This window comes from Rhizobium sp. IBUN, from assembly GCF_000510625.1.
Classification (GTDB): domain Bacteria; phylum Pseudomonadota; class Alphaproteobacteria; order Rhizobiales; family Rhizobiaceae; genus Rhizobium; species Rhizobium altiplani.
In genome coordinates, this window is sequence record NZ_AZNV01000027.1 from 1 (window position 1) to 54,618 (window position 54,618).

Annotated in this window: 55 protein-coding genes, 4 tRNA genes and 1 pseudogene (1 of these 60 only partly in view); 28 read left to right on the forward strand and 32 right to left on the reverse strand. The window is 59.2% G+C overall.

Annotated features, from left to right (window positions below; translation table 11 throughout):
• Complete coding sequence (gene tuf / locus RHIBUN_RS0122095) at positions 1–1,176, reverse strand: elongation factor Tu (protein ID WP_018857113.1); 1,176 nt, start codon at positions 1,174–1,176, stop codon at positions 1–3.
• A gap of 266 nt (positions 1,177–1,442) precedes the next feature.
• On the opposite strand from tuf, the gene RHIBUN_RS0122105 reads away from it, so the two are divergent.
• Entirely contained in the window at positions 1,443–1,952 is a 510-nt protein-coding gene (locus RHIBUN_RS0122105; protein ID WP_025661200.1) for a hypothetical protein, read from the forward strand.
• A 63-nt stretch (positions 1,953–2,015) separates the two neighbouring features.
• Here the strand turns inward: RHIBUN_RS0122105 and RHIBUN_RS0122110 are convergent.
• Together RHIBUN_RS0122110 and RHIBUN_RS0122115 are read right to left on the reverse strand one after the other, a co-directional pair.
• Positions 2,016–2,089 (reverse strand) — tRNA-Gly (locus RHIBUN_RS0122110).
• Positions 2,090–2,115: 26 nt separating this feature from the next.
• A tRNA-Tyr gene (locus tag RHIBUN_RS0122115) sits at positions 2,116–2,200 on the reverse strand.
• A 206-nt stretch (positions 2,201–2,406) separates the two neighbouring features.
• On the opposite strand from RHIBUN_RS0122115, the gene rlmB reads away from it, so the two are divergent.
• The 3 genes from rlmB to RHIBUN_RS0122135 all read left to right on the forward strand — a co-directional run bounded on the left by rlmB (position 2,407) and on the right by RHIBUN_RS0122135 (position 4,035).
• The gene (gene rlmB, locus RHIBUN_RS0122120; protein WP_025661201.1) at positions 2,407–3,297 is read left to right on the forward strand and encodes a 23S rRNA (guanosine(2251)-2'-O)-methyltransferase RlmB; all 891 of its coding nucleotides are present in this window, start codon (positions 2,407–2,409) and stop codon (positions 3,295–3,297) included.
• A 181-nt stretch (positions 3,298–3,478) separates the two neighbouring features.
• A complete protein-coding gene (locus RHIBUN_RS36930) occupies positions 3,479–3,634 on the forward strand; it encodes a hypothetical protein (RefSeq protein WP_198021167.1) in 156 nt (51 codons plus the stop codon).
• A 325-nt stretch (positions 3,635–3,959) separates the two neighbouring features.
• Positions 3,960–4,035: transfer RNA gene (locus RHIBUN_RS0122135), tRNA-Thr, on the forward strand.
• Between the two features lie 69 nt (positions 4,036–4,104).
• On the opposite strand, the gene ilvD is transcribed toward RHIBUN_RS0122135, so the two are convergent.
• The gene (gene ilvD / locus RHIBUN_RS0122140; RefSeq protein ID WP_025661202.1) at positions 4,105–5,778 is read right to left on the reverse strand and encodes a dihydroxy-acid dehydratase; all 1,674 of its coding nucleotides are present in this window, start codon (positions 5,776–5,778) and stop codon (positions 4,105–4,107) included.
• A 403-nt stretch (positions 5,779–6,181) separates the two neighbouring features.
• Between ilvD and RHIBUN_RS0122145 the strand changes: the two genes are divergently transcribed.
• A complete protein-coding gene (locus RHIBUN_RS0122145; protein ID WP_025661203.1) occupies positions 6,182–6,979 on the forward strand; it encodes a lytic transglycosylase domain-containing protein in 798 nt (265 codons plus the stop codon).
• A 218-nt stretch (positions 6,980–7,197) separates the two neighbouring features.
• On the opposite strand, the gene RHIBUN_RS0122150 is transcribed toward RHIBUN_RS0122145, so the two are convergent.
• A complete protein-coding gene (locus RHIBUN_RS0122150) occupies positions 7,198–7,653 on the reverse strand; it encodes a pyridoxamine 5'-phosphate oxidase family protein (protein ID WP_025661204.1) in 456 nt (151 codons plus the stop codon).
• Positions 7,654–8,049: 396 nt separating this feature from the next.
• Between RHIBUN_RS0122150 and RHIBUN_RS0122155 the strand changes: the two genes are divergently transcribed.
• The 4 genes from RHIBUN_RS0122155 (at position 8,050) to RHIBUN_RS0122170 (ending at position 10,648) form a co-directional block, all read left to right on the forward strand.
• Positions 8,050–8,568 (forward strand): Hsp20/alpha crystallin family protein, encoded by a 519-nt coding sequence (locus RHIBUN_RS0122155; protein WP_025661205.1) that lies wholly within the window; start codon positions 8,050–8,052, stop codon positions 8,566–8,568.
• A 95-nt stretch (positions 8,569–8,663) separates the two neighbouring features.
• Positions 8,664–8,957: a hypothetical protein gene (locus RHIBUN_RS0122160; protein ID WP_025661206.1), complete on the forward strand. Its 294-nt coding sequence runs from the start codon at positions 8,664–8,666 to the stop codon at positions 8,955–8,957.
• A 398-nt stretch (positions 8,958–9,355) separates the two neighbouring features.
• On the forward strand, positions 9,356–10,129 hold the full coding sequence (locus tag RHIBUN_RS0122165) for an NAD kinase (RefSeq protein ID WP_025661207.1): 774 nt from the start codon (positions 9,356–9,358) through the stop codon (positions 10,127–10,129).
• A gap of 3 nt (positions 10,130–10,132) precedes the next feature.
• Positions 10,133–10,648, forward strand: a complete 516-nt coding sequence (locus tag RHIBUN_RS0122170; protein WP_025661208.1) for a hypothetical protein — start codon at positions 10,133–10,135, stop codon at positions 10,646–10,648.
• 97 nt (positions 10,649–10,745) lie between these two features.
• Here RHIBUN_RS0122170 and prfB read toward each other — a convergent pair.
• From prfB to RHIBUN_RS0122185, 3 genes are all read right to left on the reverse strand, one after another.
• A protein-coding gene (gene prfB / locus RHIBUN_RS0122175) for a peptide chain release factor 2 (protein ID WP_100248113.1) occupies positions 10,746–11,877 on the reverse strand; the annotation gives its coding sequence in 2 pieces (ribosomal slippage) (positions 10,746–11,807 and positions 11,809–11,877; 1,131 coding nt in all).
• A gap of 100 nt (positions 11,878–11,977) precedes the next feature.
• The gene (locus RHIBUN_RS0122180; RefSeq protein ID WP_018859836.1) at positions 11,978–14,425 is read right to left on the reverse strand and encodes a penicillin-binding protein 1A; all 2,448 of its coding nucleotides are present in this window, start codon (positions 14,423–14,425) and stop codon (positions 11,978–11,980) included.
• Between the two features lie 241 nt (positions 14,426–14,666).
• Positions 14,667–15,821: an N-acetylmuramoyl-L-alanine amidase gene (locus tag RHIBUN_RS0122185; protein WP_245268031.1), complete on the reverse strand. Its 1,155-nt coding sequence runs from the start codon at positions 15,819–15,821 to the stop codon at positions 14,667–14,669.
• A 746-nt stretch (positions 15,822–16,567) separates the two neighbouring features.
• Here RHIBUN_RS0122185 and RHIBUN_RS0122190 point away from each other — a divergent pair.
• Complete coding sequence (locus RHIBUN_RS0122190) at positions 16,568–19,405, forward strand: ribonuclease E/G (protein WP_025661210.1); 2,838 nt, start codon at positions 16,568–16,570, stop codon at positions 19,403–19,405.
• A 57-nt stretch (positions 19,406–19,462) separates the two neighbouring features.
• Here RHIBUN_RS0122190 and RHIBUN_RS33740 read toward each other — a convergent pair.
• Together RHIBUN_RS33740 and RHIBUN_RS0122205 are read right to left on the reverse strand one after the other, a co-directional pair.
• A pseudogene (locus tag RHIBUN_RS33740) lies at positions 19,463–20,191 on the reverse strand (NYN domain-containing protein).
• Between the two features lie 180 nt (positions 20,192–20,371).
• Complete coding sequence (locus RHIBUN_RS0122205) at positions 20,372–21,475, reverse strand: COX15/CtaA family protein (protein ID WP_025661213.1); 1,104 nt, start codon at positions 21,473–21,475, stop codon at positions 20,372–20,374.
• Positions 21,476–21,588: 113 nt separating this feature from the next.
• Between RHIBUN_RS0122205 and RHIBUN_RS0122210 the strand changes: the two genes are divergently transcribed.
• Together RHIBUN_RS0122210 and RHIBUN_RS0122215 are read left to right on the forward strand one after the other, a co-directional pair.
• Positions 21,589–21,798, forward strand: coding sequence for a DUF2842 domain-containing protein (locus RHIBUN_RS0122210; protein WP_018116394.1), 210 nt, complete (start codon positions 21,589–21,591; stop codon positions 21,796–21,798).
• Positions 21,799–21,916: 118 nt separating this feature from the next.
• Entirely contained in the window at positions 21,917–23,158 is a 1,242-nt protein-coding gene (locus RHIBUN_RS0122215) for a GNAT family N-acetyltransferase (RefSeq protein ID WP_025661214.1), read from the forward strand.
• Here RHIBUN_RS0122215 and RHIBUN_RS0122220 read toward each other — a convergent pair whose 3' ends face one another.
• Entirely contained in the window at positions 23,159–25,303 is a 2,145-nt protein-coding gene (locus RHIBUN_RS0122220) for a Wzz/FepE/Etk N-terminal domain-containing protein (protein ID WP_025661215.1), read from the reverse strand. It lies immediately after the preceding gene.
• 192 nt (positions 25,304–25,495) lie between these two features.
• Here RHIBUN_RS0122220 and RHIBUN_RS0122225 point away from each other — a divergent pair, with 192 nt between their 5' ends.
• From RHIBUN_RS0122225 to RHIBUN_RS0122245, 5 genes are read left to right on the forward strand one after another with little or no spacing between them, the layout of a single operon-like run.
• Positions 25,496–26,071, forward strand: a complete 576-nt coding sequence (locus RHIBUN_RS0122225) for a polysaccharide biosynthesis/export family protein (RefSeq protein WP_025661216.1) — start codon at positions 25,496–25,498, stop codon at positions 26,069–26,071.
• 6 nt (positions 26,072–26,077) lie between these two features.
• The gene (locus tag RHIBUN_RS0122230) at positions 26,078–27,247 is read left to right on the forward strand and encodes a glycosyltransferase family 4 protein (protein ID WP_018116398.1); all 1,170 of its coding nucleotides are present in this window, start codon (positions 26,078–26,080) and stop codon (positions 27,245–27,247) included.
• Between the two features lie 57 nt (positions 27,248–27,304).
• Positions 27,305–28,864: an undecaprenyl-phosphate glucose phosphotransferase gene (locus tag RHIBUN_RS0122235; protein WP_025661217.1), complete on the forward strand. Its 1,560-nt coding sequence runs from the start codon at positions 27,305–27,307 to the stop codon at positions 28,862–28,864.
• Positions 28,861–30,123, forward strand: coding sequence for an O-antigen ligase family protein (locus tag RHIBUN_RS0122240; RefSeq protein ID WP_025661218.1), 1,263 nt, complete (start codon positions 28,861–28,863; stop codon positions 30,121–30,123). Before RHIBUN_RS0122235 ends, RHIBUN_RS0122240 begins: the two co-directional genes overlap by 4 nt.
• A gap of 10 nt (positions 30,124–30,133) precedes the next feature.
• The gene (locus tag RHIBUN_RS0122245; RefSeq protein ID WP_025661219.1) at positions 30,134–30,427 is read left to right on the forward strand and encodes a DNA-binding protein; all 294 of its coding nucleotides are present in this window, start codon (positions 30,134–30,136) and stop codon (positions 30,425–30,427) included.
• A 24-nt stretch (positions 30,428–30,451) separates the two neighbouring features.
• Here RHIBUN_RS0122245 and RHIBUN_RS0122250 read toward each other — a convergent pair whose 3' ends face one another.
• The 3 genes from RHIBUN_RS0122250 to RHIBUN_RS0122260 all read right to left on the reverse strand — a co-directional run bounded on the left by RHIBUN_RS0122250 (position 30,452) and on the right by RHIBUN_RS0122260 (position 31,352).
• Positions 30,452–30,664 carry a hypothetical protein gene (locus tag RHIBUN_RS0122250; RefSeq protein WP_018859824.1) on the reverse strand — a complete coding sequence of 71 codons (213 nt, stop codon included), beginning with the start codon at positions 30,662–30,664 and terminating at the stop codon, positions 30,452–30,454.
• Positions 30,665–30,841: 177 nt separating this feature from the next.
• A complete protein-coding gene (locus tag RHIBUN_RS0122255; RefSeq protein WP_025661220.1) occupies positions 30,842–31,057 on the reverse strand; it encodes a hypothetical protein in 216 nt (71 codons plus the stop codon).
• A 218-nt stretch (positions 31,058–31,275) separates the two neighbouring features.
• Positions 31,276–31,352: transfer RNA gene (locus RHIBUN_RS0122260), tRNA-Pro, on the reverse strand.
• Positions 31,353–31,822: 470 nt separating this feature from the next.
• On the opposite strand from RHIBUN_RS0122260, the gene RHIBUN_RS0122270 reads away from it, so the two are divergent.
• The 3 genes from RHIBUN_RS0122270 (at position 31,823) to RHIBUN_RS36495 (ending at position 33,130) form a co-directional block, all read left to right on the forward strand.
• The gene (locus RHIBUN_RS0122270; protein ID WP_025661222.1) at positions 31,823–32,200 is read left to right on the forward strand and encodes a hypothetical protein; all 378 of its coding nucleotides are present in this window, start codon (positions 31,823–31,825) and stop codon (positions 32,198–32,200) included.
• 174 nt (positions 32,201–32,374) lie between these two features.
• Positions 32,375–32,809 (forward strand): CAP domain-containing protein, encoded by a 435-nt coding sequence (locus RHIBUN_RS35590; protein WP_084659777.1) that lies wholly within the window; start codon positions 32,375–32,377, stop codon positions 32,807–32,809.
• Positions 32,810–32,935: 126 nt separating this feature from the next.
• Positions 32,936–33,130 (forward strand): hypothetical protein, encoded by a 195-nt coding sequence (locus RHIBUN_RS36495; RefSeq protein ID WP_156932737.1) that lies wholly within the window; start codon positions 32,936–32,938, stop codon positions 33,128–33,130.
• A gap of 4 nt (positions 33,131–33,134) precedes the next feature.
• Here RHIBUN_RS36495 and RHIBUN_RS0122280 read toward each other — a convergent pair whose 3' ends face one another.
• The 7 genes from RHIBUN_RS0122280 to RHIBUN_RS0122310 form a co-directional block, all read right to left on the reverse strand.
• Entirely contained in the window at positions 33,135–33,800 is a 666-nt protein-coding gene (locus RHIBUN_RS0122280; RefSeq protein ID WP_025661223.1) for an HAD family hydrolase, read from the reverse strand.
• Between the two features lie 125 nt (positions 33,801–33,925).
• Positions 33,926–34,468 carry a MerR family transcriptional regulator gene (locus RHIBUN_RS0122285; protein WP_018116346.1) on the reverse strand — a complete coding sequence of 181 codons (543 nt, stop codon included), beginning with the start codon at positions 34,466–34,468 and terminating at the stop codon, positions 33,926–33,928.
• Between the two features lie 217 nt (positions 34,469–34,685).
• Entirely contained in the window at positions 34,686–35,024 is a 339-nt protein-coding gene (locus RHIBUN_RS0122290; protein ID WP_007531489.1) for an integration host factor subunit alpha, read from the reverse strand.
• Between the two features lie 107 nt (positions 35,025–35,131).
• On the reverse strand, positions 35,132–36,103 hold the full coding sequence (locus RHIBUN_RS0122295; RefSeq protein ID WP_025661224.1) for a beta-ketoacyl-ACP synthase III: 972 nt from the start codon (positions 36,101–36,103) through the stop codon (positions 35,132–35,134).
• 19 nt (positions 36,104–36,122) lie between these two features.
• Positions 36,123–37,169, reverse strand: a complete 1,047-nt coding sequence (gene plsX, locus RHIBUN_RS0122300; RefSeq protein WP_025661225.1) for a phosphate acyltransferase PlsX — start codon at positions 37,167–37,169, stop codon at positions 36,123–36,125.
• Positions 37,170–37,272: 103 nt separating this feature from the next.
• The gene (locus RHIBUN_RS0122305) at positions 37,273–37,827 is read right to left on the reverse strand and encodes a DUF177 domain-containing protein (protein ID WP_018116898.1); all 555 of its coding nucleotides are present in this window, start codon (positions 37,825–37,827) and stop codon (positions 37,273–37,275) included.
• A gap of 10 nt (positions 37,828–37,837) precedes the next feature.
• Complete coding sequence (locus tag RHIBUN_RS0122310) at positions 37,838–38,428, reverse strand: ubiquinol-cytochrome C chaperone family protein (RefSeq protein WP_192304347.1); 591 nt, start codon at positions 38,426–38,428, stop codon at positions 37,838–37,840.
• Positions 38,429–38,607: 179 nt separating this feature from the next.
• Between RHIBUN_RS0122310 and RHIBUN_RS0122315 the strand changes: the two genes are divergently transcribed.
• On the forward strand, positions 38,608–39,144 hold the full coding sequence (locus RHIBUN_RS0122315) for an outer membrane protein assembly factor BamE (protein WP_018116900.1): 537 nt from the start codon (positions 38,608–38,610) through the stop codon (positions 39,142–39,144).
• 70 nt (positions 39,145–39,214) lie between these two features.
• Here RHIBUN_RS0122315 and RHIBUN_RS0122320 read toward each other — a convergent pair whose 3' ends face one another.
• The 3 genes from RHIBUN_RS0122320 to RHIBUN_RS0122330 form a co-directional block, all read right to left on the reverse strand.
• Positions 39,215–41,350 carry a sodium-translocating pyrophosphatase gene (locus RHIBUN_RS0122320; protein ID WP_018859200.1) on the reverse strand — a complete coding sequence of 712 codons (2,136 nt, stop codon included), beginning with the start codon at positions 41,348–41,350 and terminating at the stop codon, positions 39,215–39,217.
• A 207-nt stretch (positions 41,351–41,557) separates the two neighbouring features.
• Positions 41,558–42,040 (reverse strand): transcription antitermination factor NusB, encoded by a 483-nt coding sequence (nusB, locus tag RHIBUN_RS0122325; protein ID WP_018116902.1) that lies wholly within the window; start codon positions 42,038–42,040, stop codon positions 41,558–41,560.
• A gap of 3 nt (positions 42,041–42,043) precedes the next feature.
• Positions 42,044–42,499 carry a 6,7-dimethyl-8-ribityllumazine synthase gene (locus tag RHIBUN_RS0122330; protein ID WP_025661226.1) on the reverse strand — a complete coding sequence of 152 codons (456 nt, stop codon included), beginning with the start codon at positions 42,497–42,499 and terminating at the stop codon, positions 42,044–42,046.
• 332 nt (positions 42,500–42,831) lie between these two features.
• Between RHIBUN_RS0122330 and RHIBUN_RS0122335 the strand changes: the two genes are divergently transcribed.
• The 3 genes from RHIBUN_RS0122335 (at position 42,832) to RHIBUN_RS0122345 (ending at position 44,348) form a co-directional block, all read left to right on the forward strand.
• On the forward strand, positions 42,832–43,182 hold the full coding sequence (locus RHIBUN_RS0122335; RefSeq protein ID WP_018116903.1) for a hypothetical protein: 351 nt from the start codon (positions 42,832–42,834) through the stop codon (positions 43,180–43,182).
• A gap of 99 nt (positions 43,183–43,281) precedes the next feature.
• A complete protein-coding gene (locus RHIBUN_RS0122340) occupies positions 43,282–43,785 on the forward strand; it encodes a cupin domain-containing protein (protein ID WP_018116904.1) in 504 nt (167 codons plus the stop codon).
• Positions 43,786–43,811: 26 nt separating this feature from the next.
• A complete protein-coding gene (locus RHIBUN_RS0122345; RefSeq protein WP_025661227.1) occupies positions 43,812–44,348 on the forward strand; it encodes a GNAT family N-acetyltransferase in 537 nt (178 codons plus the stop codon).
• On the opposite strand, the gene RHIBUN_RS0122350 is transcribed toward RHIBUN_RS0122345, so the two are convergent.
• The 7 genes from RHIBUN_RS0122350 to RHIBUN_RS0122380 all read right to left on the reverse strand — a co-directional run bounded on the left by RHIBUN_RS0122350 (position 44,311) and on the right by RHIBUN_RS0122380 (position 51,017).
• Complete coding sequence (locus tag RHIBUN_RS0122350) at positions 44,311–44,931, reverse strand: riboflavin synthase (RefSeq protein ID WP_018116906.1); 621 nt, start codon at positions 44,929–44,931, stop codon at positions 44,311–44,313. The genes RHIBUN_RS0122345 and RHIBUN_RS0122350 overlap by 38 nt on opposite strands.
• Positions 44,931–46,040 (reverse strand): bifunctional diaminohydroxyphosphoribosylaminopyrimidine deaminase/5-amino-6-(5-phosphoribosylamino)uracil reductase RibD, encoded by a 1,110-nt coding sequence (gene ribD / locus RHIBUN_RS0122355; protein ID WP_025661228.1) that lies wholly within the window; start codon positions 46,038–46,040, stop codon positions 44,931–44,933. The genes RHIBUN_RS0122350 and ribD overlap by 1 nt, the downstream gene beginning before the upstream one ends.
• Positions 46,041–46,043: 3 nt before the next feature.
• Positions 46,044–46,520 carry a transcriptional regulator NrdR gene (gene nrdR / locus RHIBUN_RS0122360; RefSeq protein WP_007531462.1) on the reverse strand — a complete coding sequence of 159 codons (477 nt, stop codon included), beginning with the start codon at positions 46,518–46,520 and terminating at the stop codon, positions 46,044–46,046.
• A 9-nt stretch (positions 46,521–46,529) separates the two neighbouring features.
• Positions 46,530–47,828 carry a serine hydroxymethyltransferase gene (gene glyA, locus RHIBUN_RS0122365; protein ID WP_018116908.1) on the reverse strand — a complete coding sequence of 433 codons (1,299 nt, stop codon included), beginning with the start codon at positions 47,826–47,828 and terminating at the stop codon, positions 46,530–46,532.
• Positions 47,829–48,005: 177 nt separating this feature from the next.
• Positions 48,006–49,310 carry a L,D-transpeptidase family protein gene (locus RHIBUN_RS0122370; protein ID WP_018859192.1) on the reverse strand — a complete coding sequence of 435 codons (1,305 nt, stop codon included), beginning with the start codon at positions 49,308–49,310 and terminating at the stop codon, positions 48,006–48,008.
• Positions 49,311–49,933: 623 nt separating this feature from the next.
• On the reverse strand, positions 49,934–50,449 hold the full coding sequence (locus tag RHIBUN_RS0122375; protein WP_018116896.1) for a MarR family winged helix-turn-helix transcriptional regulator: 516 nt from the start codon (positions 50,447–50,449) through the stop codon (positions 49,934–49,936).
• 130 nt (positions 50,450–50,579) lie between these two features.
• Positions 50,580–51,017, reverse strand: coding sequence for a DUF6163 family protein (locus RHIBUN_RS0122380; RefSeq protein WP_018116895.1), 438 nt, complete (start codon positions 51,015–51,017; stop codon positions 50,580–50,582).
• 135 nt (positions 51,018–51,152) lie between these two features.
• Between RHIBUN_RS0122380 and hemB the strand changes: the two genes are divergently transcribed.
• From hemB to RHIBUN_RS0122400, 4 genes are all read left to right on the forward strand, one after another.
• Positions 51,153–52,166, forward strand: coding sequence for a porphobilinogen synthase (hemB, locus tag RHIBUN_RS0122385; RefSeq protein WP_025661229.1), 1,014 nt, complete (start codon positions 51,153–51,155; stop codon positions 52,164–52,166).
• A gap of 75 nt (positions 52,167–52,241) precedes the next feature.
• Positions 52,242–52,700: an RDD family protein gene (locus RHIBUN_RS0122390; protein ID WP_025661230.1), complete on the forward strand. Its 459-nt coding sequence runs from the start codon at positions 52,242–52,244 to the stop codon at positions 52,698–52,700.
• 179 nt (positions 52,701–52,879) lie between these two features.
• On the forward strand, positions 52,880–53,656 hold the full coding sequence (locus tag RHIBUN_RS0122395; protein ID WP_018116892.1) for an arginyltransferase: 777 nt from the start codon (positions 52,880–52,882) through the stop codon (positions 53,654–53,656).
• A complete protein-coding gene (locus RHIBUN_RS0122400; RefSeq protein ID WP_018859191.1) occupies positions 53,657–54,544 on the forward strand; it encodes a DMT family transporter in 888 nt (295 codons plus the stop codon). It abuts the gene before it with no gap.
• Here the strand turns inward: RHIBUN_RS0122400 and RHIBUN_RS0122405 are convergent.
• A protein-coding gene (locus RHIBUN_RS0122405) for an SRPBCC domain-containing protein (protein WP_051420075.1) crosses the window boundary here: on the reverse strand, positions 54,483–54,618 show its end. The gene runs 398 nt beyond the window's last position; 136 of the gene's 534 nt are visible here — the last part of the coding sequence; its start codon lies off the right edge, out of view; the stop codon is at positions 54,483–54,485. The genes RHIBUN_RS0122400 and RHIBUN_RS0122405 overlap by 62 nt on opposite strands.

A 54,618-nucleotide genomic window follows, 5' to 3' on the forward strand; every position in this document is an offset into this window, starting at 1 on the left:
TTACTCGACGATCGAGGCGACGATGCCGGCGCCGACGGTACGGCCGCCTTCGCGGATAGCGAAGCGCAGCTTTTCTTCCATCGCGATCGGAACGATCAGTTCGACGTCAACCGTGACGTTGTCGCCAGGCATAACCATTTCCGTGCCTTCCGGCAGGGTGACGATGCCAGTCACGTCCGTCGTGCGGAAGTAGAACTGCGGACGGTAGTTGGTGAAGAACGGCGTATGACGGCCGCCTTCTTCCTTCGTCAGGATGTAGGCTTCAGCCTTGAACTTCTTGTGCGGCTTGACAGAGCCCGGCTTGCACAGGATCTGACCACGCTCGACGCCGTCACGGTTCACACCGCGAACCAGAGCACCGATGTTGTCGCCAGCCTGGCCCTGGTCGAGCAGCTTCCGGAACATTTCAACGCCGGTAACCGTCGTCTTCGAGGTCGGGCGGATGCCGACGATTTCGACTTCTTCGCCAACCTTGACGATACCGCGCTCGACGCGGCCGGTCACAACCGTACCACGGCCCGAGATCGAGAACACGTCTTCGATCGGCATCAGGAACGGCTGGTCGATCGGACGCTCAGGCGTCGGGATGTAGGCGTCAACAGCTGCCATCAGCTCGCGGATCGCGTCTTCGCCGATCTTCTTGTCGGAGTCTTCGAGAGCGGCAAGAGCCGAGCCCTTGATGACCGGAATGTCGTCGCCCGGGAAGTCGTAGGACGACAGAAGTTCGCGAACTTCGAGCTCGACGAGTTCGAGAAGCTCGGCGTCGTCAACCTGGTCGACCTTGTTGAGGAACACGACGATCGCCGGAACGCCAACCTGACGAGCGAGCAGGATGTGCTCGCGGGTCTGCGGCATCGGGCCGTCAGCAGCCGAGCAAACCAGGATCGCGCCGTCCATCTGGGCAGCACCGGTGATCATGTTCTTGACGTAGTCGGCGTGGCCGGGGCAGTCAACGTGGGCATAGTGGCGGTTCGGGGTCTCGTATTCGACGTGTGCCGTCGAAATGGTGATGCCGCGAGCCTTTTCTTCCGGAGCCGCGTCGATCTGGTCGTACGCCTTGAACTCGCCGAAGTACTTCGTGATCGCTGCCGTCAGAGACGTCTTGCCGTGGTCAACGTGGCCGATCGTGCCGATGTTAACGTGCGGCTTGTTGCGCTCAAACTTACTCTTTGCCATTTGAATGCTTCCTGTGAACGAAATGGATGACCCCGGCGAACCGGTTTAGTGCCGCCGTTTAAGGCTTTCGGGGAAATTGCGCAAGACCTATTTGCGGACCGTATTCCTAGCCTGCGGGCGCATATGGGAAGGAAGCGCCCGATCGGCAATATCCACCGGAGATGGCAGCGAAGATATATTCACGAAGAACGGGCGCGACGGCGCCAAGGATATGATAGTACATCGTTTGCTGCCCTTACGCGGAAGCACTGCTCGGAGACACCGCAATGGAACCAAAGGAAATTGCAAAACGATCCGCAGGCAACTTTCTGATCTTTGCCGCCTGCGCATTCATATTGTGGGTTCTTGCCGCTGCGATCGACTGGGTCGCGCAGCTTGTACGCCTCTCCTCGCCCGAGCGGCTCCCGGCTCTGGCGACATCGATCGTCAGCTCTTCGACGCTGCAAGCGATCGTCGCAATATGGCTGCTCACAGCGGCATTTGCCATCGCCTTCCCAAAGATGCTGACGCCACTTTCGGCCACCACGACGCTGATGTTCGACGTGGGATACGGTATTCTCGGCGCCCTCACCGGCTTCGGCATCGCGATCGGTCTCTTCGGCGGCGGCTGGTCGATCCTGTTGCGCGCCGCGATCTACAGCGCCCTCATCGCCATCGGCTTCGTTGCTGTCCGCATATGGCTGTCGAGAGAGGATCTCAGCACCAACACCCAGAAGCGATGGACGATCGCCGGCATCATCGCGCTGGCCTCGCCTTTCGTGCTGCTCTGGGGCTAGAGGTACGCATAGGGACCCGGCTCGCGCAAAGCGTTACAGGAACAACAGGACACTGCGAAAATCTGGAGCGGGTAGCGGGAATCGAACCCGCGTATTCAGCTTGGAAGGCTGCTGCTCTACCATTGAGCTATACCCGCGGGGTGGTATCCGATCCAATGACGAATGGTGGAGAGAGTTGGATTTGAACCAACGTAGGCTGAGCCAACGGATTTACAGTCCGTCCCCTTTAACCACTCGGGCATCTCTCCAGTCTTTTCGTCCGGATCGTGAGACCAAGCTCGTCAGACTTTCGAAGCGTTGCCGCCCCTCGGTCTGCGCCGCGTATATGACCGGACGATTTACGCATGTCAACACGATGACGACGGAAAAAATGTGAAAAATTTCATCGACCGTGGAAAGCCGGGGTCCTGAAAGAAATCCTATGCGGAAAGAAGCACCCTCGCTATAAAGCCGCATGAGCAAAGACAAGAAAACCGGTGGCAAGCCCACTGACGACAAGTCCGCCAAGGACACGCATTACGCAACCCTGCGCCGCGCGCATCGTGATAGCAAACGCGAACGCGGTGAGATTCCGACACCGCCGCCACAGAAGCGCCGGCGCGGTGCCGAGGACTGGAAGCCTCCTGCACTCGCGCCCGAGCAGGTCTATCTCTACGGCCTTCATACGGTTCGTGCCGCGCTTGACAACAAGGAGCGCCGGAACGTCAAGTTGTCGGTGACCCAGAACGCGCTTGCGCGTCTGGAGATCGCTGCCGACGCGCTCGGCATTCCGGTCGAAATCGTCGCTCCGCACGATATCGACAAGGTCCTCGGCCCGGATGCCATCCATCAGGGTGTCATGCTGGAAACGCGCCCCCTGCCCGTCCGCCGGCTGGAAGCACTGAAGGACAGCCCACTGCTTCTCGTGCTCGACCAGGTAACCGATCCGCACAATGTCGGCGCCATCATGCGTTCCGCCGTGGCCTTCAATGCAGGTGCCGTCATTACCACACAGCGCCACAGCCCGACCGAATCAGGCGTGCTGGCGAAATCAGCCTCAGGTGCGCTGGAACTCATTCCCTATATCCAGATCACGAATCTTGCCGACGCGCTTGGAGAACTGCACAAGCTCGGCTTCTTCACGATCGGCCTCGATTCGGAAGGACCGGCGCCACTCGAGGGCACATTCTCGGGTGACAAGGTGGCGCTCGTGCTGGGTTCCGAAGGTAAGGGGCTACGCCAGAAGACGCGCGAAACTGTCAGCGCGCTTGCCAGGCTAGACATGCCGGGTGCGATCAAGTCACTCAATGTATCTAATGCTGCGGCGATCGCTCTTTATGCGGCGAGGCAGCATTTGAAAATTTGATAGGGTTGGGGGATCGCGGCGAAAGGCGCGATCTTTCTCTTCCATATGCGGGATGATAGCAGCGCCGCAAACTAGGAAGCCAGCAAACTGCTGCTGATGATCAGAAATTAAGCTCGCCTCGGTTTTGACTCTGCTCTTTTCCATGCCGCCCCGCATTCGAACAGGAGGAACATATTTCCATATGGCCGTCCGCTCCCTCGTCATCGGCACTCTGTTCGTCGGCGTATTCGTTGCCATCATTCTCAGCATCGTCTGGATCGACAAGTCGCAGCCGATTCACGAACTCGCTCCGCTGGCGCCCGCCCCTGAACGCCCTATTCCAGCACCCGTACAGTAGATCGTGTAGCTATCATCAGGGGAACCGACGGTCGGCCCCGCGCGTTGGCTTCGCACGATTTAGGAGAGAAATGTGCGGGTAATGATCGCTATTATCGTTTTCATGGTTGCCTCGGTGCTGAGCATTGCAATCATGTCGCCGTTGGGTGCCGGAGAGACCGGTGACGCCTTGCAAACGAGCGTGCGGCAGACTGCGCCTCGGAACTAGCAAAGTCGGGTCTGCGGCGTTTGCAACGCAAACTCCGATGCAAGGTCGGACGAACGAAATCACGATCGCGCGGATTTCTTCTTTACAGGACGGCAAAATCTGGTACTTGGCAGGCATCGCCCTTGTAGCTCAGTTGGTAGAGCACCTGATTTGTAATCAGGGGGTCGCGGGTTCGAACCCTGCCGGGGGCACCACTAATTTTACACGAAATCAGTGACTTGATGACTAATTCGCCTCAGTTGGCGCGTTTTTTTCATGTGACCTCAACCCGTCACGGCTCCCTCGTTCGCTGGTCGGACCAAGGCCGCAAACTTGGCGAGGACGCCGTGCCTGTAGCGCGGCGGAGGCTGGCTCCAAAGGCTTCGGCGTCTCGCAATCTCTTCATCTGGGACGTCGAGCTGCAGAAGTAGCTGATGGGCGTCGATGGTGATTTGGTCGCCGTCCTTGACAAGTGCGATTGTCCCCCCCTCGAAGGCTTCGGGCGTGACATGCCCGACCACCATACCCCATGTGCCGCCGGAGAACCGCCCATCTGTGATGAGGCCGACGCTCTCTCCAAGGCCACGTCCGATGATAGCGGAGGTCGGGGCAAGCATTTCCGGCATTCCCGGACCACCCTTCGGCCCGAGGTAACGCAGGACCAGAATGTCGCCGGCCTTGATTTTGTCCGAGAGAATAGCATCCATTGCGGATTGCTCGTCTTCGAAGACGCGCGCCGGGCCAGCAATCACCGGGCTCTTGAGCCCGCTGATCTTTGCCACCGCCCCACCCTCTGCCAGATTGCCTGTGAGTATGGCTAGATGTCCCTCGCGATACAGTGGCGCTGAGAGCGACCGGATAACGTCCTGGTGCGCACGAGGCTCGTCGGGCACGGCCGAGAGTTCGTCAGCGATCGTCTTGCCGGTGATCGTGAGACAATCGCCGTGCAGAAGGCCCGCATTCAACAGTAGCTTTAGGACTTGAGGAATGCCGCCGGCAGCGTGGAGATCAACAGCCATATAACGGCCGGATGGCTTGAGATCGCAGATTACTGGTACCCTACGGCGTATCCGCTCGAAATCCTCCAGCGTCCATTCCACCTCGGCCGCATGCGCAATGGCGAGATAGTGCAGCACCGCATTTGTTGAACCTCCAGTGGCCATGATGAGCGCCACGGCATTTTCAATCGACTTCCGCGTGACGATGTCGCGTGGTCGAATGCCGGCCTTCACCGCTTCCACCAAAACGCGCGCGGACTCGACCGCGCTATCGATCTTTTCTTGGTCGGGATTGGCCATGTTGGAGGAGTAGAGCAGCGACATGCCGAGCGCCTCGAAGGACGAACTCATGGTGTTCGCGGTGTACATGCCGCCGCAAGAGCCGGTCGTCGGGCAGGCATTGCGCTCAATGCCCTCGAAATCCTCAGCGCTCATCTTTCCGGCCATGTAAGCGCCGACGGCCTCGAACGCGGACACGATGGAGAGGCTCTCCCCCTTCCATCGACCCGGCTTGATGGTGCCGCCATAGACATAGACGGCCGGAACGTTAGCGCGGAGAATGCCGATCATACCGCCCGGCATGTTCTTGTCGCACCCGCCGAGCACTAGAACGCCATCCATCCATTGGCCCTGCACCGAGGTCTCCACACAATCGGCGATAACCTCGCGCGAGACGAGAGAATATTTCATGCCCTCCGTTCCCATGGCCATGCCGTCCGAGATGGTAGGCGTGCCGAATATCTGCGGATTGGCTCCGGCCGCCTTGATGGCGGCTATCGCCGCGTCGGCAAGCGGCTGGAGGCCGGCATTGCATGGCGTGATCGTCGAGTGCCCGTTGGCGATGCCGATCATCGGCTTGTCGAAGTCCACTTTGGTATAGCCCAACGCATAGTACATCGCGCGATTGGGTGAGCGAGCAATGCCTTGGGTGATATGCCGTGAACGGTCGTTGTGAGCCATAAGCGCCTCCCGCTAGCCAAACGGAACCATACTCTATTGGAAACCAAATACGCTGTGAAATATGCTTTTTGCCTCCAACTAAGTCGCCGCACATATCAAAGGCTGCCGATGGAACTGAGACAGATCCGCCAAATTTGTCGCCGTCGACGAGAAGCTGCAATTTCCTCGGTGTCTTGGACTCGGTCAGCAACCGCCGATCTTCCGCTTCGCCAGAGTCGCCATCAGGTCCGCGTTCATTGCGCCAGGCGGTCCAATTTCGTCACTAGCACCGTATCGCCCTCACGTGCATAGTAGAGGCACCTTCTCAGTTCCTTTCGCTTCCCGGTCCAAGCCGGTTTCGCAAGTGAACGAGTGACGTCATGCGGCCGGATGCATGATGGTTCAGACCCACGAGGAGAGCGACATGGCATTCTTTGCTAAGGGAGTTTTGCTTGCTGCGGCGGGCGCCCTCGCCTTCTGCCTTCTGGCTTGCGTTGCGCAGGCGGCATCGTGCGGCAAAAGTGCTGCCGGGTTTGAACAGTGGAAAGTAGAGTTTGCCGAGACGGCAAAGGCTGCAGGCGTCAAGGGGAAGGGTCTTGCAGCGCTTGCCGGTGCGAAATACGCCGTAGGAACAATTCAGGCCGACCGCTCCGTCAACAAGGCTTTCAGCGGCTCGGTCGCCGACTTTATGAGACGACGCGGTGGGTCCGCGATTATTTCCAAGGGCCGTTCGCTTAAGACGGCGAATGCAGCGCTCTTCGACAGCATCGAGCTCAACTACGGCGTGCCCGCCGGCGTGCTTCTCGCCATCTGGGGTATGGAGACCAACTTCGGCGCCTCTATGGGCAACCAGAACACAGTTTCGGCAATCGTCACGCTCGCCTACGATTGTCGCCGGCCGCAATTCTTCGCGCCCCATGCTATCGCGGCGCTCAAGCTAGTCGACAGCGGCGTGCTGAGTGCCGGCTCGGTCGGCGCCATGCATGGCGAGATCGGCCACACAGGGTTCCTGCCTGGGAATGTCCTGAGATACGGCGTCGGAAACAGGAACATGCGCGACAAGAGCACGGCGCTGATGTCCACGGCCAACTTCCTCAGGGCGCACGGCTGGGACGCCGGCGGGGACTATCAGGGCAACATGGGCGCCATCGCCGGCTGGAACTCCGCGAGTGTCTATCAGCAGGCGATCGCCCGCATCGGCGAGGCGATCGACGGCGGTTAGATCCTGCCTCCAGTTACAAAGCCGCCATGCGCCGAGTCAGAATGCTATTTGCGTGGGGGGTGCGGAGGACGAGAATGCTCGGTCTGTGGCTAGTCTCTCAGGCTACCAGCGACTCGGTTGGGCTAGTGTAATGGGCACGTGATCGCCGATACAGTCGATTGGCTTCCTCCGTCACAGGGTGCGCAGACATTGCGGAAACCGCGAGGGCCGAGGCGTTGTCACTGAAGGGCCACGACCCGACCGGAGACATCGTCCGTGTAGATGCAGTAGAATAGGTGGGCAGATGTAGACGCAGTCGGTAGTTCGCGAGGCTCAAGCGAGCCGATCTCCCACCAGTCCAAGTGTCTCTGCAAAAGTGACCACGCATGCAGGCGCTCCTCGTGCCAGACATCATCGTCCGGCAGTTCCTGGAAGTGGCCGTTCAGCACGACGCTCCTCCATCCGCCCTTCCCCCACTGCTCCTCCACCTGGAGGCAGACTCTTGGATTCAGCCGCATCCACTCCACTTTTCGTCCTGGCATCGAAAAACTGTAGGCTACTCGTGATTGGAACGCAAAGTAGATTGGGACCACGTAAGGCCGGCCTTCGTTACTGCAAGCCAGATGACCAAAATGCGCCCGTTCCAGCATTTCCAAGCATTCCACATGGCTCATACTCCTGAGTGTCGTTGACATGTCTGTCTCTCCCATTCCTCCGAGGAATACTCAACGGCCGCAAAGCCAGGATACCGCTTACATAAATAATCCTCCTTTTTTGCTGGATCTGCATTGTGCTGGATCAATTTCCAATCCTGAAACGTGTACGGATAGGGCAGAGGATATCGCTCGGCGCACTGCAAAACGGATGCTACCGAACCGCGTCTTCGACCGATGTTCTAAGTGTGCGTTATCCGGTGGACGGTTCGACCGATACTGCGTTAGACTGAGTCCGCGCGCCAATTAATTTCCTGTGTTCTTGACATTGATCAAAGTCTCTTGCCCACGCGCGCGCTTTAATGATTGCGCTCGATGTCGAGCGAAACGCAATGATTAGATCCGGCTTCCGGACCTCTTGGCCAACAGGAGATGATCATGCCCGATATGTTCCCCATTAAGAAAGAACAGAAGACCACGACGCCGGCTCCCGGCGGGATGTGGTCTCCATTCGACTCACTTCGTACCGAAATCGACCGGCTGTTCGACGACTTCGGCCCTTCCTCATGGCGTCCGCTCTCAGGTCAGCTCCTCGGACGCACGACTTCTGCTGACGACTGGGTCGTGTCTCCCGCGGTGGATGTCGTCGAGAAAGACAACGCATTCGAGATCACCGCGGAAGTTCCCGGCCTCGACGAGAGCAACATAGACATCAGGCTTTCGAACGGCGTGCTGACCATTCGGGGCGAAAAGACGGAGGAAAAGGAATCGAAGGACGAGGCCTACCACCTTTCGGAGCGCCGATACGGCTCCTTCCAGCGCTCGTTTCGGCTTCCTGACTACATCGAGGCAGATAAGATCGCCGCCGCTTTCGCGAAAGGCGTCCTGAAGGTCACGCTTCCAAAGGCTGCCAACACCGGGACGAACGACCGCAAGATAGAGGTCAAAGCCACATAGCCTTGGAGCGTGCGAAGGGGCGGCTGTCGACCCTGGGCGGCCCCTCTGGCGTATTTCTTCATCGTTTCGTCGATCAAGGCCATGGGAGGTTTGTCATGCTGTCGCCCGAGAGAGATTCCAAACCCGGCGGTGGGCGTTTTGCCATTCCAACGCAAGGAGAAGTCGAAGGCAAGCTGCTGGTTTCAGAGATCGTAGCAGTGGCTTGTCTCCAGGAGCTCATGAAGCTCAAGAATACTGCCGCGATTGCAAGGGTTCACCGACGCGTCCTCCACGAGCTCAAGGAGAGATGCCAAGTCCTGAAGTTATGTGTCACCGACGAAAGAGCCGTCGTCGAATATGCGGAGCAGGTGTTAAAGTGCGCTGTGGCAGAAGCAGGCGGCTGTCGCTAACGCCTCCAGATACGAGCCTCGATACATGCGTGGCACGCTACCGCAAAGAAGGGCGGTTATAGACGCCAACTTGGCATTGGAGCACGTTTCAAAACGTTCTGTATCCATTGTCACTACGAATGCCTCGGCAAGCCTGCGCGTACGGTCTCGCTATCGACGGAGAGTACGCAGTGCCGCCCCACGTCAGGATTGACGCCATCTGCCTTGTCGACGAAAGATGATCCGAGGCTTGCCCGGCTCGAGTTCCGGGCCCTCCACAGCATACGCCTGAAATCGAGCAGCGAAGAATTGACGATGGCTCCAGCCGGCGCTGCAGATGCACTTGACAAAATCGGCTTTTATTGGCGCCTAGACGCCAAGACTATGTTATCGTTCGTTGAATACGTAAAAGGAATTACATGGGCCGTTCGTTTCAGACGCTTTCCTTCCTTGCCTCCTCGGCGACAGAGGCGCTGGCGGCTCGGGAAGAGTTGATAGGCATTTATGGTGACGTGCCCCCTGAAGAGGCCGACGTGATCGTCGCCCTCGGCGGCGATGGTTTCATGCTGCAGACGCTGCATGGCACGATGAACTCGGGCAAGCTGGTCTACGGTATGAATCGCGGCTCCATCGGCTTCCTCATGAACGACTATCGAACGGAAGGCCTGCAGGATCGAATCTGCACAGCAGTCGAAAATGCCTTTCACCCTTTGCGGATGACAACGGCGAATTCTGACGGCACGAATTCGACAGCACTTGCCATCAACGAAGTCTCGCTGTTCCGGCAATCCTATCAAGCCGCCAAACTGCGGGTCGAAGTGGACGGCGTCGTGCGACTCGACGAGCTTATCTGCGACGGCCTGATGGTGGCCACGCCCGCGGGTTCGACGGCCTATAACCTCTCCGCGCATGGACCGATCCTGCCGCTTGACGCCCCTCTGTTGGCGATGACTCCGGTCAGCGCGTTCCGGCCGCGGCGCTGGCGCGGCGCCCTTCTGCCCAACAAGGTGACGGTCGATATACACATACTCGAGGCGGAGAAGCGCCCGGTCAACGCGGTCGCTGACAACACGGAAGTGAAATCGGTGCTGCATATTCGCATCGCGCAATCGGAACTTACGACCGCGCGCATTCTCTCCGATCCCGATCGATCATGGTCCGATCGTATTCTTGCGGAGCAGTTCGAGGACTGAGACATGAGCTTGCGACGAACGACGCTTTGTACCTTGCTGCTAGCCGCGTCCACCCTCTGCGCGCGAGGCGTTGAGGCAGAAGACGCGATCCTACCGGCTTCAGTCATCTTCGCGACCAGCACCGGTTACTGGGAAGACGACGGTGCGGCGCCGGCCATTCAACGATCACCTTCGGCGCCCCAAACTGCGGCTGCCGTTCCCGCTCCCGCAAAACCGCGCCACGGCTACTACAAGCTGTTTGCCGTCAGGCAGGCGGACCGCACCGCCAAGATATATTTGCAGCAAATCGAGCAGAGCGACGCTGAGCCGTCCATCACCTCGACGGTGGAGTTGCAGGAACTCAGCGATCTGAAGCCGTATGTCACCGACATCAGGCCCGAAAACTCCTCCGGCATGCTCAAGGAGCCCGGCCTTTTTGCAATGGTCTACCTGAAGACCGATCCGGATGCGGAATCGGAGACTTGGACTGTCGTCATCGACGAATTTGGTGAGGTTACCGTCGGCAAAGCCAGCAACTAGTCGCAGCCGTTGATTTGTCGCTGGAGAACTTCCGGTTTTCCCGCTTGAATCGAAAGGCCCCATTCGGGGCCTTCTCTATGTTCATACGTTTGAGCGGTTACTCGACGTCGTCGACGACAGCGTCCGGCTTGCCGCTGATGCGGTGAGCGAGAGCGGCTTCCATGAACTCGTTGAGCTCGCCATCCAGCACGTCGCCCGGCGCCGTGCTCGCCACGCCGGTCCGCAGGTCCTTGACCAGCTGGTAGGGCTGCAGCACGTAGGAGCGAATCTGGTGACCCCAGCCGATGTCGGTCTTCGAGGCTGCCTCGGCGTTCGCCGCTTCTTCGCGCTTCTTCAACTCGGCCTCGTACATACGAGCACGCAGCATGTCCCAAGCCTTGGCGCGGTTCTTGTGTTGCGAGCGTTCCTGCTGGCAGGAAACCACGATGCCGGTCGGGATATGCGTGATGCGCACGGCCGAGTCGGTCGTGTTGATGTGCTGACCGCCCGCTCCCGAGGCGCGGTAGGTGTCGATGCGGCAGTCGCTCTCGTTGACCTCGATGTTGATCGAGTCGTCGACCACGGGATAGACCCAGATCGAGGAGAACGAGGTGTGGCGCCGCGCGTTGCTGTCGTAGGGCGAAATACGCACCAGGCGATGCACGCCCGACTCCGTCTTCAGCCAGCCATAGGCGTTGTGGCCTTTGACCAGCAGGGTTGCAGACTTGATGCCTGCTTCTTCACCATCGTGCACTTCAAGAAGCTCTACCTTGAAGCGCTGGCGCTCCGCCCAGCGGGTATACATGCGCAGCAGCATGTTGGCCCAGTCCTGGCTTTCCGTTCCGCCTGCGCCGGAGTGGACTTCGAGATAGGTATCGTTGCTGTCGGCCTCACCCGATAGCATCGCCTCCACCTGGCGGCGGGCGGCTTCAGCCTTCAGGCTCTTGAGCGCGTCTTCGGCGTCCTTGACGACACTCTCGTCGCCCTCTTCCTCGCCCATCTCGATCAGTTCGACGTTGTCGTTGAGCTGCTGCTCGAGCTGCTTCACGCCGTTGATGCCGTCATCTAGCTGCTGACGCTCGCGCATCAGCTTCTGTGCTTCCGAAGCATCGTTCCAGAGGGTCGGATCCTCTGCCTTGTTGTTCAACCAGTCCAGTCGTCTTATCGCCTGGTCCCAGTCAAAGATGCCTCCTCAGCAGGGTGATAGCCTGCTTGGTTTCATCGACTACGTTCTGGATTTCCGCTCGCATTTTCCTGCTTCTTCGCGTTGCTTGAAAAGTTGCCCGTCAAATAATTGTGGCGGCTGCGGATGTAAAGGGCCGCAACCGCCACAACGGGTCAGGGAAAAGGTTAGTAGAGGCCGCCGGCGCCGGACTGGACGGCCTGGTTGGCCTGCGGCGACGTCCGCAGAATTTCTTCGGGCGCCATCGCATTGTCCATGCCGATAACAGAGAGGCTGTCGGCAGGACCGGTACCTGGCTTGAAGGCCTCGATAATCGTGTTCGGGTCGCCCTGAACCGCAGCCATGCCGGTCTTGCGGTCGATCGGAATGAGGTTCATGCCCGCCGGAATGACAAACTTAGATTCCGGCATGTCCTTCACAGCAACCTGCATAAACTCGTTAAAGATCGGCGCAGAAAGCGAGCCGCCTGTGCCGCCGCGTCCAAGCGTCGACGGCGAGTCGAAGCCGATGTAAAGGCCGGCGACAAGATCCGGCGTGAAGCCGACGAACCACGCATCTTTTTCATCGTTGGTCGTACCCGTCTTGCCAGCAACGTCACGCCCGCCGAGATCGACCTTGCCGGCGGCCGTGCCGCGCTGGATGACACCCTGCAGCATCGAGGTGATCTGGTAGGAGGTCATCGGGTCGAGAACGGTTTCGCGATTGTCGACGACGTTGGGCTCGTCCTGGTTATGCCAGTCGCTCGCATTGCAGCCCTCGCAGACGCGCTCCTCGTGCTTGAAGATCGTACGGCCATAGCGGTCCTGGATCCGGTCAACCAGGGTCGGCTTGATCTGCTTGCCGCCATTGGCGATGACCGAATAAGCCGATACCATGCGCAAGACCGTGGTTTCGCCGGAACCGAGCGACATGGCGAGAACCGGCATCATGTGATCGTAGATCCCGAAGCGTTCTGCATACTCGGCGACGACATTCATGCCGAGATCGTTGGCAAGGCGCACCGTCATGCGGTTGCGCGAGTGCTCGATCGCGAAGCGAAGCGTGTTGGCGCCACCACCCTCGCCTTCATAGTTATCCGGTGCCCATACCTGGCCATTGCCCGTCTGGATCGACAGCGGATCGTCGCTGACAACCGACGCCGGCGTATATCCATTGTCCATGGCCGCCGCATAGACGAACGGCTTGAAGGACGAACCCGGCTGGCGCATCGCCTGGGTCGCGCGGTTGAATTCCGACTGCGCGTAGGAGAAGCCGCCGACCATCGCAAGCACGCGACCGGTCTTCGGGTCCATCGCGACGAGACCGCCTTCGACCTTCGGCGGCTGGCGAAGCCGGTAGGACTTGGAACCTTCGTCCCCCAACCGCTCGACGTAGACGACATCCCCGGCCGACAGAACGCCGTCGGGCGACTTTGCTGTCTTCCGGCCGGAAGCCGAGCGATATGCCCACTGCATATTCTTGGCCTCGATGGCTCCACGCTCGCGCTCGGAAGGGATCTTGCCAGCGCCATCCTTCGGGGGCTGCAGCCCGATGTCGACGCCGTCGGCCGATACGGCCAGCACGACAGCCAGTCGCCATTCTGGCACGTCCGTCAAAGCCGGAATATCGGCCAGCGCCTTGCCCCAGTCAGCAGCCGTGTCGATCTGCTTGATCGGACCGTGGAAGCCACGACGCTCATCGTAGTTGGTCAGACCATCCTGAAGGGCCTTGCGCGCAAAGACCTGCAACGCGGGGTCAAAAGAGGTACGAACGGACAATCCGCCTTCGTACAGCATCTTCTCGCCGTACTGGTCGATCAACTGACGGCGGACCGCCTCGGCGAAATAGCCGGATGCAAAAAGCGAGGGGCCGCTGCTGCGACCGGTGACACCGAGCGGCTGTTTCTTGGCCTCGGCACCATCGGACTGACTGACATAGCCATTCTCGACCATGCGATCGATGACCCAATTGCGGCGGGTGATCGCTGCTTCGGGATGGCGGAAGGGATGATAGTTGGCGGGACCCTTCGGCAGGGAGGCAAGATAGGCAGCGTCGGCGACCGTCAGTTCGTTCACCGACTTGTTGAAATAGGTGAGCGAGGCGCTCGCGATACCGTAGGAATTCAGGCCGAAGAAGATCTCGTTCAGGTACAGCTCAAGGATCTTGTCCTTGCTGTAGGCTTGTTCGATACGGAAGGAAAGGATCGCTTCCTTCGCCTTGCGCTCCATCGTCTGTTCGCTGGAAAGCAGGAAGTTCTTGGCAACCTGCTGCGTGATCGTCGAACCGCCCTGCGTCGGACCGCCGGTCAGATAAGCAACCAGTGCGCGCGCAAAGCCGGTAACATCGATGCCGGGGTGCTGATAAAAGTTCTTGTCTTCAGCAGACAGGAAGGCCGCCTTGACGCGGTCGGGAACAGCCTGGATCGGCAGGAAAAGTCTGCGTTCCTTTGCATACTCCGCCATGAGCGCACCGTTGCCTGCATGAACGCGGGTCGTCACCGGCGGCTCGTAGCTGTTCAGCACTGCGTAGTCCGGAAGGTCCTTCGTGACGGTTGCCAAGTAAACAGCAACAACAGCCGCCACGCCCAAGAACAGGACGCAAGCCACTCCGAAGAAATATCCAAGAAGTCTAATCATATTTAAGCTACCGGTATCTCAATCATCGATCAGCGCGACATAACAATCGCAGGATCGGGGCATCTTGCATGTTGGGCGACTTACTCCATGAGCGTTTTCGCCACAAGCCGATTCCGTTTCATCTATGGAAACACAAGGCTGAGTAACGGCGTGAATGTGAGTAAAATAGGGCCTTGAAGCGCTATTCCCACATTGCGATCGTGTTACACGAGCAAGTGTCACATCTGCGCCACGGCTGCAATCAGCCCCCATTTGCAACCATCGCCGTGCGGTAGTGCTTGACGGCCTCCGTCAGCAGGTCGGCCATCCTTCCCCGCCATCCATCATCAAGCAGGAGCTTTTCGTCGTCCTTGTTGGAAAGGAAGCCCAGTTCCAACAGGATAGACGGCACATCCGGTGCCTGCAGAACGCGGAAGCCCGCATGGCGGTGTGGATTGTTGATCGTCCCTACCTGATCCTTGAAGGATGTGAGCACGCTTTCAGCAAGCGAAATAGAAAAAGCCTGCGTTTCGCGGCGCGTCAGGTCGAGCAGAATATCGGCGACTTCGGGAGGCTCAGCCACGGTCTCCTTGCCGGCAATCTGGTCGGAGAGGTTTTCGCGGTCGGCGAGATCGGCGGCGAGCTTGTCGGAGGCCCTGTCGGAGATCGTGTAGACTGTCGCGCCGCGAATATCCTTTTGTTTCAGGGTGTCCGCATGCATCGAAATGAAGAGGCCCGCATGGTTCTGGCGGGCAATCTCCACACGCTCGGAGAGCGACAGGAACGAGTCATCCTTTCGCGTCAGGAACGCCTTGATGCCGGACTCGCGGTTGAGGCGATCGGCGAGCGCCTTGGCGAAGGCGAGCGTTACGTCCTTCTCCTGCGTCTTGGTATCGACGCCGATCGCACCCGTGTCGATCCCGCCGTGACCAGCATCGACAGCGATGATGAAATCTCCATCAGCCGGTTTCTCCGGCGCAGGAATGGCGCTCGTCGTCTGTTGGGACGAAGGATCGCTCCAGGACTGGGCCTTGACCAGTTCGGCAAACTTCTCGTTGTCCGTCATTGCCGCATCCAGGACGAGACGGTGCCCCTTGCCGTCCTCATCTTCCTGAACCTTGGCGACTTCCATCTTCACCGGCTTCTTGGCGGTCAGCACGATACGGGCGCTGTCCTCGTCCATCTTGCCGTAGCGTATGTCCTTGAAGAGACCCCTCGCCGCGAGATCCGCAGCCGGGAAGCCGAAGGCCGTCGCAGGCAGGTCGACGACGATGCGTTCGGGATTGGCGATATAGTGGACGGAAAAATCGGGGGCCCGATCGAAGTCGATGACAATGCGCGTACGTGCATCGTCGCCGATGATTCGGGCGCCATAGGCGAGCAAGGGGTCGGCCTTCGCTGCTTCGTCTGCTCGCACCTCAGGAAGAAATGCAAAAGTCGTCGCGGCCGCGGCAACGGCCACCACGCCGGTAAACCTTATTTTCCGCCATCCGGATATTACCGTCGCGGGTCGTACCCTCTTAAACAATCGACCGCCACACCTTAAATATCATTCCGATCAACTTCTCCCGGCAAACGCGAGATCGCCGGTATCAGCGACGTTCGCGGCCACGGAGCCGAATCGGCGCCCTTAATCCCCGATTTTGTATGCCTTCCGAAATCCATCAATATTATGGCACATTTGGCTTTTCCCTTGCTATTGTGACAGAGAAAACATACAAGGATTTTTAGGGTAGAAGTGCTGACGGGATAGGGTCGCCTGCACGGCAGCCAAACCGCAAGGGAACTGGCGCCACAACCGGCAATCGTCCGCCGTCTTATGTGTTTCCACTCGAAATTGGATCCTGAATTTTCCGGCGTATGCGGGAACTTCATCGGTGGATAGCCACCAACCGCTCTTTACAGAGAGAGCAAACTCATCGGACCTGAACAAGGTCTTAGTTTTGTCGATCTCGCTTGGTCTTTGATGGTGTCGCAGCAGGTTTTATCTGAAGTCTACAGGCCCCGGGAGAACATCTCCCCCGCTGCTGTCTGGCTGCTGCCTTCCACACCGCACCAAACGCGACTTTCATTATCCGGCGCTGCAACGACGAGCCGCCTCTCCTCTGTCTCTTCGACACAAGGGGATGCCGACGTTCGGCCGCGCCGAGGAGCACAGCTTACATGGCAGACAAGATGCTTATCGACGCGTCTCACGAGGAAGAGACGCGCGTTGTTGTCGTTCGCGGAAACCGCATAGAAGAATTTGACTTCGAGTCACAGCACAAGAAGCAGATCCGCGGCAACATCTACCTCGCAAAGGTAACGAGGGTTGAACCCTCGCTGCAGGCCGCGTTCGTTGATTACGGCGGCAACCGGCACGGCTTTTTGGCCTTTGCCGAAATTCACCCCGACTACTACCAGATCCCGCTTGCCGATCGTCAGGCCCTGCTTCGCGCCGAAGCCGAAGAGCATCGCCGCGACGACGACGTCGAACACGTCGAGACGGCGCCGGTCGATCTCTCCACCCAGGAACAGCCCGACGTTGGCGTAGCCGCAACTGCCGAAGCGCCGGCAGCAGAAGCCGCTCCCGAAGAAGACGCTGCCGTAGCAACCGAAACGGTCGAGGCCGTTGCGGAAGTCGCCGAGGAAGCACCCGTCAAGAAGCCAAAGCCCCGCCGCAGCCGCAAGAAGGTGGCGCCGGCGGCTGAAGCGCCTGCCAACGACGAGGCTGCCAGCGAAGCCACCGCCGACAACGACGATGAAGGCTCGTCGGGCAACGAGATGGCCGCAATGGTCGAAACCGACTCGATCTCCGAAGAGGTCGACGCCCGCCGCCGCAGCGATGACGACGATGACGACGATCACGACCACGAAGAGGAAGTGATCGAATCCGTCGGCGCCGAAGACGCCATGGAGGAGGTTCCCGATCGCGTCCAGCGCAAGCCGCGCAAGCAATATCGTATCCAGGAAGTCATCAAGCGCCGCCAGATCCTGCTGGTGCAGGTGGCAAAGGAAGAGCGTGGCAACAAGGGCGCTGCCCTGACGACCTATCTTTCGCTGGCCGGTCGCTACTCAGTCCTCATGCCGAACACGGCGCGTGGCGGCGGCATCTCCCGCAAGATCACCAATCCGCAGGACCGCAAGCGCCTGAAGGAAATCGCGCGTATGCTCGAAGTGCCGCAGGGCATGGGCGTCATCCTGCGCACCGCCGGCGCGAATCGAACCAAGGTCGAGGTCAAGCGCGACTTCGAATATCTGATGCGCCTGTGGGAGAACGTCCGCACGCTGACGCTTCAGTCGACCGCTCCCTGCCTCGTGTATGAGGAAGGCTCGCTCATCAAGCGCTCGATCCGTGACCTCTACAACAAGGATATCGGCGAGATCATCGTTGCCGGCGAGGAAGGCTATCGTGAAGCGAAAGACTTCATGAAGATGTTGATGCCGAGCCACGCCAAGGTGGTTCAGCCCTATCGCGACATCCACCCGATCTTCTCGCGCTCCGGCATTGAGGCTCAGCTCGACCGCATGCTGCAGCCGCAGGTAACGCTGAAGTCGGGCGGCTACCTGATCATGAACCAGACCGAAGCGCTGGTTTCGATCGACGTCAACTCCGGCCGCTCGACGCGCGAGCACTCGATCGAGGACACTGCTCTGCAGACCAACCTCGAAGCGGCGGAAGAAATCGCCCGCCAGCTTCGTCTGCGCGACCTTGCCGGCCTGATCGTCATCGACTTCATTGACATGGAAGAAAAGCGCAACAACCGCGCTGTCGAGAAGAAGCTGAAGGAATGCCTGAAGAACGATCGCGCGCGCATTCAGGTCGGCCGTATCTCGCATTTCGGTCTTCTGGAAATGTCGCGCCAGCGCATCCGCGCATCCGTTCTTGAATCAACGACGCAGGTCTGCTCGCATTGCGGCGGTACCGGCCACGTCCGTTCGCAGTCCTCCGTTGCGCTGCATGTCCTGCGCGGCATCGAGGAGTACCTGCTCAAGAATACCACGCACAACATCACGGTTCGCACGACGCCTGATATTGCCCTGTACCTGCTCAATCACAAGCGGCAGACGATCGTCGACTACGAAGCCCGCTTCGGTGTGTCGATCATTATCGATGCGGATGGCTCGGTCGGCTCGCAGCACTTTGCGATCGACCGCGGCGAGCCGGTCGAGAACCCGGTCAAGATCGAAACCCTGTTCAACTTTGCTGCCATCCCCGATGACGAAGACGACGATATCGTGGTCGAAGTCGACGAGGAGGAAGAAGAGGAACTGGAGGCCAAGCCGGCCGCAGCCGAACGTCCAGCGCAGCGCGCCGAAGGCGATGGCGAGGGCCGCAAGCGCAAGCGTCGCCGTCGTCGTCGCGGCCGCAACGGCAATGGCGAGGCGGTTGCTGCCGACAGCGTTTCGGGTGACGCAGTGGAAGGCGACCAGATCGACAGCGATGACGAGGAAGAAGGTGACGAAGGCGTTGCCGCCACCTCGGAAACGCGTGACGAAGGTGATGAGAGCCAGCGCCGCAAGCGCCGCCGTCGCGGCAAGCGCGGCGGCCGCCGCAACCGCGAGGAAGGTGGCGAGCAGGAGGCTTCTGCAGCGGAAGCGGCAGATGACGATGCCGAAGATGGCGAGACGGAAGTGACCACCGTCGAGGTGATCGAAGCCGCCGCCGAGAAAGCAGTCGAAGCTCAGCCGGCGATGGTCGCTGTTGAAGCGGGCGCCTCGGTTACGGAAGACATAAAGCCGAAGCGTGCACGTCGCAGCCGCAAGGCATCTCCGGTCGAAGAGCCTGTCGTTGAAGAAGCGACGGAGGCAGCACCCGCGGCTGAAGCTGAGATCGAGGCTGCATCCGCAGACCTGGCTACGCCCGCAGTCGAAGAAGCGAAGCCTGTGCGCGCCAACAGGGAGTCGAACATCTCCTCGTCTGAACCAACGGTTAAATCGACGCGCAGCGATGCTGCTGAGACCGAAGGCGACGGCAAGCCGAAGAAAGCTGGCTGGTGGCAGCGCCGCGGTTTTTTCTAAGATTGATTTTCGGCGATAAGTAAAAGGATCCGGCTGCGGCGACGCAGCCGGATTTTTTTATACTCTCGGCGACGGCTGTTTCACCCGGATACGGAGCGGCTTGCCTTCGACATTGTTCATGTCGAACGACTTCGTCTTTTGACGAGGTCGCTTAGCTTCCGGAAGCCATATGTCCGCGGATCGAAGTCCGACGCCAGATTTGCGAGCTGCGCTCCAACTGCACCGAGCGATACCCATCCATCTTCACTCTCCATCTGAGCGATGACCTTCTTGATGACGGGCGTCGCTTCGCTCGGTTGGCGTAGCGAGCGCTTTGCGTGGCCTCGCTGCCGTTTGATGTGACCGTGGGCACCAGGTTTTCGGTATGGATGAATCGACGGCATGCCTGACGAAAACTCTCTTGTGTCTTCTGCTCACCAAACCCGAAAACATCGATGCCCTGCTCGCGGATCCGCGAGGCAAGTCGGGTAAGGTCGCTGTCCGAGGATACAAGACAAAAGCCGTCGAAACGGCCACTGTGCAGCAGGTCCATGGCGTCAATGACAAGAGTAATATCGGAAGCGTTCTTGCCCGTCGCGTGTGCGAATTGCTGTTGAGGGACTATTGCGCGTCGCGCCAGCACGTCGTTCCACGCTTTTGAGCTAGCACTGGTGAAGTCGCCATAAATGCGCCGAACACTTGCCTCGCCGATCTTGGCTATCTCCTCGAATAAGCCAGCAGCGATCTTTGCGGAAGTGTTGTCGCGTCAATAAGTACGGCAAGTCGGGGCGAGCGGGGTTCGGGCATAAACGGCTCCAGTCCCTCATGATAGATCCGACGTCCACCATCAACGAACTGACCATTTTTTGCAACCAGTAGTAATGACATCGGTAAACAACACGTCGACGGCCTCAAAGGAGGCTGGCGCCATTTGCCATCGGATGCCTGACGTTCGAACGCGACTCTCGCTGATCCCGGCGACGCGTCTTAGTCCCGCTCGGCAATCATGGTCTCGTGCGGATACTCTCCGTAGAAGCCCCGCCAATTGGCGACCGCGAAACCAAAAACCACCAGCGCTCCCGCCTGATGGAGCAGCCCCCAATGAAGCGGGACCTGCAGCAGCAAGGTCGCGATGCCAATCGCCGCCTGTATTGTCACCAGAACAAACAGGACGACGGCGCGCCGGGCATGCGTCGTGGAGGGCGCTGCGGTCAGAGCTATGATCATGTTGATCAGCGTCAGCGCAAAAAGGGTGTAGGCGCCCAGCCGATGAATGAACTGCACGGTCTTGGGGTTCTCGAAGAAATTGATCCAGGCCGGTTGCTGGATCAGCAGATCCGAGGGCACGAGGGCACCATCCATCAACGGCCAGGTATTATAGGTAAAGCCGGCGTCGAGGCCTGCGACGAGCGCGCCGAGGTAGATCTGGAATAGCGCAAACGCCACGATGGCGCCCGCCCAGACATGCGAGCCTTGTGTGGGCGCCTTGTCATCGGAGTGAGGGGAAAGCCCTCGCATGATCCACATGCAGGACGCGAAGATAAGACAAGCCATGATCAGGTGCGTTGCCAACCTGTATTGGCTGACGTCGGTTCGGACGGAGAGTCCTGACGACACCATCCACCAGCCGATCGCACCCTGCAGTCCACCCAGCATGAGAATTCCGAAGAGCGGCCAGCGCAGCCGTCTCTCCACTTTTCCCGCCAGCCAGAAATAGAGCAGCGGCAGCGCAAAGATGACACCAATGCCACGTGCGATCAGGCGATGGGCCCACTCCCACCAAAAGATGCCCTTGAACTCGTCGACAGTCATTCCGCTGTTCATCTGCTGAAACTCGGGAATGCGCTGATAGAGTTTGAATTCCTCGTCCCATTCCGCAGCGCTAAGAGGCGGAATGACACCGTGAATCGGCTTCCATTCGGTGATGGAAAGCCCCGAATTCGTGAGCCGGGTGGCTCCACCGATGATCACAAGACAGAACAGCGCCAAGAGCACAAAGCCCAGCCAAATGCGAACGGCCCGGCGATTGCCATCCTGCCGGCGTATCTCACGCAGTATTTGCTGTTCGGTGCTCAAGTTCGCGATCGCCATGGCTGCTCCTTACTTCCGGTAGTTGATTTGCCTGAGCGGCTCATGCAAAACAAGCCCCGAACCTTTGCGGCATGCCGTCGCGGCAATCGGAACACCAGTTTGAAAGATATTTGATGCCTGTCCGCCTCCGCAAATTCATCGGTACGATCCTGATCGTCGTGCTCGTGCTTGCCTATGCGCTGCTCGCAAACACGATCGCGGTCGCCACGCTCGGTGATGCGCCATGGTGGGGTCAGCTCCTGTACTTTTTCCTGACCGGCCTACTGTGGGTGCTGCCCGCGATGGTCATCATCAAATGGATGGCCGGGCCGAAGCAGCAGTGATCCGTTAACGACGGGATAACCGTGATCGACGGAAAGCAAGGTTTAGCGCCGCTCATAAACCAAATGGACGTTCCGTTGGACTATTCTTCGCGCCTGCAAGTCAGTCCGGAGAAAATCAGTGCAGGCGCAGAAGCTTCCTGTTTCAGATAGGGCGCACCATTCAACGGAACCCGACGCCGGTATTTCCGAATGGCTGGCGTCGGATGCGCAGCTTGCTGTGGCAGAACTCGATATCACCGTCCTGGATAGCTTGGCGCCGCTGGAAGCGGTTTGGCGCGCACTCGATCGCGACAATCTGAATTCTCTTCATCAAGGCTATGACTGGTGCATGGCGTGGACCAAGGCCTTCGGACGCCAACTGTCGATAGTCTGGGGCAGGATTGGCGGAGAGACTGCATTCATTCTACCGCTAGAGATAACCAGCTTTCATGGCTTCCGGACCGCCAGATTCATCGGCGCCGATCACAGCAACATCAACACCGGCCTCTTCTCAACACGCTTCATTGAACTTGCCGACAATCTGGAGCCTCAAAAGCTTGCGATGTCTCTGCGCCGTGCTCTGGCCGGACGGACCGATCTTCTGCTGCTGCAGAATGTTCCGTTGGAATGGCGCGGCCGACGCAATCCCCTGGCATTATTGCCGATGGTCCAGAACCAGAATCACGCCTACCAGCTTCCACTTCTCGACAAGATGGAGTCGACGCTTCAACAGGTGAACGCCAAGGGCCGACGCAAGAGGTTCCGGGCGCAGCTGCGGCGTTTTGAGGCGCTCGGTGGCTTCGACTACATCTCCAGCGGCACCCCGGATGAACAACACCAGTTGCTCGATCGCTTCTTCGAACAGAAACGTGAGCGTCTCAAGGCGCTCGGGTTGCCTGACGTATTTGCAGACCCGGAGACCAAAGCGTTCCTGCACGGCGCCATCGACATCCGCGACCGCGACGGCCGGATGGTGGGACTGGAAATGCACGCAATCCGCCTGAAGGGCGAGCATGCCGGCCGCATCGCCGCACTCGCCGGTCTTTCTCGCAAAGGCGACCACATCATCTGCCAGTTCACCGCCTTCGATGAAAGTGCGGCGCCGGAGACGAGCCCTGGCGAGTTCCTGTTTTGGCAGATGGTCGCCGCCCAGCACGGCAAGGGCGTCAGACTGTTCGATTTCGGCCTTGGCGACCAGAGATACAAACGCTCGTGGGCGCCTGTAAAGACTGAGCACCATGACGTCGTTCTACCGCTTTCGCTTCGCGGCAGCGTGGGTGCCTTAATGCACCGGGCCATCACGCGCGGCAAAGGCTTCATCAAGTCTCAACAGAAGCTATACGTCGTGGCCCAGCGCCTGCGCCGTGTCATCGGCGTATGATTAGGCGGCACGCCGCGAAACTGGGTTCTCGATGGACCCGCTGCTATCGGACATCAGAACGACGCGTTCATAACCGGCGGCTTCGAACTCGGTCATGACAGTCACGAACTCCTGCTCGACGATCTCAGGCATCGAGAGAATGATCTCGACATCCTTGCTTTGAGTCAGCCTGGAAACGCCGGCCACGTCGGCGGCACCGCATTCCACCATCACCAAATCATAGGCCGAGATCAAAGCGTCCAGCAGCAGAGACAGGCGATCGGCACCGCGCATTGCCCGGCGCGGATCGCTGATGCCCTGCGGAATGAAATGCGCGTCTGAGCGGCTGTCGCCGTGCATCGTATCGCCGAAGGCTGCATCGCCGCAGAGCAGATCGGTTATGCCGAGCATCTTGCTGTCCTCAGCCATGAGGTCTGTCGGCAGACCGGAGCCGGTCATGTCGACCAGAATGACCCGCGAGCCATCCTCAGCCAACTTTCGCACGAGGGACACGGTTGCCGCCGAGCCGTCGTCGCCGGTCGGAGAAATGGAGATCGCCAGAGGCGCCCTGCTGCCTCGAAGGTACTCCGCGACGGATGCAATCGAGAATTCGTTTGTTTCAACGATTTTCTCGTCCTCAGCCTGTTCGGCCACCGGCTCGTCGTCTGCGGGTGTGGCCAACAAGCTCGGTGTAGCCACGCGATTGACGGAGCCGGTAGTCGCTGATTGAGGTTCCTCATCATCGCGCCCTTCCTCTTCGCTCAGCCCAACGGGGCGGAGCGCCCGGCCGCTGAAGAGTTCGGCGAGCATGATCACGATGGACGTCATGATGAAAGTTGCGAAGGCGGCGACGATGACGATCGGCAGAACCTTCGGGAAATAAGGATCGACGGGCTGTACGGCCTTCGACACGATGCGTGCGTCGGCCGGGCTTGAGTTCTTGTCGGCGCGCGATGCCGCCTCCCGGTATCGAGAGAGATAGGTCTCCAGAAGCTGGCGCTGCGCCGTCGCTTCACGCGTCAAGGCGTTGAGGCCAACCTCGTCTTCGCCGGCCCGGGCGCTGTTTGCCTTCAGACTGTCGGCCTGCTGCTCCAGTTCCTTTTGGCGAACAGCAGCGACCTTCGCTTCGTTTTCGATGCTTGCAAGGATCTTCTGCGTCTCCTGGCGAATCTGGACCTTGATATCCGAAAGCTGCGCGCGAAGGCTCTTGAGGCGGGGATGGTTGTTGAGCAATGACGTCTGCAGGTCGGATATCTGCGACCGCAACCCCGACTCCGTGCTCTTCAGTCGCTGGATCGACTGAGACGACATGATGTCCTGCAGCGCGTCGGACGGCTCACCTGACGAGAGAGCATTGCGGACGGATTGGGCGCGCGCCTCAGCGTTTGCGCGATCTCCCCGGACCCGGGTGAGCTCAGCCGAAATGTCGTTCAATTGCTGTGTCGCGAAATTCGAGCCGCCGTTGGTCGGAAGCAGTCCGTGCTCAGCACGGTATTCTGCCACCTTCTGCTCTGCGTCATTGACCTTCTGGCGGAGGTTTTCGATCTCGGGCTCCAGCCAGCGCGTCGCCTCGGAATTCGAATCCAGCTTGGCGCCGCTCTGCGTGGCGAGATAGACCGCCGCCATCGCGTTCGGAATTGTCGCCGCGAGCTTGGGATCCTTCGAAGTAAAGGTAATGCCGATCACCCGCGATCCCGGCACCTGATAGACTTGCAGCCGCTCGGTGAAAGCGTCGATCACGCGCTCTTCGGGGGGATTTTCATATGGATTCTTCTTGAGGTGAAGGGCTACCAGGATGTCGGTGAGCGCCGAGCCATTCGCGGCAGCGTCGAATTCCGGCAAATCGTAGAGCTTCTGGCCGTTGATGACCTGCTTGATGAGATCCGCGGACTGCAGCAGCTGCACCTGGCTTGCAATGTTGAGCTCGTCCAGCAACGGACCAGCATTGGTGTCGTTCACCTGCGCATTGGCGAAAGCAGGAGCACGCGGCTCGATCAGGATGCGCGTTTCGCTTCGGTATTTGGGGGAGATCATCTTGGCGCTCGTGAAGGCGACCCCTGCCCCCAACGCAGTAATCGCCAAAACCTTTAGCCGGCGCGCCCAGACGGCGCGGACCAATTGTCCGAGATCGATGTCCACATCCTGATTACCCGATACGCCGGACATGCTGGTACTCCGAGAACAAACGTGGCCGCGAGGGTAAATGACTATAGTAACCCAACGGTTAATGCTTGCTCGGGCAATCCCGGCGACACGTCGACTGGCCGGAGCCAAAAAAATCGGCGCTTTTTACCGACCATTAACCCTAACGGATTGATAACGGCTGAGACCTATTTCGTTTTCCGATGAGCAGACGCGATGCCTTTCGCACAGCCCAAGTTCTTGATGGCTCTGAGCCTCGCCGCCATGACTGCGGTCGTGAGCGGCTGCAATAGCTACAAACCTGCCCCCCAGGCTTTCAATCAGGCGACGATCCAGCCCTATTCGCTTGATAGCGGCGACCGGCTGCGCATTACTGTGTTCGACCAGCCAAGCATGACCAACACTTATACGATCGACCAGGCCGGCTATATCGCCTTCCCGCTCATCGGGCAGGTGCCGGCTCGTGGACGGACGCTGCAGCAGTTGTCGGGCCAGATCGCGCAGAAACTAAGACAGGGTTACCTGCGGGACCCCGACGTCACGATCGATGTCGACCGCTACCGCTCGATCTTCGTTATGGGCGAAGTCGGCCAATCCGGACAATACGCCTACGTTCCGGGAATGACGGTGCAGAATGCCGTTGCCATTGCCGGCGGCTTTACGTCGCGCGCCAACCAGGGCGCTGTCGACGTAACCCGAAAGGTCAATGGGCAAGTGATCACAGGGCGCGTCAACATCTCTTCGGCGATCGTCGCCGGCGACACGATCTACGTTCGCGAACGACTGTTCTGATCCTCGATGACCGAACAGCGACCCCTCCGCATCCTCCATTGCTTCAGATCACCGGTCGGCGGAATCTTCCGCCACGTCCGCGATCTGGTGTTGGAGCACAGCAAGGCGGGACACGAAGTCGGCATTCTTTGCGACAGCTCAACGGGCGGCGAGCATGAAGACCGCTTGTTCGACGAGATTCGTCCCTACTTGGCGATGGGATTGACCCGCATGCCCATGCGGCGGCACGTCAGCCTCTCCGACATCGGAGTGATCTGGGATACGTACAAGAATATTAAAAGTTTGCGGCCGGATGTGCTGCACGGTCACGGCGCCAAAGGCGGTGTGCTCGCGCGGCTTGCCGGCTCAGCCTTGCGGGTAAACAGGTATCGCGTAGCCCGCCTCTATACTGCGCATGGTGGAAGCCTGCATTATTCTCCGAGGTCGCTCGTAGGGCAATTCGTGCTCCGCATGGAGCGTCTGCAGGAGTACTTCACGGACGCCCTCGTCTTCATCTGCGAGTACGAGCGCGAAGCCTATACGAGGAAGGTCGGGCGGCCTCGAACGGAAACGCGGCTGATCTACAATGGACTTGCGGAGCGCGATTTCGAGCTCATCCCAACCCGTTCGGATGCCGTTCATTACATCTACGTCGGCATGCTGCGGGACCTAAAGGGTCCCGATCTCTTTGTGGAGGCCTTCGCGAAGGCGGAGCGCATTCTCGGACGCCCACTTTCGGCCGTGATGGTCGGCGACGGGCCCGAGCGCGACAAATACCGAGACATGATGATCGAGCGTGGTTTGGGCAAGCGCATCAGCATGCTGCCGGCGATGCGCGTTCAGCAGGCGTTCGCGATGTCACAGAACCTTGTCGTTCCGTCGCGCGCCGAAGCCATGCCGTACATCGTGCTCGAGGGTCTCGGCGCCGGGAAGACCATCATCGCAACTCGCGTCGGCGGAATTCCCGAAGCCCTGGGCAGAGACAGCCCTGCCCTCGCCAACCCCGAGGATCCCGACGATCTTGCGCGCGCCATGGCGGATGCGATCCGCATCCCGGGCTGGCATGATACGGCGATGCCGTCGATGGAACAGGTGAGGTCGGTCTTCTCGGCCTCGATCATGGCCAACGATGTCCTGAAATTGTACCACGACCTCCTGGACCCGCAATCGAAGCAAGCTATTGCTCTTGCTTCGTAAAAGTTTTCTTAGGGGCTTTCTGCTATTGCCGGCGTGATAACCAGCGGCGGTAGCCTCATGAACAAGGCAGAGAAAAGCGAGCAGTTTGACCTGGAAGCACTGCGGAAGCAGGTTTCCGACATCCATCGACGCGACGAAGGGGTGGATGAAACGGTTCAGCCGGAGCCGATCAACGCCTATGCCCGTCAGATCGCCGAGCAATTCAGCACTGGAAACCGCTCGCCGGCCATCATCATCGGTCAGTTCCGACTTTTTGAATTCGCCTCACAGTTTCTCGTCGGGTTGCTTGCATTCCTCATCTGGCCCGGGAACGGGGGCGAAACCCTTGCAGGGCGGGCGATCGCTGCCATTGTTGTTGCGGCACTCCTCGTCAGTGCGCTCCAGACGGCCGACACCTACTCCATACCAGCGCTCCGCGCCCGTATGCGCCTGCTGCCGCGAGTCCTTGCCGTGTGGGCATCCGTCTTCCTGATTGTCACGGCTGCAAGCGTACTCTCCGGCAACATCGGCTGGGCACAGCCGCAAGCATATCTTGCGTGGTTCATTGCCGGCGCAATCGTCCTCCTCGCTGCTCGCTTGCTGACCGCCTACGGTATCCGCAATTGGTCACGCAATGGCATCATGGAGCGCCGCGCGGTGATCGTCGGTGGCGGGGCACCGGCCAAGGAGCTGATCCGCATTCTCGAGCAGCAACCCGACAACGACATCCGGATCTGTGGCATTTTCGACGACCGCGGCGAGAAACGGTCGCCGATCATGGTCGCCGGCTATCCGAAGCTCGGAACGGTCGCCGAACTGGTCGAGTTTGTGCGCATTACCCGCATCGACATGCTGATCATTTCTCTGCCGCTTAGCGCGGAGGCCCGCATCCTACAGCTGCTGAAGAAGCTTTGGGTGCTGCCGGTCGACATTCGCCTAGCCGCGCACGCAAATCGCCTGCGCTTTCGCCCGCGTGCCTATTCGCACATCGGGTCTGTCCCGATGCTCGATATCTTCAACAAGCCGATCCGGGACTGGGACTCGGTTGCCAAGCGCTGCTTCGATATTGTCTTTACGCTGCTTGCCCTGGCACTCCTCTGGCCGATCATGCTTGCAACGGCGATCGCCATCAAGGTCACCTCGAAGGGGCCGGTCTTCTTCATGCAGAACCGTCATGGCTTCAACAACGAGATCATCAGGATCTTCAAGTTTCGCTCAATGTATGCCGACAAGGGTGACCCCACCGGACGTGCCGCGGTCACCAAGGGCGATCCACGCGTCACACCCGTCGGACGCTTCATCCGCAAGAGCTCGATCGATGAACTGCCGCAGCTTTTCAACGTGTTGAAGGGTGACATTTCGCTGGTTGGCCCGCGCCCACATGCCATTCTGGCCCAGGCGAAGGACCGCCTCTTCGGCGACGTCGTGGAAGGCTATTTCGCACGTCATCGCGTGAAGCCCGGGGTGACGGGTTGGGCGCAGATCAACGGCTGGCGCGGCGAGGTCGATCACGACGACAAAATTAAGTTCCGGACCGCCTACGACCTCTACTATATCGAGAACTGGTCGCTCTGGTTCGATCTGAAAATCCTGTTCCTCACGCCCTTCCGCTTGTTCAATACGGAAAACGCCTATTGAACTCGGCCTCGGCGACACATCTTCGCGTTGCTCAACCGCAACGAGCAACGTTGCGGCTGATCGGTTCGGCGATGGTCGCCTTTGGTGTCTTTCTCTCCGGCTTCGTTATCGATGAGCCGGCGCCCTACGAGTTGTGGATGGCCGCCCTTCTCGGCATCTGGTTCATCCTCGGTCTCAGGATTTCACGCTTCACAGCGCCGCTGCTTGCCCTGCTGCTTGCCTTCAACGTCGGCGGCATGCTCTCGCTGACCCAGATGAAGGACCTCGGGACCGGGCCAATGTATGTCGCGGTCTCGACGTTCCTCGCATTGACTGCGATCTTCTATGCCGCGATCGTCGAGGACAGCCCGCGGCGCCTGCCGCTCATCTTCAATGCCTGGGCGTTCGCCGCCGTTATCACCTCCCTGCTCGGAATACTCGGCTATTTTCACGCCTTCCCCGGCGCGGAGGTCTTCACGCTCTACGACCGTGCCAAGGGCGCCTTCCAGGACCCGAACGTATTCGGCCCATTCCTGATCCCGCCATCCCTCTACCTTGTCCACGGCATTCTTGTCGGCAATCTGAGGACGTCGCCGATCAAAGCAATAGCGCTCTTGATCCTGGCACTGGGCGTCTTCTTGTCGTTCTCGCGTGCGGCCTGGGGCCTCTTTGCTGCCGGGATTCTTCTGCTGATCTTCTGCATGCTGCTCAAGGAACGCAGCGGCGCATTTCGACTGCGCATCCTGATCCTGTCGCTTGCGGCGATCATGTTGCTGGTTGCGTCGCTGGTCGTCGCGTTGCAGTTCCCGAAGGTCAGTGCGCTCTTTTCGACGCGCGCCCAGCTCGTGCAGCAGTATGACGGTGAACACCTCGGTCGCTTCGAGCGCCACCGCATCGGCTTCACAATGATGATGGAGCGACCACTCGGAATCGGTCCGCTGGTCTTCGGCGCGATGTTTCCTGAGGATGAGCACAATGTCTGGCTGAAATCGCTGACGAGCTACGGCTGGCTTGGCTTTGTCAGCTACGTCACCATGCTCTGCTGGACAATCTATCTCGGGTTCAGGAACCTGCTCAAGGACCGCCCCTGGCAGCCCTATCTGATGATCGCGTGGATCGGAGTGCTAGGGCATGTGGCAATCGGCAATGTCATTGACATCGATCACTGGCGACATGTCTACCTGCTTTTTGGTGTGGTCTGGGGCTGCGCCGCGCTGGAACAGCGCCATAGACGCAATGGTGCTGCACATCGGGCTTGCGAACGAGCACCGACGCGCTAGTGTTTGATTCATGATCACAGCGACACAAATGCGCGGCGCCCGCGCGATGACCGGGATGAGCATCGAGCAACTGGCAACTGCCTCAGGTCTGCCCGCTGCCACCATCGAAATAATGGAGCGCGATGAGCAGGAAGGCGAGCCGCATGCGCTGCTCGCGGTCAAGCAAGCGCTGGAGGCGGCGGGCATCATCTTCATCGCCAGCGGCAACCATGACGAAGGCGGACCGGGCGTCCGGCTGCGAGCGCGTACCGGGATCGACGAAGGGATCCGCCCGGAAAATCTCAACGCGGCAAACGACGACTAGTCGGGCGCTCTTCAGGTTCCGAAATTACAAGTAAGCCCTTGCGAGGGCGGCAAGCTTGCCCTTGTCCCTGACACCCTGTCGGTAGAGCTGGATCAGGAGCGCGCCGATGACTTCGGCAGCCGGTGTATCGCGCGCAAGTCCCCTGTCCCGGCAGACATCGTCAAGTACTCCGGACAGGAGGTCTAGATCATCCGAGAAAAGTGGCAGGTCACGTGGAAGAACTGGGGATTTAAGCATCACGCCACAGGTTCCATGAGGGCTAATGACACCACTAGCATTGACGTCGACCGCCCATCCATAGCCGACGATGCGGGCACTATGCGCCCGAGCCGGTGATTTATCAACCGAACATTTCCAACGGAAACATTTATGTGAACGGCATATTTCAGGCCGGATTGATGGTCGACTTCCGCGTCAATTTTTCAGTCGCTCCAAGGCAAGCTGCGAATAGATCGAGTCCTCGATGATGACCCTTGCGCCGACCTTTACGAGATAGGTCTCGGCGAGGTCCGTCAGTGCCAGTGCGACTTCGTGTTCCGACCAGCCCGACGATATGGCCTTCTCGACCAGAGCCTCGAAGGACTCCGCCAGAGCTTCCCGGCATGTTTCGCTTGCCTCGCGGTTGGCCATGGGTCATCCACCAACAGTTGTCGAATATATATTACATGAAACTAATAATTATTTCGAGTTATTAAGAAAAATTTCTATCAGCGATATATCCGTGCGGACCCGACATCAGAAACACTGACAGGAAAAGGGCAACTGCGTCGCAGTTGATTCTCGGCAAGGCTAGCCATGAAAGAGAGATCACCATCGGCTGCTGGGGGTGCCGAAGGTTACTTTGTAAATGGTCGGGGCGACTGGACTCGAACCAGCGACCCCTTGACCCCCAGTCAAGTGCGCTACCGGGCTGCGCTACGCCCCGACCTGCCGAAACGGCCTGATCCTGTTAGTATTTTGGAATTTCCGGCGCAAGGGAAAAATCATGCAGGAGGAATAAAAAGGAACGAAAGCCGGGGATAGGTGGGCTTGCAACAGAAGTTCCACGGTCAGTTCCGCTGCCGTCCGTGAGACCTGCGTCTCACAGCAAATCAGGCCAGCGAGCGCCTTTTGCATGTCGGCAATCAAATATGTGCGGTCCCTCCGATAAAAAAATGCGCGCACTCAGAGTGGCGATCGCAATCGAAACGCTTGCCGGCAGTGACGAAAGGCTTTGAACGCGAAGCTTGGCTAGAGGCAAAGAGAGTCACAAACTTCTGAATTGCAAGTAGCCTGTTTCGGACCCCGGCTCACAGTTCCCATCGAGATACGTCGAAATACTGGCTTGATTTAGCAACTACTAGAAGAGACTTTCTTGGCGGGGGCCTGTCGTTTGGCGCCCTCGTGGGGGAGCACATGAAGAGAATCATGATCGCCGGCCTTTTGTTACTTAGTTCCTGCGGGAGCGTCACTCAGCAGACAATCCCGTATGCCCTCTCGGAGGGCGAGGTTTCTGCCATTCAGAACACAGTTCGAAGCTATCTCAAGGATCCCTCCAGTGCGAGGTTCAAGAGCATGATGGCGGCACAGAGACAGCCCGGGATCGTCTATGTTTGCGGCATAGTGGACTCCAAGAACAAGGCCGGTGCCTTTACTGGCGGAGAGCCCTTCGCCGGTGTTTTGAGAAACACAAGCGCGACTGGAAGAGCGGCTTTTTCGTTTACCCTGACCGCCCAAGGCAGCGCACAAACAAACTTCAACAATCTGTGCCGGCAGAATGGGGTCGTGAGCTGACGCTTGTCCGCTGAGCGTCTCCTGACATCACCCAGCTGGTCAGCTCGTTGGAGTTTACATTTCTGCTCGACATCAAATCGAGGCATCGTGCCCGTTTATGGTTGCCTGGATCGTTTGCTTTGTGTCTGCTCAGGCCCGCCAAAGGCGAATTCTTGCCAAGAGGAAAATCCGACGATGAAGACGCTACGGACAATAGCCATTGCGATTCTGAGCTCGGCGTGCATAAGCGCAGCGCAACCACCAACTACTACCGGCGATTTTGGCTCCCAGACGCTCGCTCTCATCAATTCGTATAGGGCCAGCCGTGGACTGTCTCCCCTGGCCGCGAATGGCACTTTGAAAGCCCTGGCGCAGCAGCATAGCCGCTACCAGGCAGCTCGGCGAAGCATGAGCCATGATGGTTTCCGCCAGAGATCGGCTCAAGCCAGAGCCGCTGGACTTAGTGTGGTATGTTCAGAAAATGTCGCCATGGGGTATACGACACCGCAGCAGCTTTTTGCTGGCTGGAGGCGTTCCTGGGGCCATAACACGAATCTGCTTCGACCTAATCTGCGATACGCGGGAGTGGCCACTGTCGGAGGCTACTCGACTTTCTTCGCTTGCCAGTAGCATCATCTCGATTTTGATTTTTGCCAACGCCGGGAAATGTCAGTACTCGGTCGTGGTCAAAAACGCTTGCTCGATCGCCCCCCCGCGAATAAGAGACCTCGGAAACGCAAGACTTTGGATAAGACCATGCAGATTGAGATCCCCTGCCCCAAATGCAGGAACACCCGAATGAAATTCGAGCGGCCCGAACCGCTCGACACCGATATCCTTACCTGCTTCACCTGCGGACATGAATTGGGGACGCTGGGTTCGGTAAAGGCAAAAATGATTGCTGCTTTCGAGCGCATGAAGAAACAGGCGCAGCAACAGCGCAAGCACTAGCGCGCTATCTGACCAGCGCAACGCGCCCGTCTGGGCCGGTGTCGACACGCCACTCCCGATAGTCGGAGATCGAAAAGTGCGGCGTTGCGAACGGCGTCGTATGCGTCTCGGTGATGACTGTCACATCCGCGCCCGCCGCTTCGCCTGCGAGAATTCCGGCAACGGCATCTTCGAACACCAGGCATTTCGTCGGATCGACTCCGAGGCGCTTGGCCCCCAGCAGGTAGCACTCCGGGCTCGGTTTCCCGGCTACCACTTCTTCACCGCTCACCATCGCCACGGGCGTCGGAATGCCTGCGGCGGCCATGCGCCGCCGGGCGAGTTCGATCGGTGCCGAGGTTACGATCGCCCACTTTGCCGGTGGAATGCTGTTCAGGAAATCGATCGCGCCGGGGATCGAGACGATACCTCCAACGTCCTCCATCTCCTCCTTCAGTAGCTGCTTTGCCTCATACTCCGGATCGACGCCTGGCAACGCCAGCTGGCGAATGACGTCGGAGGCGCGAATGCCATGGATCGTCTTGAGGAAAACCTCTGGCTCGAGGCCATGCCGCATAGCCCATTCCGTCCAGACGCGTTCGACCACCGCGATCGAGTTCAAGAGCGTGCCATCCATATCGAACAGGAAGGCGTCATAGAATTTGCCGGGAACGGAATGATACGCGGTCACGAAGGTTTCCTTGGTACTGACTGGAATTACGCTCGCCGCCGACTACGATGCGTTTGGCAGAGGCCGTCCGAACGCGCGGGCGATGCTTCACTAACTAAGCCATCGAGGCGCTCCGGTAAATTGGATCAGCGAACTTGATCCAACAGGCGCTTGCATTCGAGGAGATCGTAGAGTGCTTCCTGAAGCAGCGCTCGATCCTCCTTGCCGACGCTCGACTTGCCGATCGAGATTTCCGGGGATTCTTCATCGCCACCGCCGAAATTGAAGAAGCGGCGTGTGATCGGCGGCTTCGCGCGGCCAACCACCTGATCCTCCTCGGACATTCCGACCCGTGGCTCGGCCGCATCACCGCCCTCCTGCGGGCCGCCCGTCAGCGCCTGGACGCTGGCGAGATCGCCATGCCCGATGGAGATGACAAACTTGTTGCCGTTGGTCTTCAGAAGTTTCTGCACGCCCTTGATGGTGTAGCCGTGATCATAGAGCAGGTGGCGAATGCCCTTCAGAAGATCAATATCCTCGGGCCTGTAGTAGCGGCGGCCGCCGCCGCGTTTCATCGGTTTGATCTGAGGAAACCGAGTTTCCCAGAAGCGCAGGACATGCTGTGGAAGGTCTAGGTCGTCCGCCACCTCGCTGATGGTGCGGAACGCATCGGGGCTCTTATCCAACATCCTTACTCCCTACGCGGTCTCGGGGTGCGCCGCGCGTCTGTTCGGCTGACAAGGCGCAGCTGTGTCTCACGAACGTCAGAACCGAGCCGCGACTCATCATATTTCAACGGTTTGACGCCGCGAATTCAAGTCACGTCTTGAATACCGCACAGATCGTTCAGGGAAGATTGCAGGTTATTGTCGTCGACCGAGAGGAACCTCCCTCTCCTCAGCCCGATCAGGAAGCCGGATTTGCGGCCTTCTGCTTGGTCTTGCGCAGAGTATGCGCCTTGAGGATCCGCGTCTTCAAGACATTGGAGGCCTTGAAGGTCATGACGCGTCGGGGAGAAATCGGTACTTCCTCGCCAGTCTTCGGATTGCGGCCGATGCGCTCATTCTTGTCGCGCACCTGGAACGTCGCAAAAGAGGAGAGCTTGACGGTTTCGCCGCGAACAATCGCGTTACAAATCTCGTCAATGACAGTTTCCACGAGCTCAGCAGATTCGGTTCTTGAAAGACCGACCTTACGAAAAACTGATTCCGCCAGGTCTGCTCGCGTCACTGTCTTTCCGGTCATGGTTTCCCCGCCCATTTGCCAATTATATTATGAAAGCGGACAAAGAGTATTTGTCTTGCGCCTCACGGTCAAGCTCTTGTTCGTCGGTAGTTTTTTGGATTTTCGGGTTACCAGCGCAGGAGTGCTGCGCCCCAGGTGAAGCCGCCGCCCATCGCTTCCAACATCACCAGATCGCCTTCCTTGATCCGGCCGTCGCCAGCGGCCGTGGCCAGCGCGAGCGGAATCGAGGCGGCAGACGTGTTGCCGTGGAGATCAACCGTAATGACTACTTTCTCAGGTGCGATATGCAACTTCTTGGCGGAACCGTCGATGATACGGCGATTGGCCTGGTGTGGCACGAGCCAGTCGAGATCGTCGGCGGTCGTTCCCGTGGCGTCGAAGGCGGCCTGAATGACGTCAGTGATCATGCCGACTGCATATTTGAAGACTTCGCGGCCCTCCATGCGCAGCTTGCCAACCGTGCCGGTCGTCGAGGGACCGCCATCCACATAGAGCTTCTCCTTGTGGGAGCCATCGGAACGCAGGTGCGCCGTCAGCACGCCACGATCAGTGGTCGTGCCCTTGCCCTCGGCAGCCTCCAGCACGATCGCCCCGGCGCCATCGCCAAAGAGGACACAGGTCGTGCGATCGTTCCAGTCGAGAATGCGCGAGAAGGTCTCGGCGCCGATTACCAGCACGCGCCTGGCAAGACCGCCCCTGATAAAGGCGTCGGCCGTTGTCACAGCATAGACGAAGCCTGTGCAGACGGCCTGTACGTCGAACGCAAAGCCATGGTGCATGCCCAGGCGGTTCTGGATATTGACGGCAGTCGCCGGGAATGTGTTGTCGGGCGTCGAGGTGGCACAGATGATTAGATCGATATCAGCTGGCGTCAGGCCGGCCTTGTCGAGCGCAGCACGCGCCGCAGCTTCGCCGAGCGACGATGTCGTCTCGCCCTCGCCCGCGATGTAGCGTTGGCGAATGCCCGTACGCTGGACAATCCATTCGTCCGATGTGTCCACGACATCTTCCATGTCGCGATTGGTCATAACGCGTTTCGGAAGTGCGGCTCCGAACCCGCGAACAACTGAACGGATCATATTGCTTAAACCCCGTCGCTCATGCGGCTTCCGGCCCGATCGGGGGCAGCCGCTTGGCATGATACTTTTGAAGATCGTTTTCTATTTTCTGATTGAGGCCATTCTTGGCCATGTCGTAGCCGACCTCGATGGCGGCAGCGATGCCTTCGGCATTGGCGCCGCCATGGCTCTTGATGACGACGCCGTTGAGGCCGAGGAAGACGCCGCCGTTCACACGGCTCGGATCCATCTTTTCGCGCAGCATGTCGAAGGCGCCCTTGGCGAAGAAGTAGCCGATCTTGGCAAGCAGCGTGCGCGACATTGCAGCGCGCAGATACTCACCGATCTGCCGCGCTGTACCTTCGGCCGCCTTCAAAGCAATATTGCCAGAGAAGCCTTCGGTCACGACGACGTCGACGGTACCCTTCCCCAGGTCGTTGCCTTCGACGAAGCCATAGTACTCGAGCGAGTCGATGTTGGCCTCACGGAGCAGGCGCCCCGCTTCCTTCACCTCTTCCTGGCCCTTGATCTCTTCGACCCCGACATTCAGCAGGCCAATCGACGGACGCTCGATCTCGAACAGCGCACGGGCCATTGCCCCGCCCATGAGCGCGAAATCCATCAACTGCTGCGAATCCGCGCCGATCGTCGCGCCCACGTCGAGAACGATGCTCTCGCCCTTCAAGGTGGGCCAGATGGCAGCGATCGCCGGCCGCTCGATATTGGCCATCGTACGCAGACAGAACTTGGCCATCGCCATCAGCGCGCCGGTATTGCCGGCCGACACCGCGACGTCGGCTTCCTTCGTCTTCACCGCTTCGATCGTCCGCCACATGGTGGAGATATAGCGACCGCGACGGAGCGCCTGGCTCGGCTTCTCGTCCATGCGGACGGCCAGCTCGCAGTCGTGGAAAACGGTCTTTTCCTTGAGCTTCGGAAACCTGTCGAGAACCGGCTCGCACTGTTCCTTCAATCCATACATCACGAAGAAAATATCGGGATGTCTTTCCAGTGCCTTGGCGGCGCCGGGGATGACAACCTGGGGACCAAAGTCGCCACCCATGAGGTCGATAGAAATTCTGATCACGCGTCCCTGATCCTTGTTTTTCGCCTCCGGCGGGCGAAATTTCGGCCAAAATACCGGTTTTCCCGTCGCTTACAACTGAATTGTGTCAAATCCCCAACGGGGTTCAGTCCTTTTTCCAATCCTTCAGCACGGCGAAGGCAGACGGCTTTTTATCGTTCTCTCCAGTGTCTTCTATGTGACCGGAGAACTCCACACCGGGCTTGCGCGGATAGGGATCGATCGCAAGAGCAGCGAATTCCGTAACCACCTCACCTGCGTCAATCGTATCGCCGGTGAAGCTTTCGGGAAGGTCCGGGCCATCGGGGTCCAGCACCATTTCGCCGGCATCATTGGCGGGCCGGCGCGCAAGCTTGGAATTCTCCGGCACGAAGATCTGCTCGAAGCTCTCGTCGATCTCCGATGGGACCGGATCGAGGGTCACGACGCAGGACTGAACGATGTTGGCACGCACCCTGCCCTTGATGCGCACACCATCCCGCTTCCACCGACCGATCTGGAGGTCAGCACCAAAGCTGTCCACCGATAGGACACTCCAACTGTCCGCAAGGGCTGCCAATTCGCGCTTGTCGGCCTCCAGATGCACCTCGACAGGATTGGCCGATATATGACCGACATTTACGAGATAGGAGAACGGAACGTCGTCTCTTTTGTTTTTCATCGTCTCTTCCTCACGCTACCTTCGGAAGTGTCGCCGAGCCTGTCGCTATGACGTCCTCCGACTGCGACAAAAGATGGTCTTCGGCAACAAACATCCAGTCCGCGAGACCGCGCATATCCACCGGCTCATTCGCCTTCGGATGAATGTTTCGCACGAGCGCCGCAGCGAGTCCTTCGGCATCCCTGGTGTCCATCGCCTTGGCGTAGGCCTCCAGGCGGCCATAGAACATGCCGGCCAGCTTCTTCATGCGTTTGGGAACCGTGTTGTCACCGATCCCCAATTCACGGATGGAGTAGTCGATATCCTGGAAGAAGGCGTCGACGATTTCCTGCGCGATCTCCTGGCCGCTCGTTCCGGAGGTTCGTGTGCGCCGGAAGAAGAGGATCATCACCGCCGAGAGCATCTCGAAACGCCCCATCACCGTATCCGGGACATTCAAGCGCTCATAGAATTCCGGCATCCGTGCGGCCGACGTCAGTGCCTGATATTGCCGATCTACGATTACCTGGTTGTTGTTTTTCTTGCCAAAGAGCCCGAAGATCATCGTTTTTTCCGGAAAGGCCTCATTCTGGGCGCCAAGCGGCGTCCGGCCTTGTTGCATGATTTCGAAAGCTGGTTTACCGAAGCAGGCGCGAATTGCAATGCCGAAGGTGGCCACTTTCGGGACAGCACCCCTTCTGTCCGCATGAGCCAACGGGATGTCTCTCCCCGGAATGGCCACAATGGTTTTGCATCAGCGATCTGAGGCCGGTGGCTGCCATTCATAATTTTAGGGAGTAGATGTCGTTGACGAAACGGTATTTCAAGTCTGACAAAAAATTCCTCAGCAATGCCGCTATTGCCATCATGATCGCCTCCGCCGGACTTTCAGGCTGCCAGACACAAACCGTCCTCAACGGTGGATATGTCGCCGACGAGCAGTCGCTGAATCTCGTCCCAGTAGGATCGAGCCGCGAGCAGGTTCTCCTATCCCTCGGCACCCCGTCCACGACGGCGACGTTCGATGGCGAAGTCTTCTACTACATCTCGCAGCGCCGCGAGCGCTCCATGGCCTTCCAGAAGCTGAAGGTGGTCGATCAGAGCGTGCTGGCGATCTATTTCGACAAGGACGGCATCGTTACGCGCCGTGCGAACTACACCCTCAAGGACGGCAAAATTTTCGATACGATTACCCGCGTCACCCCGACGGGCGGCAAGGACTTCACCTTCCTACAACAGCTGCTATCGGGCGGCAGCGCGGCGAACGCTGCGAAGGGCCTCTTCGGTGGCGGCACCTCGCAGCCGGCCTCGCCGCAGAACCCGGCCAGCCTCCGCTAAAGCGGGAGCGAACTCTCAAAGAAAAACCCGCCGGATCGCTCCGGCGGGTTTTTAGTTTCGGCGGTGTGCCTCAAGCCAGGACGGCGAGAAGCAGAAGAGCGACGATGTTGGTGATCTTGATCGCCGGGTTAACGGCAGGACCAGCCGTATCCTTGTAGGGGTCGCCCACCGTGTCGCCGGTCACCGATGCCTTATGCGCGTCGGAGCCCTTCATATGGCGAACGCCGTCCTTGTCGACGAAGCCGTCCTCGAAGGATTTCTTGGCATTGTCCCACGCGCCACCACCCGAGGTCATCGAGATCGCGACGAACAGGCCGTTGATAATAACACCGAGCAGCGATGCGCCCAGCGCCGCGAAAGCGGAAGCCTTCGAGCCCGAGATGATCAATACGCCAAAGTAGACGACGATCGGGGCAAGAACCGGCAGAAGCGAAGGAATGACCATCTCGCGGATGGCTGCCTTGGTCAGCAGGTCAACCGCCCTGCCATAGTCTGGACGCTCGGTCCCTGCCATAATACCGGGCTTCTGCTTGAATTGACGGCGAACCTCTTCGACAATTGCGCCGGCCGCGCGGCCGACGGCGGTCATCGCGATGCCACCGAAGAGATAAGGAATGAGACCACCGAAGATCAGTCCGGCAACGACGTAAGGATTGGAAAGATCGAAGGAGATGTCGCCAATACCTGCAAAATACGGGTACTTGTCGCCGTTGGCGGCAAAGTATTTGAGGTCGTAGGAATAGGCCGCAAACAGAACCAGGGCGCCGAGGCCAGCGGAACCGATCGCATAGCCCTTGGTAACGGCCTTCGTCGTATTGCCGACTGCGTCGAGCGCGTCGGTCGACTTGCGTACTTCCGGCGGCAGGTGGGACATTTCCGCAATGCCACCGGCATTGTCCGTCACCGGACCGAAAGCGTCGAGAGCAACGATCATGCCGGCAATGCCGAGCATGGCGGTAACCGCGATGCCGGTGCCGAAAAGGCCGCCGAGCTGATAAGTCGCCAGGATGCCACCGACGATGACAATCGCCGGGAGGGCTGTCGATTCCAGCGACACCGCAAGACCCTGGATGACGTTCGTGCCATGGCCGGTCACAGAGGCTTGGGCGATCGAATTGACTGGGCGCTTGTTGGTGCCGGTGTAATATTCGGTGATGACAACAATCAGCGCTGTGACGAGCAGGCCGATCAGACCGCAGACAAAGAGATGCGTGCCGGTAATGTCCTCGCCACCGACCGAGCCAATCGAACCCCAGCCGATGGTCAGTGATGTCGCTGCGCCAAGGCCGATGATCGATAGCAGGCCGGTGACGATGAGCCCCTTGTAAAGGGCGCCCATGATCGAGCCATTGCTGCCGAGCTTGACAAAGAACGTACCAATGATCGAGGTGATGATGCAGGCGCCGCAGATCGCAAGCGGGTAGAGCATCGCCGATTCAAGAACGGGTGCGCCGGCAAAGAAGATTGCGGCGAGAACCATGGTCGCGACGACGGATACGGCGTAGGTTTCGAAAAGGTCAGCTGCCATGCCAGCGCAATCGCCGACGTTGTCGCCGACGTTATCGGCAATTGTCGCGGGGTTGCGCGGATCATCTTCTGGGATACCCGCTTCGACCTTGCCGACGAGGTCACCGCCGACGTCAGCGCCCTTGGTGAAGATGCCACCGCCGAGACGGGCGAAGATCGAAATCAGCGACGCGCCGAAGCCAAGCGCGACGAGGGAATCGATGACTTCGCGAGAGCTGCCTTCGTGCCCAAGCACGACAGTCAGCACGTAGTAGTAGATCGACACGCCAAGGAGCGCGAGACCGGCCACCAGAAGCCCGGTGATGGCACCCGACTTGAATGCAATCTCAAGTCCGGCGGCCAGGCTCTGGGATGCCGCCTGCGCCGTGCGAACATTGGCGCGCACCGAGACGTGCATGCCGATGAAGCCAGCAGCGCCTGACAGAACAGCGCCGATGAGGAAGCCGATTGCAGCCGTGCCGGAGAGCAGCAGCCAGGCTGCAATGAAAACGACGATGCCGACGATTGCGATGGTCTTATACTGGCGCGTCAGATAGGCCTGCGCACCCTCACGAATATAGCCTGCAATTTCCTGCATGCGCTTGTTACCCTGATCGGCGGCAAGCACCGACCGGGTTGCCCAGATGGCATAGACCACCGAGAGCAGACCGCATGCTATTACCCATAAAAGAATGCTCATTTCGCTCTTTCCTCCAAAAGAGCCGGAGCTCACTCCCTCTCCGGCTGCGAATACGCCGACTCGATTTCCTCCCACAGAAATGCTGCAACGCCGGGCGGAGATTGCGTGGAGGAAAACGGCGCGTCAAGCCCGTAAGAGCCAAAAGCCCTTGCAGCACAATGGGAACGGAGGATTCTTGGAGGTCGGGCCTGCTGACCCGGCAGAACGCTACTTCTTGGCTTCGCCCCGCACCTGCTTTGCGATGCGGTCAAGCACGGCGTTGACGAGCTTCGGCTCATCGTCGCTGAAGAAGGCCTGAGCGATTTCGACGTATTCCGTCACGATGACCGCAACGGGAACATCCTTGCGTTCGAGAATCTCGAAGACGCCGGCACGGAGGATCGCGCGGACCGTGCTATCGAGACGCGAGAGCGCCCAGTCGTCCTGCAAGGCGGACGCAATCATTGGGTCAAGGCGACGCTGCTCCCGCACGACGCCTGATACGATCGAGCGGAACCAGGAGGGGTCGGCCTTCAGATAGGTCTCACCGTCGAGTTCCTGGCCCAGGCGATGCGCCTCGTATTCAGCCACGATCTCCAGCACGCCGGTGCCGCCAATATCCATCTGGTAGAGCGCCTGAACGGCAGCAAGGCGTGCAGCACCTCGCTGGTTTGCAGCCTTGACCGGACGCTCCGAGTTCTCGTTGTTCATTCGTTATGCACCCAACTTCTTCTTCAGCTCTATCATCGTAAGAGCTGCGCGGGCGGCAAATCCGCCCTTGTCCTTGTCCGAACGGCGGGCGCGAGCCCAAGCCTGATCGTCATTCTCAACAGTCAGAATGCCATTGCCAATGGCAAGGGATTCGCTCACGGCCAGATCCATCAGCGCGCGAGAGGATTCGTTCGACACGATATCGAAATGGTAGGTCTCGCCGCGGATGACCATACCGAGGGCGACGTACCCATCATACTGCGTGCCCTCACTATCTGCTCCGTCGAGCGCCATGGCAATCGCCGCCGGAATCTCGAGAGCGCCCGGAACGGTGACGACCTCATAGGTTGCGCCCGCCTCTTTCAAGGCGAAGGTCGCGCCTTCAAGCAGGGCATCGGCCATGTCGTCGTAGAAGCGTGCTTCGACGATCAAAATGTGGGGAGCGGTTTCTCGCGCCATGCTTCACCTTCAGTAGCTAGAGGACTTCACCATTCGGCAGGCCGCGGTCAAAACACGCCGCGACCCGAATGGCAAGCAAATTCCGACCATGGTTGGATGCCGAATCCGGAATCCCGGCAACGGCGGAGCGGGCAATTCTTGCGTCATTTTGTGCCGGCGTCGGACCGGCGCCTCGAAGATGGCAAATGAAGGGCAATTCGCATGAACAATATGTGACTAAATTCCAGATACTTATGAATTGAAGGCGGATGATCCGATTACCAATTTCATCTGCGTAACGCTGACGATCCACTGCCGACGGTCGATCGTCAGAGCAGATGAAAGGATACACCATGAATCGCGTTGCAGCCATCGCCTCCGCAGTCGCTACCCTTGCCTTTGCAGATGCCAGCCGTGCCGAAAGTCTCGACATGACCACCCCGTCGGGCATCGAACGAACGCTCCGCAGCTTCAGCGGCGCAAATCTCGATATTCGGCAGGTGGCCGACCACGGCAGATCGAAAAATATCGGAGCGCCCAATTCATTTGCCGCACACAGTGTCCACGACATCCAAGTGATCCGTGCGGCCATTGCCGTCAACAAACCCCTTATGCATCAGCTCAACGCCAGAGGTGTGCTGCTCGGGAACATCGTCAACGCTGATCAGGCCGCGGACGGCGGTATCACGGTCTACTATCGATAAGGTCAAGGGCGACAGCGGAAGACTGTCGCCCGTCACGATGCTTTGCGGGTTGTATTTTCTCGCAGGATGATGCCTTTTCTCCGGAAACAGGAGAAGATAATGTCCGGCGTATCGAAGCCCGTCATCAACGTCGCTGATTTGAAGCTTGAGCACTGGAAGCAAGGGGATCTGTACGAAGGGACGGATGTCTCATTCGGCTCGCTTCTCGGCCTTGGAGGTCTCGGCATAAGCTACAACGAAGTCCCGCCCGGCAAATCCAGCTGTCCATTCCACAACCATCACGTGGAGGATGAGCTGTTTTTCGTCATCGAAGGCACCGGCGAATATCGTTTCGGTCCTGATCGCTATCCGATCCGGAAGGGTGACACGCTCGGCGCTCCAGCCGGGGGACAAGAGACCGCCCACCAGATCATCAACACTGGTTCGACGCCTCTGATCTACCTTGGCATTTCGACAATGGCGAAAACCGAGATTGTCGAATATCCCGATTCCGGAAAGTTTCTCGCCAAGACCAATCGCGACGAGGGACAAGCGAATCGCTTTCGCTTTATCGGCAGCGAGCATGGCAAGCTGGACTACTGGGACGGCGAGCCGGGTGCTTGACCTCCATCCGAGGGGAACACTTCAAGATGACCAGCATTCCTACCATCGAGACAGCGCGACTGCTGCTACGTCCGCACACCGTTGACGATTTTTCTGACTATATGACGATGTGGAGCGACGAAGCGGTGGTGCGCTTCATCGGAGGTGTTCCCTCCACCCGCGAACAGGCCTGGGCACGCATGCTGCGTGTCGCCGGCATGTGGCATCACATGGGTTTCGGATTTCTGGCGATCGAGGAAAAGCAGTCAGGGCGTTTCATCGGGGAAGCAGGCTTCCTCGACATGAAACGGGATATGCACCCCGTTTCCACGGAAGGCACTCTGGAGACCGGTTGGGGACTGATGCCCTTCGCGCAAGGGCACGGCTACGCCAGCGAAGCGCTCACGGCGCTGATCGCCTGGGCGGAAGAGCGGTTCCCCTCCAAGCCAATGACCTGCATTATCGACCCGGGGAACGATCCCTCGCTGCGCCTGGCGCGCAAGCTCGGCTTCCGCGAAGTCCAGCGATGCAACTACAATGGAGAGGTTATTCTGCTTTCGCGGTCGGGAACTCCGCCAGCCTAGCGGCATAGCGCGCCATGGTATCGACTTCGAAATTGACGAAGTCGCCTGCCTTGCGTTCGCCCCAGGTCGTGACCTCAAGCGTGTGACGGATCAGCAGGACGTCGAAATCGGTACCGTCCACCGCGTTGACGGTGAGCGACGTGCCATCCAGAGCGATGGAGCCCTTGGGTGCAACGAACTTGGCGAGATGTTCAGGCGCACGCAGGCGAAAGCGCGTCGCATCGCCCTCTTCCGTCACCGAGAGGATCTCGGCCCTGCCATCAACATGACCGGAAACGATGTGGCCGCCGAGTTCGTCGCCGATCTTCAGCGAGCGCTCGAGATTGATGCGGGTACCTTCCTTCCACGTCCCGATCGTCGTCAGGCGCAGAGCCTCTTCCCAAGCTTCGACCTCGAACCAGCGGCCGTTGCTGCCCTCGCCGGGCAGGCCGGTCACCGTCAGGCAGATACCGGAGTGCGAGATCGAGGCGCCCATGTCGATGGTCGCCGGATCATAGGCAGTGGCGACACGCAGCTTGATGCCTTCCTTCAATGGGAAAACAGATTCGATCTTGCCGACGTCGGTGACAATTCCGGTAAACATCAAAGCTCTCTTTCGTATTCGTCCAGGCGATCGTCGCCAAATATGAAGGTGCCCCTGTGCAGGAAGCCCGATGGCATATCGGTCTTCTGGACCGGCGATTCAATACCGTCCTGCCCGATCACCGCAGGGCCTTGATAGAGGAGGATGCGGTCGATGTAACCGGCATCCAGGAAAAGCTTCGCCGTCCGCGCGCCGCCTTCGATGACAAGCGAAGAAATTCCGCGCGATGCTAGTGCAGGCAGCAGTTGGTCGGGCCGGTAGGGACTGCATTGGACCACTTCGACGCCAGCCTGATCCAAAGCGTCTCGTCGTGCGAGAAAGGCCTCGTCCTCGCTATTGTCGAAGCGGGGCGGTTCGGCCGCGACGACGATCAATGGCACCTGCTTGGCCGTCGCGACCAGCTTGCTGTCCAAGGGCAAAGAGAGATCTTCATCGAGCACGACACGAACCGGTGAGCGGGCCTCAAGTCCAGGCGTGCGAACGGTGAGCAAGGGATCATCGGCGATCGCAGTCCCGATCCCAACCAGAATCGCATCGGTTTCGGCGCGCAGCTTCTGCACCTCTACCCGTGCCGCAGGCCCAGTGATCGCAATCTGCCCCTCGCCCTTTTTTCCGATCATGCCGTCAGCGGAAACCGCAAGCTTGAGAGTCACATAGGGCCGGTTCTTCGTCTGCCGTGTGAGGTAAGCAGCAAGCGAACGCTTGCCTTCCTTTTCGAGAATTCCTGACTCGACCTCGATCCCCGCATCGCGCAGCATGGCAATGCCCCTGCCCGAGACACGCGGATCCGGATCGGTGACGCTTATCACCACACGACCAACGCCGTAGGCAATCAGCGCCTCCGCGCAGGGTGGTGTCTTGCCGTAATGCGAGCAGGGTTCGAGCGTGACATAGGCGGTGGCGCCGCGCGCCAGTTCGCCGGCTTCGGCCAGGGCCTGCGGTTCGGCGTGGGGACGCCCGCCGACTGCCGTCACTGCACGGCCGACGATCTGACCGTCACGCACGATCACGCAGCCGACGGAAGGATTGGTAGATGTCTGGCCGAGATGCAGGAGACCCAGGCGGATCGCCTCTTCCATGAAACGCGCGTCGTCTTCCGAAGCGCTCATGAGCTAGTTGTCCAGGGGATCGCGGGCGATCTTGGCGTTGATCTCGGAAATGACTTTCTCGAAATCCTCGGCATGCGAAAAATCCCGATAGACAGAGGCATAGCGAACGAAACCAACATCATCCAGGCTCTTCAATGCTTCCAACACCTGAAGGCCGATCTGCTCGGAGCTGATCTCGACTTCGCCGGAGCTTTCAAGCCGTCGAACGATGCCGGATACCGCACGTTCGATGCGGTCGCGGTCGACGGGACGCTTGCGCAGTGCGATCTCGAAAGATCGCACCAACTTGTCGCGGTCGAACGGTACCTTGCGGCCGGTCTTCTTCGACACCATCAGCTCGCGCAGCTGCACGCGCTCGAAGGTCGTGAAACGACCGCCGCAATCGGGACAAATACGCCTGCGGCGGATGGACGTATTGTCCTCCGCCGGGCGTGAATCCTTGACCTGTGTGTCTTCCGATCCGCAGAATGGGCAGCGCATGCGCTATCCTTAGCCCATGTAATCATACATTGGGAAGCGGTTGGTCAGCTCGACCACCTTGCCGCGAACGGCTGCTTCCACGGCTGCGTTCCCCTCGTCGGAGTTGGCGACCTTCAAGCCGTCGAGAACCTCAACGATGAGAATGCCGATTTCCTTGAATTCCGCTTCCTTGAAGCCACGCGTCGTGCCGGCCGGCGCGCCGAGGCGCACACCCGAAGTGACGAAAGGCTTCTCAGGGTCGAACGGGATGCCGTTCTTGTTGCAGGTGATGTAGGCGCGGCCGAGGGCTGCTTCGGCACGCTTTCCGGTCGCGTTCTTCTTGCGAAGATCGACGAGCATCAGGTGGTTGTCGGTGCCGCCGGAGACGACATCGAGGCCGCCGGCGATCAGGGTTTCCGCAAGCGCCTTAGCGTTCTTGACGATCTGCGCGGCGTAGTCCTTGAACTCCGGCTCCAGCGCTTCACCGAAGGCGACGGCCTTGGCGGCGATGATGTGCATCAGCGGACCACCCTGCAAACCGGGGAAGACGGCCGAGTTGAACTTCTTCGCTAGATCTTCGTCGTTAGTCAGGATCACGCCACCGCGGGGACCACGCAGCGATTTGTGGGTCGTCGTCGTGGCAACGTGGCAGTGCGGGAACGGCGACGGATGCTGGCCACCGGCGACGAGACCGGCGATGTGCGCCATGTCAACCATCAGGTAGGCGCCGACCGAGTCAGCGATCTCGCGGAAGCGCTTCCAGTCCCAGATGCGGGAGTAAGCGGTGCCGCCGGCGATGATCAGCTTCGGCTTATGCTCTTCGGCCTTGCGGGCAACTTCGTCCATGTCGAGCAGGTTGTCGCCTTCGCGCACGCCATAGGACACGACGTTGAACCACTTGCCGGACATGTTGACCGGGGAACCGTGCGTCAGGTGACCGCCCGAGTTGAGGTCGAGGCCCATGAAGGTGTCGCCCGGCTGCAGCAGTGCAAGGAACACGGCCTGGTTCATCTGCGAACCGGAGTTCGGCTGAACGTTGGCGAAGTTGACACCGAAGAGCTTCTTGGCGCGTTCGATCGCCAGTTCTTCAGCGATATCGACGAACTGGCAGCCGCCATAGTAGCGCTTGCCCGGATAGCCTTCGGCATACTTGTTCGTCATGATGGAGCCCTGGGCTTCCAGCACCGCGCGGGAAACGATGTTTTCCGAGGCGATGAGTTCGATCTCGTGCCGCTGGCGGCCGAGTTCCTTGCCAATCGCGCTGAAGATTTCCGGATCGGTATCGGCAAGCGAGCGATTGAAGAAGGTCTGGGTGGAGGCATTGGTCATGAGCGGGCTCCTCAACTGGAATGCGCGAAGGTATTAGCGCCCCGCCCTTTCAAGGGCAATACGGAGAACGACATTTGCTAGGCAATCTACGCGCCGCGCGTTCTATGCCCGACAGGACAACAAAAAACCGCGCCAGAGAGACGCGGTTTCTTCAAAATCAAACGCGATCCAATTGACTTATTGAACCGGCTGCTCCGTGGTTGCGGTCGTGTCGAGCGCAAGCTCGGCGTTGCCGTCGAGCTGATAGATATCGTCGCGGAACTGCACGACGCCATCCGGCATGCCCCAGGCGGAAATGTAGACGAAATAAACCGGCACTTCTTCGGCGAGCTTGATCGGCGTGTTGACGCGGGTCGTGATGACCTGCTCCATCTGCTGACGCGACCACGGCGGGGTCTCGCGCAGCAGCCACGTCGTCAGATCGCGAACGTTCTGGACGCGAACACAGCCCGAGGACTCAAAGCGCATCAGCTTGTTGAAGAGACCCTGCTGCGGCGTGTCATGCATATACTCGCCGTTCTTGTTGTAGAAGTTGATCTTCGTGGACGCCATGGCGTTGATCTTGCCCGGGTCCTGACGGAACATGAAATTCGGAGCCTTCTCGGCATTCCAGTCCACCGTTTCCGGCGCCACCTCGTTGCCCTTTCCGTCGATCAGGCGAATGGCATTCTTCTCGAGATAGGTCGGGTCCTTGCGCATCAACGGTACGATGTCTTTTTCGACGATCGAGCGCGGTGCGGTCCAATAAGGATTGAGGATAACTTCGTAGATCTTCGAGTTGACGAGATGCGTCGGACGGCTGAGACGGCCAACGACCGCAGCGTGGCGCGTCGCAACGCTGCCGTCTTCCACGGCCTCGACGTAGGCGGCCGGAATGTTAACCATCACGTGGCGGCGTCCGAGCTCTTCCGGGAAGGTCTGGATGCGGATGAGGTTGGTGTTCAGCTGCTGCAGACGAACATCGGCCGGAATGTTCATGGCCTTCAAGGTGAACTCGCCGATGACGCCGTCGGCCGGAAGGCCGTGGCGCGCCTGGAAGCGCTTGACGGCGCCGTCGACATAGGAATCAAACGCCGAAGACATGCCGGCCTCCCGCGGTAGGTCGCCTGTGATGGCAAGACGCTGGCGAAGGCTCTGGACGGCCGGGTCGGTCACGCCGATCTGCAAGCGCTGCTGGCTTGGGCTGACTTCGGGCCAACCGCCAGCCGAAGCGATCTGCTGATACTGGGCGATTGCCTGCTGGATGCTCGGCACCGACTGCGGCCCGAGAATCGGCGTGTTGGAAACGACAGCCGTTGCGGTGCGGGACGCAGCCTTCGCATCGAACTGATCGTCCCAATCGCCGCGTTGTGGAGCATTAATGAGCGAGTCGATCGCCGATTGCGCAAGTGCGGGGGCCGCCAATGCGCCCGCGCCAACCATTGCCGCAGACGTCAGAAACGCCCGACGAGAGAAAGCTTCAGTACCGATTTTCTTCGACATTCATCCCAACCACTAAATTGCCGCCGCTTGAGAGACCGGCAGCCTTCGCTATCCCTGCGAGAACGCAGATCTCTCTATCAACCCGTCGCTACGGCGCATCGCACAATCTCTCTGCCGGCGATCACATGATTGCGAGCAGGGAGCGCGAGGTTGTCAGACCTCAATTTGGGAAGCGCCCTTTGCCGTGTATTTCCGCTGACATGCTAATATGGCCAATTCGTGTCGCCCTGCACCACGCTCAACCGTCGGTCGCGGGCGATGCGCAAAGAACCATATCCATCCACAGAAATGTGGCGGTTAATAGCGGCTAAAAAACGGCTTGAATACAGTCGATTATGCTTGCCTGCCATGCGTTGCAAAGATGTCACGACCTCGCAGACAAGGCGCGGATTACGCGCGTCCGGTCCGCCCACTGCCTGCAACAAATAGAGCTGACGTCGCGACCGCGTCGCGTGATTCCCGGGAAACCCCAAGCTCGTCGCGAGGTCATTGTCCAAGTCGGCGACCGAGTAGGCAGCCCGGCACCGAGACGCTGCTAACGGCGAAAAGGCGCTACGGAATACCGTTGCGCCCTTTCGTGCCTTGGAGGTCCGATAAGCCAGCAGGGAAGTTGGCTTACGAGATTACAGGCGATAGAGGATCTGGTCGTTCCAGAAGCGGTCCAGACGGGTAAGCAGCTTGTTCATCTGCGTGAATTCGTCGGAGCCGATGCCGCCAACCTTGTCGATCGAGCCGACGTGACGTTCATAGAGCTTGGCGACGGTTTCAGCGATGTCCTGACCCGCTTCCGTCAGGCTAATGCGGACCGAGCGACGGTCGATGCGCGAGCGCTGATGGTTGATGAAGCCGAGATCGACAAGCTTCTTGACGTTGTAGGAAACGTTGGAACCCAGGTAGTAACCGCGGGAGCGAAGTTCGCCGGCGGTGAGCTCGGAGTTGCCGATGTTGAAGAGAAGAAGTGCCTGGACGGCATTGACGTCGCTGCGACCCTGGCGGTCGAACTCGTCCTTGATGACGTCGAGGAGACGGCGGTGAAGACGTTCAACAAGATGAAGGGATTCCATGTAAAGATCACGGATGCCTTGTTCCTGCTGGTCACGGAAGTTCGATACCGCCTGCGGCTTGATTTTCGTGTTCATGATGACTGCCTCACTGTTTTGTTTGGCGGTGTTGGTTTTCTTCCCGCCTTGAGACAGACCCTATCGAATACAAATAAAATTCTACTTAAACCGCAGGCTTAACAGTGCCTTACCGGAAACCCTAGATGTATCAGGGTAAATCAACGCTTACCTGCTGGCGCCGCTTGCGCTTTTCGTACCAGAGCGCAACACGGAATCCCAGGTAGACCAGGACGACCGCGGCATGCAGCAAAACGATCAGCCGGTTGGACCCGAAAACCTCCGGCATGAAGCCGTACATGATGATCTGTCCGCCTGCCGCGAGCACCCAGATAACCGGCCCCCAGGAGACGGCCAGCCATAGACCGAGAGAGGCGACGGGGAAGAGAACGGCGAGGCTGGTGCTTGCGACCTTCCACGGAAGGCTGAGCAGATCGAAGCGCCCTGCCCCGACCAGCGAATAGCCGACGAGCATCGCCCAATACTGCAATCCGAACCAGAAGCAGGAAACGGCGACAAGCCGCAGGAACAGGATGAAGAGAACGCTGGTCAGCGTCCGCTTAGGTATCGTCGGAGAATCAGCGTCCATGTCTCAAACAATAGGGTTGCCGTTGCGACTTCGCCAGCGCCTCCTCCATTGCGGCCAATCGTCCGGTTTGGATTTCGGCCACGCCATGATAATGAGCGCTTCGACAATTGGAATGGCAGAAAGCTGGAAACCACCATGCAGGACAAGACCCATCTCGTCGACGAAATTACCGGCCATCGGCGCATGCGCCGCAATCGCAAGGCCGATTGGACGCGGCGCCTCGTGCAGGAGAACCGCCTGACGGTCGACGACCTGATCTGGCCGGTTTTCGTCGTTCCCGGCACGGGCATCGTCGAAGCGATCCCGGCGATGCCCGGCGTCAACCGCATGAGCGTGGATAGGCTGGTCGAAGCCACCAAGGAAGCGGCCGATCTCGGCATCCCTGCGATCGCGACCTTCCCGAACATCGAAATGGAACTGCGCGACGAAACAGGCTCGAACAGTCTTGAAACCAACAATCTGATCAACCAAGCGACAATCGCAATCAAGAAGGCGGTGCCCAATATCGGTGTCATCACCGACGTCGCGCTTGACCCCTTCACGAGCCATGGCCACGACGGGATCATGCGACAGGGCGAGATCGTCAACGACGAGACGGTCGATCAGGTTGCGCGCGTGGCCGTCATGCAGGCCGATGCCGGCTCTGACATCATTTCGCCGTCGGAGATGATGGACGGCAGAATCGGCGCCATCCGCCGCGCCCTTGACGCTGCCGGGCACCAGAATGTTGGTATTATGAGCTACGCCACCAAATTCGCCTCGGCATTCTATGGCCCCTACCGCGAGGCGATCTCCACCGGCGGTCTGCTCAAGGGTGACAAGAAGACTTACTACATTGATCCGGCAAACGGCACCGAAGCCATCCGCGATGCCGCGCTTGACGTGGAGGAAGGTGCCGACATGCTGATGGTCAAGCCGGGCCTGCCCTATCTCGACATCTGCTGGCGCATGAAGGAAGCCTTCGGTCTGCCGACCTTCGCCTATCAGGTTTCGGGGGAGTACACGCAGATCAAGGCGGCCGCGATGAACGGCTGGATCGACGGCGAGCGCGCCATGCTGGAAACCCTGCTCTCGTTCAAGCGTGCGGGCTGCGACGGCGTCCTCACCTACTTTGCAGTCGAGGTGGCAAGAATCCTAGCCAGGCGCTGATTGCGCGCCAATATTGCATTTGAGGGAAGCGATACCATATCAGCGGCATCGCTTTCTCGAAAGGAGACCGTAACGATGACGCTCACGCCCAATCCGCTCTATGCTGCACCGGACGACTGGCGCGCCTATGGCGGCACGCTGAGCCGTCGTGTCTTCGCATTCATCCTCGACTACGTGATCATTCTGCTGCTCTGCATACCGGCGGCGGTCATTCTTTTCTTCCTGTCGATCGTCACACTAGGACTCGGATTCTTTCTCTACCCGGCGCTGTTCGTGATCGTTGCAGGCCTGTATTTCGGCTTTACGGTGGGCGGTTCCCAGCAGGCCTCATTCGGCATGCGCGCAATGGGCATTGCCATCATCCGCGTCGACGGGCAGCCGATGGACTTCCTGACGGCCATCGTTCACCTGGCGCTTTTCTGGATCCTGAACTCAGTCCTGACACCGCTGATTCTGCTGGTTGGCCTGTTCACCGAACGCAGCCGGTTGATCCACGATTTTCTGGTTGGCACCGTCACGGTACGCACCGCCTGATCAGGCTCGCCACAAGCTAAAATAAACGCTGCTCCCGACCTTTGCCGGGAGCCTTTCGACGCCATATCCAAAAGTATGACGCGCGACATCGGGCAGGAGAACGGCCCCGCTGTTGACGTTTTTTATTCTTAAGTCATCCTGTGAGATAAGCAGCGAACCAAAGGAAATCTCCGCAACAGATGAATACGCAGACGACGCCATCACCGCAGTTCTACCTGACTGCTCCGGCTGCGTGCCCCTATCTGGCCAACGAGATGGAACGTAAGGTCTTCACGCATCTCGTCGGTCCCCGCGCAGCGGAGATGAACGATATCCTGACACAGGGCGGCTTTCGCCGGTCGCAGAACATCGCCTATCGTCCGGCCTGCGAGGCCTGCCGCGCCTGCATTTCCGTGCGCATCCTCGCACAGGAATTCCTGCCGACGAAGTCGATGAAGCGCGTGCTGGCAACGAACGCCGACATCATCTCCACGGAATTCCCTGCCCAACCTTCCAGCGAACAATATTCGCTGTTCCGACGCTATCTCGATTTTCGCCACCAGCAGGGCGGAATGTCCGACATGACGGTGCTCGACTATGCCATCATGGTCGAAGACACCCATGTGAACACCAAAATCATCGAGTATCGGCTTCGAAAGGAAGGGACGGGCCTGGAAGAGCGCCCGACCGGCGAGCTCTTGGCCGCCGCCCTGACCGATACCATGAGCGATGGCCTGTCCATGGTTTATTCCTACTTCAACCCTGACATGGATCGCCGCTCCCTTGGCACGTTCATGATCCTTGATCACATCAGGCGCACAAAGGCCTTGGGTCTTCCACACGTCTACCTCGGCTACTGGGTTCAAGGGTCGAGGAAAATGGACTACAAGACTCGCTTCCAGCCGCAGGAACATCTGACTTCGCGCGGCTGGGAACGTTTCGATCCCTCCGTATTGCCCGAAAGCCCGCGCTACTAAATGCTCCTCCCCTCCCTTTCCGATCATCGGAAAGGCCTGCTGCTGACGGCAATCGGCGGCTTGGCTCTTTCCATGGACATTCCACTGGTGCGGCTTGCTCACGGCGACATGTGGTCGATCCTGGGCATGCGCAGCATCACGACGGTCGCCGCCGCGCTGCTGGTGATCTGTCTTATCAGATACGCCAAGGGAGCATGGCCCGTGCTCGTGCCCGGCAGGCACGGCCTTGCGACGGGACTGCTCTACGGCTGCTCGACGCTGACTTTCCTGCTTGCCGTCTTCAACACGGCGACGGCCAATGTGGTTTTTATCGTCGCGTTCAATCCGATGTTCGGCGCTCTCTTGTCATGGATTTTTCTCAAGGAACGTCCCACGGCATCCACGCTCGTCACCATGGCGGTCATGGTGTTCGGTGTTGGCCTGATCGTGCATGATGGATTGGCCGGCGGCCATCTCTTCGGCGATGCCATGGCACTTCTCAGCGCCTTTATCCTCGCATCGGCGATAACCATTGCCCGGGCGTCGCGTCGGGAAATGGGCTTCGTGCCCTTGCTTGCCGCCGCCCTGCCGGCGGCCCTCGGCTTTGCAAAGGCCCTGCCGGTCGGGCTAGCCATAGAGCATCCAGCCTGGATCATCCTCAACGGTACGCTTCTGATGCCGGTCGCCTTTTGGTGCCTAGCTACCGGACCACGCTATCTCTCCGCGCCGGAAGTCGGCATGTTCTATCTGCTCGAAACCATCCTGGCTCCGATCTGGATATGGCTGATCTTCGCGGAAGCCCCACCGACGATGACGCTCGTCGGCGGCACGATCCTGGTCTGCGCGATTATGCTGCACTCGCTTTGGATGGTTCGGCGGAAGCCTGCGCGACAATCTCTGGCACACTGACCACCTGCATCGCATCGAGTTCGCGCTCGAGCCCCTGCATGACGTGGACCCAGTCCTTCCGCGTCTCTTCTTCG

What these genes read in the sequence shown, in the direction of transcription:
- tuf (WP_018857113.1), bottom strand. Translation starts at nt 1,176, where the DNA reads ATGGCAAAGAGTAAGTTTGAGCGCAACAAGCCGCACGTTAACATCGGC.
- RHIBUN_RS0122105 (WP_025661200.1), top strand. Translation starts at nt 1,443, where the DNA reads ATGGAACCAAAGGAAATTGCAAAACGATCCGCAGGCAACTTTCTGATC.
- rlmB (WP_025661201.1), top strand. Translation starts at nt 2,407, where the DNA reads ATGAGCAAAGACAAGAAAACCGGTGGCAAGCCCACTGACGACAAGTCC.
- RHIBUN_RS36930 (WP_198021167.1), top strand. Translation starts at nt 3,479, where the DNA reads ATGGCCGTCCGCTCCCTCGTCATCGGCACTCTGTTCGTCGGCGTATTC.
- ilvD (WP_025661202.1), bottom strand. Translation starts at nt 5,778, where the DNA reads ATGGCTCACAACGACCGTTCACGGCATATCACCCAAGGCATTGCTCGC.
- RHIBUN_RS0122145 (WP_025661203.1), top strand. Translation starts at nt 6,182, where the DNA reads ATGGCATTCTTTGCTAAGGGAGTTTTGCTTGCTGCGGCGGGCGCCCTC.
- RHIBUN_RS0122150 (WP_025661204.1), bottom strand. Translation starts at nt 7,653, where the DNA reads ATGTCAACGACACTCAGGAGTATGAGCCATGTGGAATGCTTGGAAATG.
- RHIBUN_RS0122155 (WP_025661205.1), top strand. Translation starts at nt 8,050, where the DNA reads ATGCCCGATATGTTCCCCATTAAGAAAGAACAGAAGACCACGACGCCG.
- RHIBUN_RS0122160 (WP_025661206.1), top strand. Translation starts at nt 8,664, where the DNA reads ATGCTGTCGCCCGAGAGAGATTCCAAACCCGGCGGTGGGCGTTTTGCC.
- RHIBUN_RS0122165 (WP_025661207.1), top strand. Translation starts at nt 9,356, where the DNA reads ATGGGCCGTTCGTTTCAGACGCTTTCCTTCCTTGCCTCCTCGGCGACA.
- RHIBUN_RS0122170 (WP_025661208.1), top strand. Translation starts at nt 10,133, where the DNA reads ATGAGCTTGCGACGAACGACGCTTTGTACCTTGCTGCTAGCCGCGTCC.
- RHIBUN_RS0122180 (WP_018859836.1), bottom strand. Translation starts at nt 14,425, where the DNA reads ATGATTAGACTTCTTGGATATTTCTTCGGAGTGGCTTGCGTCCTGTTC.
- RHIBUN_RS0122190 (WP_025661210.1), top strand. Translation starts at nt 16,568, where the DNA reads ATGGCAGACAAGATGCTTATCGACGCGTCTCACGAGGAAGAGACGCGC.
- RHIBUN_RS0122205 (WP_025661213.1), bottom strand. Translation starts at nt 21,475, where the DNA reads ATGGCGATCGCGAACTTGAGCACCGAACAGCAAATACTGCGTGAGATA.
- RHIBUN_RS0122210 (WP_018116394.1), top strand. Translation starts at nt 21,589, where the DNA reads ATGCCTGTCCGCCTCCGCAAATTCATCGGTACGATCCTGATCGTCGTG.
- RHIBUN_RS0122220 (WP_025661215.1), bottom strand. Translation starts at nt 25,303, where the DNA reads ATGTCCGGCGTATCGGGTAATCAGGATGTGGACATCGATCTCGGACAA.
- RHIBUN_RS0122225 (WP_025661216.1), top strand. Translation starts at nt 25,496, where the DNA reads ATGCCTTTCGCACAGCCCAAGTTCTTGATGGCTCTGAGCCTCGCCGCC.
- RHIBUN_RS0122230 (WP_018116398.1), top strand. Translation starts at nt 26,078, where the DNA reads ATGACCGAACAGCGACCCCTCCGCATCCTCCATTGCTTCAGATCACCG.
- RHIBUN_RS0122235 (WP_025661217.1), top strand. Translation starts at nt 27,305, where the DNA reads ATGAACAAGGCAGAGAAAAGCGAGCAGTTTGACCTGGAAGCACTGCGG.
- RHIBUN_RS0122245 (WP_025661219.1), top strand. Translation starts at nt 30,134, where the DNA reads ATGATCACAGCGACACAAATGCGCGGCGCCCGCGCGATGACCGGGATG.
- RHIBUN_RS0122250 (WP_018859824.1), bottom strand. Translation starts at nt 30,664, where the DNA reads ATGCTTAAATCCCCAGTTCTTCCACGTGACCTGCCACTTTTCTCGGAT.
- RHIBUN_RS0122255 (WP_025661220.1), bottom strand. Translation starts at nt 31,057, where the DNA reads ATGGCCAACCGCGAGGCAAGCGAAACATGCCGGGAAGCTCTGGCGGAG.
- RHIBUN_RS0122270 (WP_025661222.1), top strand. Translation starts at nt 31,823, where the DNA reads ATGAAGAGAATCATGATCGCCGGCCTTTTGTTACTTAGTTCCTGCGGG.
- RHIBUN_RS35590 (WP_084659777.1), top strand. Translation starts at nt 32,375, where the DNA reads ATGAAGACGCTACGGACAATAGCCATTGCGATTCTGAGCTCGGCGTGC.
- RHIBUN_RS36495 (WP_156932737.1), top strand. Translation starts at nt 32,936, where the DNA reads ATGCAGATTGAGATCCCCTGCCCCAAATGCAGGAACACCCGAATGAAA.
- RHIBUN_RS0122285 (WP_018116346.1), bottom strand. Translation starts at nt 34,468, where the DNA reads ATGTTGGATAAGAGCCCCGATGCGTTCCGCACCATCAGCGAGGTGGCG.
- RHIBUN_RS0122290 (WP_007531489.1), bottom strand. Translation starts at nt 35,024, where the DNA reads ATGACCGGAAAGACAGTGACGCGAGCAGACCTGGCGGAATCAGTTTTT.
- RHIBUN_RS0122295 (WP_025661224.1), bottom strand. Translation starts at nt 36,103, where the DNA reads ATGATCCGTTCAGTTGTTCGCGGGTTCGGAGCCGCACTTCCGAAACGC.
- RHIBUN_RS0122305 (WP_018116898.1), bottom strand. Translation starts at nt 37,827, where the DNA reads ATGAAAAACAAAAGAGACGACGTTCCGTTCTCCTATCTCGTAAATGTC.
- RHIBUN_RS0122310 (WP_192304347.1), bottom strand. Translation starts at nt 38,428, where the DNA reads ATGCAACAAGGCCGGACGCCGCTTGGCGCCCAGAATGAGGCCTTTCCG.
- RHIBUN_RS0122315 (WP_018116900.1), top strand. Translation starts at nt 38,608, where the DNA reads ATGTCGTTGACGAAACGGTATTTCAAGTCTGACAAAAAATTCCTCAGC.
- RHIBUN_RS0122320 (WP_018859200.1), bottom strand. Translation starts at nt 41,350, where the DNA reads ATGAGCATTCTTTTATGGGTAATAGCATGCGGTCTGCTCTCGGTGGTC.
- nusB (WP_018116902.1), bottom strand. Translation starts at nt 42,040, where the DNA reads ATGAACAACGAGAACTCGGAGCGTCCGGTCAAGGCTGCAAACCAGCGA.
- RHIBUN_RS0122330 (WP_025661226.1), bottom strand. Translation starts at nt 42,499, where the DNA reads ATGGCGCGAGAAACCGCTCCCCACATTTTGATCGTCGAAGCACGCTTC.
- RHIBUN_RS0122335 (WP_018116903.1), top strand. Translation starts at nt 42,832, where the DNA reads ATGAATCGCGTTGCAGCCATCGCCTCCGCAGTCGCTACCCTTGCCTTT.
- RHIBUN_RS0122340 (WP_018116904.1), top strand. Translation starts at nt 43,282, where the DNA reads ATGTCCGGCGTATCGAAGCCCGTCATCAACGTCGCTGATTTGAAGCTT.
- RHIBUN_RS0122345 (WP_025661227.1), top strand. Translation starts at nt 43,812, where the DNA reads ATGACCAGCATTCCTACCATCGAGACAGCGCGACTGCTGCTACGTCCG.
- RHIBUN_RS0122350 (WP_018116906.1), bottom strand. Translation starts at nt 44,931, where the DNA reads ATGTTTACCGGAATTGTCACCGACGTCGGCAAGATCGAATCTGTTTTC.
- ribD (WP_025661228.1), bottom strand. Translation starts at nt 46,040, where the DNA reads ATGAGCGCTTCGGAAGACGACGCGCGTTTCATGGAAGAGGCGATCCGC.
- nrdR (WP_007531462.1), bottom strand. Translation starts at nt 46,520, where the DNA reads ATGCGCTGCCCATTCTGCGGATCGGAAGACACACAGGTCAAGGATTCA.
- glyA (WP_018116908.1), bottom strand. Translation starts at nt 47,828, where the DNA reads ATGACCAATGCCTCCACCCAGACCTTCTTCAATCGCTCGCTTGCCGAT.
- RHIBUN_RS0122370 (WP_018859192.1), bottom strand. Translation starts at nt 49,310, where the DNA reads ATGTCGAAGAAAATCGGTACTGAAGCTTTCTCTCGTCGGGCGTTTCTG.
- RHIBUN_RS0122375 (WP_018116896.1), bottom strand. Translation starts at nt 50,449, where the DNA reads ATGAACACGAAAATCAAGCCGCAGGCGGTATCGAACTTCCGTGACCAG.
- RHIBUN_RS0122380 (WP_018116895.1), bottom strand. Translation starts at nt 51,017, where the DNA reads ATGGACGCTGATTCTCCGACGATACCTAAGCGGACGCTGACCAGCGTT.
- hemB (WP_025661229.1), top strand. Translation starts at nt 51,153, where the DNA reads ATGCAGGACAAGACCCATCTCGTCGACGAAATTACCGGCCATCGGCGC.
- RHIBUN_RS0122390 (WP_025661230.1), top strand. Translation starts at nt 52,242, where the DNA reads ATGACGCTCACGCCCAATCCGCTCTATGCTGCACCGGACGACTGGCGC.
- RHIBUN_RS0122395 (WP_018116892.1), top strand. Translation starts at nt 52,880, where the DNA reads ATGAATACGCAGACGACGCCATCACCGCAGTTCTACCTGACTGCTCCG.
- RHIBUN_RS0122400 (WP_018859191.1), top strand. Translation starts at nt 53,657, where the DNA reads ATGCTCCTCCCCTCCCTTTCCGATCATCGGAAAGGCCTGCTGCTGACG.